The sequence below is a fragment of the Sphingomonas sp. genome (assembly GCF_036387595.1).
In the GTDB taxonomy this organism is placed as follows: Bacteria; Pseudomonadota; Alphaproteobacteria; order Sphingomonadales; family Sphingomonadaceae; genus Sphingomonas.
Genome location: NZ_DASVTL010000058.1, coordinates 1 through 55,753 on the forward strand (window position 1 = coordinate 1; position 55,753 = coordinate 55,753).

Annotated in this window: 57 protein-coding genes and 1 tRNA gene (1 of these 58 cut by a window edge); 24 read left to right on the forward strand and 34 right to left on the reverse strand. The window is 66.9% G+C overall.

What is annotated here, in order from left to right:
- Positions 1–151: 151 nt before the first annotated feature.
- Together mreC and VF643_RS04735 are read right to left on the reverse strand one after the other, a co-directional pair.
- Complete coding sequence (mreC, locus tag VF643_RS04730; protein WP_331042220.1) at positions 152–1,033, reverse strand: rod shape-determining protein MreC; 882 nt, start codon at positions 1,031–1,033, stop codon at positions 152–154.
- A 25-nt stretch (positions 1,034–1,058) separates the two neighbouring features.
- Positions 1,059–2,099, reverse strand: coding sequence for a rod shape-determining protein (locus VF643_RS04735; protein ID WP_331042221.1), 1,041 nt, complete (start codon positions 2,097–2,099; stop codon positions 1,059–1,061).
- 156 nt (positions 2,100–2,255) lie between these two features.
- Here VF643_RS04735 and mutL point away from each other — a divergent pair, with 156 nt between their 5' ends.
- Positions 2,256–3,986: a DNA mismatch repair endonuclease MutL gene (gene mutL, locus VF643_RS04740; protein WP_331042222.1), complete on the forward strand. Its 1,731-nt coding sequence runs from the start codon at positions 2,256–2,258 to the stop codon at positions 3,984–3,986.
- Between the two features lie 819 nt (positions 3,987–4,805).
- Here mutL and rplI read toward each other — a convergent pair.
- The 4 genes from rplI to VF643_RS04760 form a co-directional block, all read right to left on the reverse strand.
- Positions 4,806–5,396: a 50S ribosomal protein L9 gene (rplI, locus tag VF643_RS04745; protein ID WP_331042223.1), complete on the reverse strand. Its 591-nt coding sequence runs from the start codon at positions 5,394–5,396 to the stop codon at positions 4,806–4,808.
- A 12-nt stretch (positions 5,397–5,408) separates the two neighbouring features.
- Positions 5,409–5,633, reverse strand: coding sequence for a 30S ribosomal protein S18 (gene rpsR, locus VF643_RS04750; RefSeq protein ID WP_331042224.1), 225 nt, complete (start codon positions 5,631–5,633; stop codon positions 5,409–5,411).
- Positions 5,633–6,094, reverse strand: a complete 462-nt coding sequence (gene rpsF, locus VF643_RS04755; protein WP_331042225.1) for a 30S ribosomal protein S6 — start codon at positions 6,092–6,094, stop codon at positions 5,633–5,635. The genes rpsR and rpsF overlap by 1 nt, the downstream gene beginning before the upstream one ends.
- Positions 6,095–6,250: 156 nt before the next feature.
- Complete coding sequence (locus VF643_RS04760) at positions 6,251–6,619, reverse strand: RcnB family protein (protein WP_331042226.1); 369 nt, start codon at positions 6,617–6,619, stop codon at positions 6,251–6,253.
- A 201-nt stretch (positions 6,620–6,820) separates the two neighbouring features.
- Here VF643_RS04760 and fabD point away from each other — a divergent pair, with 201 nt between their 5' ends.
- The 6 genes from fabD (at position 6,821) to mltG (ending at position 11,719) form a co-directional block, all read left to right on the forward strand.
- On the forward strand, positions 6,821–7,780 hold the full coding sequence (gene fabD / locus VF643_RS04765; RefSeq protein ID WP_331042227.1) for an ACP S-malonyltransferase: 960 nt from the start codon (positions 6,821–6,823) through the stop codon (positions 7,778–7,780).
- 32 nt (positions 7,781–7,812) lie between these two features.
- The gene (locus tag VF643_RS04770) at positions 7,813–8,244 is read left to right on the forward strand and encodes a GxxExxY protein (RefSeq protein ID WP_331042228.1); all 432 of its coding nucleotides are present in this window, start codon (positions 7,813–7,815) and stop codon (positions 8,242–8,244) included.
- Positions 8,244–8,981 (forward strand): 3-oxoacyl-[acyl-carrier-protein] reductase, encoded by a 738-nt coding sequence (gene fabG / locus VF643_RS04775; RefSeq protein ID WP_331042229.1) that lies wholly within the window; start codon positions 8,244–8,246, stop codon positions 8,979–8,981. The genes VF643_RS04770 and fabG overlap by 1 nt, the downstream gene beginning before the upstream one ends.
- Before the next feature lie 90 nt (positions 8,982–9,071).
- On the forward strand, positions 9,072–9,308 hold the full coding sequence (locus VF643_RS04780) for an acyl carrier protein (RefSeq protein ID WP_331042230.1): 237 nt from the start codon (positions 9,072–9,074) through the stop codon (positions 9,306–9,308).
- A gap of 146 nt (positions 9,309–9,454) precedes the next feature.
- Complete coding sequence (fabF, locus tag VF643_RS04785) at positions 9,455–10,714, forward strand: beta-ketoacyl-ACP synthase II (RefSeq protein ID WP_331042231.1); 1,260 nt, start codon at positions 9,455–9,457, stop codon at positions 10,712–10,714.
- Between the two features lie 36 nt (positions 10,715–10,750).
- Complete coding sequence (gene mltG / locus VF643_RS04790) at positions 10,751–11,719, forward strand: endolytic transglycosylase MltG (RefSeq protein WP_331042232.1); 969 nt, start codon at positions 10,751–10,753, stop codon at positions 11,717–11,719.
- A gap of 180 nt (positions 11,720–11,899) precedes the next feature.
- Here mltG and eda read toward each other — a convergent pair whose 3' ends face one another.
- From eda to VF643_RS04830, 8 genes are all read right to left on the reverse strand, one after another.
- Positions 11,900–12,505 (reverse strand): bifunctional 4-hydroxy-2-oxoglutarate aldolase/2-dehydro-3-deoxy-phosphogluconate aldolase, encoded by a 606-nt coding sequence (gene eda / locus VF643_RS04795; protein ID WP_331042233.1) that lies wholly within the window; start codon positions 12,503–12,505, stop codon positions 11,900–11,902.
- Positions 12,502–13,482, reverse strand: coding sequence for a glucokinase (gene glk / locus VF643_RS04800; protein WP_331042290.1), 981 nt, complete (start codon positions 13,480–13,482; stop codon positions 12,502–12,504). Before glk ends, eda begins: the two co-directional genes overlap by 4 nt.
- Positions 13,483–13,499: 17 nt before the next feature.
- On the reverse strand, positions 13,500–15,311 hold the full coding sequence (edd, locus tag VF643_RS04805; RefSeq protein WP_331042234.1) for a phosphogluconate dehydratase: 1,812 nt from the start codon (positions 15,309–15,311) through the stop codon (positions 13,500–13,502).
- 117 nt (positions 15,312–15,428) lie between these two features.
- Positions 15,429–16,133, reverse strand: a complete 705-nt coding sequence (gene pgl, locus VF643_RS04810; protein WP_331042235.1) for a 6-phosphogluconolactonase — start codon at positions 16,131–16,133, stop codon at positions 15,429–15,431.
- 42 nt (positions 16,134–16,175) lie between these two features.
- Entirely contained in the window at positions 16,176–17,639 is a 1,464-nt protein-coding gene (zwf, locus tag VF643_RS04815) for a glucose-6-phosphate dehydrogenase (RefSeq protein WP_331042236.1), read from the reverse strand.
- A gap of 11 nt (positions 17,640–17,650) precedes the next feature.
- Positions 17,651–18,577, reverse strand: coding sequence for an N-acetyl-gamma-glutamyl-phosphate reductase (gene argC, locus VF643_RS04820; RefSeq protein ID WP_331042237.1), 927 nt, complete (start codon positions 18,575–18,577; stop codon positions 17,651–17,653).
- A complete protein-coding gene (locus VF643_RS04825) occupies positions 18,574–18,705 on the reverse strand; it encodes a hypothetical protein (protein WP_331042238.1) in 132 nt (43 codons plus the stop codon). Before VF643_RS04825 ends, argC begins: the two co-directional genes overlap by 4 nt.
- 175 nt (positions 18,706–18,880) lie before the next feature.
- Positions 18,881–19,213, reverse strand: a complete 333-nt coding sequence (locus VF643_RS04830; RefSeq protein WP_331042291.1) for a MarR family transcriptional regulator — start codon at positions 19,211–19,213, stop codon at positions 18,881–18,883.
- A 250-nt stretch (positions 19,214–19,463) separates the two neighbouring features.
- On the opposite strand from VF643_RS04830, the gene secG reads away from it, so the two are divergent.
- The 4 genes from secG to VF643_RS04850 all read left to right on the forward strand — a co-directional run bounded on the left by secG (position 19,464) and on the right by VF643_RS04850 (position 22,878).
- Entirely contained in the window at positions 19,464–19,823 is a 360-nt protein-coding gene (secG, locus tag VF643_RS04835) for a preprotein translocase subunit SecG (protein WP_331042292.1), read from the forward strand.
- 85 nt (positions 19,824–19,908) lie between these two features.
- Entirely contained in the window at positions 19,909–21,546 is a 1,638-nt protein-coding gene (locus VF643_RS04840; RefSeq protein ID WP_331042239.1) for a CTP synthase, read from the forward strand.
- Between the two features lie 92 nt (positions 21,547–21,638).
- A complete protein-coding gene (locus VF643_RS04845; RefSeq protein ID WP_331042240.1) occupies positions 21,639–21,884 on the forward strand; it encodes a hypothetical protein in 246 nt (81 codons plus the stop codon).
- Positions 21,877–22,878, forward strand: a complete 1,002-nt coding sequence (locus tag VF643_RS04850) for a sensor domain-containing diguanylate cyclase (RefSeq protein ID WP_331042241.1) — start codon at positions 21,877–21,879, stop codon at positions 22,876–22,878. The genes VF643_RS04845 and VF643_RS04850 overlap by 8 nt, the downstream gene beginning before the upstream one ends.
- Positions 22,879–23,005: 127 nt before the next feature.
- On the opposite strand, the gene VF643_RS04855 is transcribed toward VF643_RS04850, so the two are convergent.
- The 3 genes from VF643_RS04855 to VF643_RS04865 form a co-directional block, all read right to left on the reverse strand.
- Positions 23,006–23,479, reverse strand: a complete 474-nt coding sequence (locus tag VF643_RS04855; protein WP_331042242.1) for an Hsp20 family protein — start codon at positions 23,477–23,479, stop codon at positions 23,006–23,008.
- 137 nt (positions 23,480–23,616) lie between these two features.
- Positions 23,617–27,075, reverse strand: a complete 3,459-nt coding sequence (gene mfd / locus VF643_RS04860) for a transcription-repair coupling factor (RefSeq protein ID WP_331042243.1) — start codon at positions 27,073–27,075, stop codon at positions 23,617–23,619.
- A 114-nt stretch (positions 27,076–27,189) separates the two neighbouring features.
- On the reverse strand, positions 27,190–27,456 hold the full coding sequence (locus VF643_RS04865) for a succinate dehydrogenase assembly factor 2 (RefSeq protein ID WP_331042244.1): 267 nt from the start codon (positions 27,454–27,456) through the stop codon (positions 27,190–27,192).
- Positions 27,457–27,529: 73 nt separating this feature from the next.
- On the opposite strand from VF643_RS04865, the gene recG reads away from it, so the two are divergent.
- Positions 27,530–29,581, forward strand: a complete 2,052-nt coding sequence (gene recG / locus VF643_RS04870; RefSeq protein WP_331042245.1) for an ATP-dependent DNA helicase RecG — start codon at positions 27,530–27,532, stop codon at positions 29,579–29,581.
- A gap of 5 nt (positions 29,582–29,586) precedes the next feature.
- Here the strand turns inward: recG and VF643_RS04875 are convergent, their stop codons facing one another.
- The 5 genes from VF643_RS04875 to serS all read right to left on the reverse strand — a co-directional run bounded on the left by VF643_RS04875 (position 29,587) and on the right by serS (position 34,569).
- A complete protein-coding gene (locus VF643_RS04875) occupies positions 29,587–29,904 on the reverse strand; it encodes a PilZ domain-containing protein (protein WP_331042246.1) in 318 nt (105 codons plus the stop codon).
- An 80-nt stretch (positions 29,905–29,984) separates the two neighbouring features.
- Entirely contained in the window at positions 29,985–31,208 is a 1,224-nt protein-coding gene (tyrS, locus tag VF643_RS04880) for a tyrosine--tRNA ligase (RefSeq protein ID WP_331042247.1), read from the reverse strand.
- Positions 31,209–31,377: 169 nt separating this feature from the next.
- Entirely contained in the window at positions 31,378–32,526 is a 1,149-nt protein-coding gene (locus tag VF643_RS04885) for a M23 family metallopeptidase (RefSeq protein ID WP_331042248.1), read from the reverse strand.
- Position 32,527: 1 nt separating this feature from the next.
- Positions 32,528–33,289 (reverse strand): 5'/3'-nucleotidase SurE, encoded by a 762-nt coding sequence (surE, locus tag VF643_RS04890; protein ID WP_331042249.1) that lies wholly within the window; start codon positions 33,287–33,289, stop codon positions 32,528–32,530.
- Positions 33,289–34,569, reverse strand: a complete 1,281-nt coding sequence (serS, locus tag VF643_RS04895) for a serine--tRNA ligase (protein ID WP_331042250.1) — start codon at positions 34,567–34,569, stop codon at positions 33,289–33,291. Before serS ends, surE begins: the two co-directional genes overlap by 1 nt.
- A gap of 119 nt (positions 34,570–34,688) precedes the next feature.
- Between serS and VF643_RS04900 the strand changes: the two genes are divergently transcribed.
- The 5 genes from VF643_RS04900 to VF643_RS04920 all read left to right on the forward strand — a co-directional run bounded on the left by VF643_RS04900 (position 34,689) and on the right by VF643_RS04920 (position 37,589).
- Positions 34,689–35,198 carry a host attachment family protein gene (locus tag VF643_RS04900; protein ID WP_331042251.1) on the forward strand — a complete coding sequence of 170 codons (510 nt, stop codon included), beginning with the start codon at positions 34,689–34,691 and terminating at the stop codon, positions 35,196–35,198.
- Between the two features lie 19 nt (positions 35,199–35,217).
- Positions 35,218–35,595 (forward strand): hypothetical protein, encoded by a 378-nt coding sequence (locus tag VF643_RS04905; RefSeq protein ID WP_331042252.1) that lies wholly within the window; start codon positions 35,218–35,220, stop codon positions 35,593–35,595.
- 80 nt (positions 35,596–35,675) lie between these two features.
- A complete protein-coding gene (locus VF643_RS04910) occupies positions 35,676–36,317 on the forward strand; it encodes a hypothetical protein (RefSeq protein ID WP_331042253.1) in 642 nt (213 codons plus the stop codon).
- Between the two features lie 292 nt (positions 36,318–36,609).
- Positions 36,610–37,068, forward strand: a complete 459-nt coding sequence (dksA, locus tag VF643_RS04915) for an RNA polymerase-binding protein DksA (protein WP_331042254.1) — start codon at positions 36,610–36,612, stop codon at positions 37,066–37,068.
- 119 nt (positions 37,069–37,187) lie between these two features.
- Positions 37,188–37,589, forward strand: coding sequence for a PilZ domain-containing protein (locus VF643_RS04920; RefSeq protein WP_331042255.1), 402 nt, complete (start codon positions 37,188–37,190; stop codon positions 37,587–37,589).
- Between the two features lie 41 nt (positions 37,590–37,630).
- Here VF643_RS04920 and VF643_RS04925 read toward each other — a convergent pair whose 3' ends face one another.
- Positions 37,631–37,786: a DUF465 domain-containing protein gene (locus tag VF643_RS04925; protein WP_331042256.1), complete on the reverse strand. Its 156-nt coding sequence runs from the start codon at positions 37,784–37,786 to the stop codon at positions 37,631–37,633.
- Positions 37,787–38,004: 218 nt separating this feature from the next.
- Here VF643_RS04925 and VF643_RS04930 point away from each other — a divergent pair, with 218 nt between their 5' ends.
- Both VF643_RS04930 and VF643_RS04935 read left to right on the forward strand, forming a co-directional pair.
- On the forward strand, positions 38,005–38,187 hold the full coding sequence (locus VF643_RS04930) for a YdcH family protein (protein ID WP_331042293.1): 183 nt from the start codon (positions 38,005–38,007) through the stop codon (positions 38,185–38,187).
- A 70-nt stretch (positions 38,188–38,257) separates the two neighbouring features.
- The gene (locus tag VF643_RS04935; protein WP_331042257.1) at positions 38,258–38,722 is read left to right on the forward strand and encodes a DUF1465 family protein; all 465 of its coding nucleotides are present in this window, start codon (positions 38,258–38,260) and stop codon (positions 38,720–38,722) included.
- A 34-nt stretch (positions 38,723–38,756) separates the two neighbouring features.
- On the opposite strand, the gene VF643_RS04940 is transcribed toward VF643_RS04935, so the two are convergent.
- Genes VF643_RS04940 through VF643_RS04950 form a run of 3 tightly spaced genes read right to left on the reverse strand, consistent with a single transcriptional unit; the run spans position 38,757 to position 40,934 of the window.
- Positions 38,757–39,734 (reverse strand): nitronate monooxygenase family protein, encoded by a 978-nt coding sequence (locus tag VF643_RS04940; RefSeq protein WP_331042258.1) that lies wholly within the window; start codon positions 39,732–39,734, stop codon positions 38,757–38,759.
- A gap of 35 nt (positions 39,735–39,769) precedes the next feature.
- Positions 39,770–40,294, reverse strand: coding sequence for a gamma carbonic anhydrase family protein (locus VF643_RS04945; RefSeq protein ID WP_331042259.1), 525 nt, complete (start codon positions 40,292–40,294; stop codon positions 39,770–39,772).
- A 10-nt stretch (positions 40,295–40,304) separates the two neighbouring features.
- Entirely contained in the window at positions 40,305–40,934 is a 630-nt protein-coding gene (locus VF643_RS04950) for a TetR/AcrR family transcriptional regulator (RefSeq protein WP_331042260.1), read from the reverse strand.
- 115 nt (positions 40,935–41,049) lie between these two features.
- Between VF643_RS04950 and VF643_RS04955 the strand changes: the two genes are divergently transcribed.
- The 5 genes from VF643_RS04955 to VF643_RS04975 all read left to right on the forward strand — a co-directional run bounded on the left by VF643_RS04955 (position 41,050) and on the right by VF643_RS04975 (position 47,268).
- Positions 41,050–42,213, forward strand: coding sequence for an efflux RND transporter periplasmic adaptor subunit (locus tag VF643_RS04955; protein WP_414713800.1), 1,164 nt, complete (start codon positions 41,050–41,052; stop codon positions 42,211–42,213).
- Positions 42,214–42,216: 3 nt separating this feature from the next.
- Positions 42,217–45,390, forward strand: a complete 3,174-nt coding sequence (locus VF643_RS04960) for an efflux RND transporter permease subunit (RefSeq protein ID WP_331042262.1) — start codon at positions 42,217–42,219, stop codon at positions 45,388–45,390.
- A 3-nt stretch (positions 45,391–45,393) separates the two neighbouring features.
- Positions 45,394–46,809 (forward strand): efflux transporter outer membrane subunit, encoded by a 1,416-nt coding sequence (locus VF643_RS04965; RefSeq protein WP_331042263.1) that lies wholly within the window; start codon positions 45,394–45,396, stop codon positions 46,807–46,809.
- Positions 46,810–46,872: 63 nt separating this feature from the next.
- Positions 46,873–47,133, forward strand: a complete 261-nt coding sequence (locus VF643_RS04970; protein ID WP_331042264.1) for a hypothetical protein — start codon at positions 46,873–46,875, stop codon at positions 47,131–47,133.
- 60 nt (positions 47,134–47,193) lie between these two features.
- Positions 47,194–47,268: transfer RNA gene (locus tag VF643_RS04975), tRNA-Glu, on the forward strand.
- 41 nt (positions 47,269–47,309) lie between these two features.
- On the opposite strand, the gene recJ is transcribed toward VF643_RS04975, so the two are convergent.
- The 8 genes from recJ to VF643_RS05015 form a co-directional block, all read right to left on the reverse strand.
- Complete coding sequence (gene recJ / locus VF643_RS04980; protein WP_331042265.1) at positions 47,310–49,076, reverse strand: single-stranded-DNA-specific exonuclease RecJ; 1,767 nt, start codon at positions 49,074–49,076, stop codon at positions 47,310–47,312.
- 147 nt (positions 49,077–49,223) lie between these two features.
- The gene (locus VF643_RS04985; protein WP_331042266.1) at positions 49,224–49,928 is read right to left on the reverse strand and encodes a 2OG-Fe(II) oxygenase; all 705 of its coding nucleotides are present in this window, start codon (positions 49,926–49,928) and stop codon (positions 49,224–49,226) included.
- Between the two features lie 73 nt (positions 49,929–50,001).
- The gene (locus tag VF643_RS04990; protein ID WP_331042267.1) at positions 50,002–50,952 is read right to left on the reverse strand and encodes an RcnB family protein; all 951 of its coding nucleotides are present in this window, start codon (positions 50,950–50,952) and stop codon (positions 50,002–50,004) included.
- A gap of 121 nt (positions 50,953–51,073) precedes the next feature.
- A complete protein-coding gene (locus VF643_RS04995) occupies positions 51,074–51,616 on the reverse strand; it encodes a (2Fe-2S)-binding protein (protein WP_331042294.1) in 543 nt (180 codons plus the stop codon).
- Positions 51,617–51,791: 175 nt separating this feature from the next.
- Positions 51,792–52,550 carry a class II aldolase/adducin family protein gene (locus VF643_RS05000; protein ID WP_331042268.1) on the reverse strand — a complete coding sequence of 253 codons (759 nt, stop codon included), beginning with the start codon at positions 52,548–52,550 and terminating at the stop codon, positions 51,792–51,794.
- A gap of 62 nt (positions 52,551–52,612) precedes the next feature.
- Positions 52,613–53,797, reverse strand: a complete 1,185-nt coding sequence (locus VF643_RS05005; RefSeq protein WP_331042269.1) for an acyl-CoA dehydrogenase — start codon at positions 53,795–53,797, stop codon at positions 52,613–52,615.
- A 102-nt stretch (positions 53,798–53,899) separates the two neighbouring features.
- Positions 53,900–54,427 carry a molybdenum cofactor biosynthesis protein B gene (gene moaB, locus VF643_RS05010; protein WP_331042270.1) on the reverse strand — a complete coding sequence of 176 codons (528 nt, stop codon included), beginning with the start codon at positions 54,425–54,427 and terminating at the stop codon, positions 53,900–53,902.
- On the reverse strand, positions 54,417–55,753 hold the 3' portion of the coding sequence (locus VF643_RS05015) for a lytic transglycosylase domain-containing protein (protein ID WP_331042271.1). 466 nt of this gene lie beyond the right edge of the window; only the last 1,337 of its 1,803 coding nucleotides appear in the window; its start codon lies off the right edge, out of view; the stop codon is at positions 54,417–54,419. Before VF643_RS05015 ends, moaB begins: the two co-directional genes overlap by 11 nt.

The window sequence follows — 55,753 nt, forward strand, 5'->3', positions numbered from 1 at the left end:
AGCATCAGCAGGCCCATCGGCGGCAGCAGCGGCAGGCTGGCGACGACGGGCATGATCGTCACCAGCGAGCCGCCCATCACGCTCAGCCACGGGATCGCACGCGCGCGCCCCTCGGGCAGCGGCTGCGCGAACGGATCATAGTCGGCGGTGCTCATCGCGGCGCGGGCACCGGCGTGGCGGCGCTCGTCGGGATCGGCATGAACGGCCGCACGACGAGCGCGAAATCGAGTGAATCGGGCGAGGCGAACGGGATCGCTCGCACCGTATCCATGCCGCGGGCGGCGACCTGCGCGACCGGCACGCCCGGCGCATAGAGGCCGCCGGTGCCCGATGTGACGAACGTATCGCCGCGCGCGAAGCGGACGTTGGTGGTGTTGACCGACCGGATGTCGACCGTCCCGTCGCCGCGACCCGCCGCGATCGCGGGGATGCCGTCGCGGACCCGACGCACCGGCACCAGGCTTTCCGGATCGGTGACCAGCAACACCCGCGCGGCGAGCGGGCCGGTCTCGACGATCCGGCCGATCAGTCCATCCGGGCCGCGCACCGCCATGCCGCCGCGGACGCCCTGAAAGCGCCCCGCGTCGAGCAGCGCGAAGCGCCGGCCGCTCGATGCGGTGGAACTCACCAGCCGCGCGGCGACGACCACCGCTGCTTCGCGGTCGCGCAACGTCAGCAGGCGCCGCAGTCGGCGATTGTCATAGGCGACGATCCTCGCACGCGTGATCAATGCTGCCGAGCGCTTGGCCTCGGCACGCAGGCGCGCATTCTCGTCATGGACGCGGAAATAGGTGCCGATCGTCTCCGGCACCGCGGCGACGCCGCGCACCGCGCCGTCGAGCAGGCCCGATACGGGCGCGGTGACGCTGGCGACGGTCATCCGCAGCGCCGCGAACGCTGGCGGATCGAAGGTCGAGACGACGAGCAACACCGCGCCGACCACTGCGCCGGCCACCGCAAGCACATAGCCGAGAAAGACCGAATATTGCCGCCGCCGCGAAAACCCGGTGCGGCGGTCGCGGGCAGGCGCCATGCGCCGGTCCCCCCGTCAGTGAAAGTTAGCCGTTCTGGAGAACGCCGCGGTACATCGGATCTTCGAGCGCGCGGCCGGTGCCGAGCGCGACGCAGGTCAGCGGGTCCTCCGCGACCGTCACCGGCAGCCCGGTTTCGTCGCGCAGCACCTCGTCCAACCCTTCCAGCAGCGCGCCGCCGCCGGTCAGCACGATGCCCTGATCGACAATGTCGGCCGCGAGTTCGGGCGCAGTGTTCTCCAGCGCGACGCGCACGCCTTCGACGATCGTCGCGACCGGCTCGCTCAGCGCCTCGGCGATCTGGCCCTGGTTGATCTGGATTTCCTTGGGCACGCCGTTCACCAGGTCGCGGCCCTTGATCTGGATAATCATGCCGATGCCGTCGGCCGGCGGCTTGGCGATGCCGACTTCCTTCTTGATCCGTTCCGCGGTGGCTTCGCCGATCAGCAGATTGTGGTTGCGGCGGACATAGCTGACGATCGCCTCGTCCATCTTGTCGCCGCCGACGCGCACCGACGTGGTATAGGCCAGCCCGCGCAGGGAGAGCACCGCGACTTCGGTGGTGCCGCCGCCGATATCGACGACCATCGACCCGATCGGCTCGGTCACCGGCATGTCGGCGCCGATCGCGGCGGCCATCGGCTCCTCGATCAGCCACACCGTGCTGGCGCCCGCGTTGGAGGCGGCGTCGCGGATCGCACGGCGTTCGACCTTGGTCGATCCCGACGGCACGCAGATCACGATCTCGGGCCAGCGCGCGAAGCGGCGCGGGCCGTGCACCTTCTGGATGAAATATTTAATCATCTGCTCGGCGACGTCGATGTCAGCGATCACGCCATCGCGCAGCGGCCGGATCGCCTCGATATTGCCGGGGGTCTTGCCCATCATCATCTTGGCGTCGTCGCCGACCGCCTTGACGCGCTTGACGCCGTTGATCGTCTCGACCGCGACGACCGACGGCTCGTTCAGCACAATGCCGCGACCGCGCACATAGACCACGGTGTTCGCGGTGCCGAGGTCGATCGCCATGTCGTGCGACATGAATTTCAGGAAACGGGGCAGCTTCATCGGTGATCGGTTCCGTAGGGCCTTGAGCCACCGGAGCGAGGAACCGGGGCTGGTTCGCACAACGCCTCGCGCGAAGGGATCGCCATGCCTCAGGCGGCACGGCTCCTTCACGTTTGCGCCTCGCGGGAGCGGCCCGCTTGGGCTAGAGACCCACCCGTGTCAATACGCCGACTCCCCCCACATCTCGTCAACCGCATCGCCGCGGGTGAAGTGGTGGAAAGGCCCGCCAGCGCGTTGAAGGAGCTGGTCGAGAACGCCATCGACGCGGGCGCGGCGCGGATCGCAGTGGTGTTGTGCGCGGGCGGGACGGCGCGGGTCGAGGTGGCAGATGATGGCTGCGGCATGAGCGCAAGCGATATCGCGCTGGCGCTGGAACGCCATGCTACCTCGAAGCTGCCCGACGAGCATATCGAGGCGGTCTTGACGCTGGGCTTTCGCGGCGAGGCGCTGCCCTCGATCGCCAGCGTCGCGCGGCTGACGATCGAGAGCCGCACGGCGGATGGCGACGGGTGGCTGCGGACGGTCGATAACGGCGACGTGGTGCGCGAAGGCCCTGCGGCGCTGCCACCGGGAACGCGTGTGGTGGTCGAGGATCTGTTCGCGCGGGTGCCGGCGCGGCGCAAGTTCCTGCGCAGCCCGCGGGCCGAATATGCCGCCTGCCTCGATATCGTCCGCCGCCTGGCGATGGCGCGGCCCGATATCGCCTTTTCGGTCGAGCATGACGGCCGCCGGGTGCTGGCCGCGATGAACCCCGAGGACCGGCCGGCACGGGTGGCGGCGCTGACCGACCGTGCGCTCGCCGGCAATGCGGTGACGGTCGATCTGGAGCGCGACGGCATCGTGCTGGGCGGGGTCGCCGGGCTGCCGACGTACAACCGCGGCGTCGCCGATCACCAATATCTCTTCGTCAACGGCCGCCCGGTGAAGGACCGGCTGCTGATGGGCGCGATCCGTGGCGCCTATGCCGAGATGCTGCCGCGCGACCGCCATGCGGTGGTGGCGCTGTTCCTCGACGTGCCGCCGGGCGAAGTCGACGTCAACGTCCACCCCGCCAAGACCGAGGTCCGCTTCCGCGATCCGGCGCTGATCCGCGGGATGATCGTCACCGGCCTGCGCCGTGCGCTCGACGCCAACGGGTTGCGCAGCGTACAGCGGCCGCCCGAGTCCTCGCTGGCGATGTGGCAGGCCGAGGATACGCTGGTGCTAGATCGTCTGCCTGCGGTGTTCGAGCGGCGCCAGACTTTTTTCGCTCCGCCGCCACAGGCTCGTGCCGAGCCAGCCGCCGAGCCGGTCCCCGAAACGATCCGATTCCCCCTCGGTGTCGCGCGCGGGCAGGTGGCGCGAACCTATATCGTGGCCGAGGCCGAGGACGGACTGGTGCTCGTCGATCAGCATGCCGCCCACGAGCGCCTGGTGCTGGAACGCATGCGTGCGGCGCTGAGCGGGGGCAGGGTTGCGGCGCAGGCGCTACTCCTTCCCGAGGTAGTTGAGCTGGACGAACCGGCGTGCGACCGGCTGGAGGCGCGTGCAGCCGAACTGTCCGACTTCGGGCTGGATCTCGAACGCTTTGGTCCCCGCGCGATGCTCGTCCGGGCGACGCCGGCGATGCTGGGCAGCGGCGATGTCACCGGGCTGGTCACCGATCTAGCCGACGAACTCGCCGCGCACGACGAGGCCTTGTCACTGCGCGAGCGGCTCGACGCGGTGGCGGGGACGATGGCGTGCCACGGATCGGTACGCGCCGGGCGGGTGCTGTCGGTCGCGGAAATGAACGCGTTGTTGCGTGAGATGGAGGTCACGCCCCATTCGGGCCAGTGCAATCACGGGCGGCCGACCTGGGTGAAGCTGGGACATGGCGATCTGGAGAAGCTGTTCGGGCGGCGTTGAAGCCGGTGGAGGCGGGATCAGCGCGCGAAAGGTCACTGGAAAGTCACATCCTACAGGCTATCCGTCCGTTCAAAGGTAATGAAGGTAACGTGTATTCCCGGCGGGAGTGCGGGGGGGCGTGGGCAAGGCCGGTCGACAGCGACTCCAGAGGCGCGGGATCGTCGGGTGCGGCGATGAGAAAGAGCAAGCGCCGGTCTGCACCGGATCGAAGCCACGATGGCACGGCCGGCACGTTGTAGGACAGCGGCATATTCATCGGGGGGCGGCCGAGTGCGGGGGTTCGTCATCGCTCACCCTCGCTCCGGTGCCGGGTCGGAGCGTCGCTTCTTGCTGAGCGACGCAGTCATACCGAATGGAAAGCTCTTGCCCGTCCGGGGTACGGGTTTGATCTAGGGCGGATCGACATTCAGCCGTTGGAGTGGCTCATCGGTTCGATCTTTCCTGTTCTCCTGCGAAAGCAGGAGTCCAGGGTGGCAGGGCACATTGCCCGTGGCTCTGGGCTCCTGCTTTCGCAGGAGAACAGATGCCGCAGGGCGAGACTCGGATGAATGTCGATCCGTCCTAGAGGAGATGCTTGAAACTGATCCGTTCGTCCTGAGGAGCCGCTGAGCGAAGTCGAAGCGGCGTCTCGAAGGGCAGGTGAGACCCACTGTCCTTCGAGACGGGCCTTCGCCTGCGCTCAGTCCCTCCTCAGGACGAACGGAAGTAAGCCAATCCAACGTCATTATGCTCTGGCCCCCAGCGCGATTGGCGGACGCATGAAAAGGGCCGCCCGGACATTGCCGGGCGGCCCTTTCCTATTCAGCAGTCAGCCAAGACTCAGGCCTGTGCAGGCTCGTCGTTCGCGACTTCGGCCGTCGCACCGGGTTCGGCGTTGGGATCGTAATCCTCGACGAAGCCGGCCTCGTCGCGCTCGAACATCGACGCCATGACGTCGACGCCCGACGCCTGCATCTCGGCTTCTTCGGGCGAGCGGGCGACGTTGACCTTGACGATCACCGACACCTCGGGGTGAAGCGCGATCTTCACCTGCGACACGCCGATCGCCTTGATCGGCTTGTCGAGCACGACCTGCGACTTGGTCACTTTGTGGCCGTCGGCGACCAGTGCATCGACCAGGTCGCGCGCTGCGACCGAGCCGTACAGCTGGCCGGTGTTCGACGCCTGACGGATCAGCGTGACCGTTGCATCGTTGAAGGTCTTGGCTTCCTTCTCGGCATCGCCGCGACGGGTCGCATTGTCCGATTCGATCCGCGCGCGGTTCGATTCGAAGACCTTGCGATTGGCTTCGTTGGAGCGAAGCGCCTTCTTGTTCGGCAGCAGGAAGTTGCGGGCGTAGCCGTCCTTGACCTTCACCACGTCGCCGATGGCGCCGAGCTTCTCGACGCGTTCCAGCAGAATGACGTCCATTATCCGGACTCCTTACTTAACGACGTAGGGCAGCAGGCCCAGGTGACGCGAACGCTTGATCGCCTGGGCGAGTTCGCGCTGCTTCTTGCCGCTCACGCTGGTGATGCGCGAGGGGACGATCTTGCCGCGCTCGGAGACGAAACCCTGGAGCAACCGGACGTCCTTATAGTCGATCCGGGGGGCATCCTTGGCCGAAAACGGGCAGCTCTTGCGGCGGCGGAAAAACGGACGGGCCATTATTCGGCTCCCTCTTCACGGTCACGACGGGGTCCACGATCCGGGCGGTCGCCACGATCCGGGCGATCACCGCGCGGGCCGCCGTCACGGCCACCCTCACGCCCGCCTTCACGGTCGCCACGACGCTCGCGGTCGCGCTCCTGCTTGCGCATCATCACGCTGGGGCCAGCTTCCAGCTCATCGACCTTGACGGTCATGTAGCGGATGATGTCCTCGTTGATCTGGGTCTGACGCTCCAGCTCGGCGACCACGCCTGCGGGCGCGTCGATCTCGAGCATGACGTAATGCGCCTTGCGGTTCTTGGCGATGCGGTACGCAAGACTGCGAAGGCCCCACGACTCGGTCTTGACGACCTTGCCCTGGTTATCCTCGACGATCTTGGTCGCGGCTTCCGCCAGCGCGTCCACTTGCGCCTGTGCCAGATCCTGGCGCGCAAGGAACACGTGCTCGTATAGAGCCATGCTTCTTCCTTATCATTGGCCGATCGCTGACGTGCGCCCCATGCGTCACGCCCCTCCGGCTGTCGTCTTCGAAACAGCACGAAGGCGGGAAGCTCGCGCTCCCCGCCTTGTGGCTGGCCGGTCCCTTACGCTTTTCGTAACGAAACGCAAGGTGGCTTAACGGATCACGCCTGCGATGACCGACGCGATCACGCCGCTGGCGATGCCGACCAGCAGGGCGTCGTTGCCCGACTGGACGTAGCGATAGCCGCGCGGCGGCGGGCGCAGGCCACGATACTGGCGATAGTCGATCTGGCGATAGTTGCGCGCCTGACGCTGGTCGAAGCGGTCACCCCTGCGCCAGTTGGTGCGATATTGCGGCTGGCGAACGACGGTGCGCTGCTTCACGACGACGCGGCCGTTCGGCTTCTGGCGCACGACGGTGGTCTGGCGTTCGCCGCGCTGCGGCGCGGCTTCGGCGGCGGAGGCGGCGAGGGGACCGGCGACCAGCGTGGCGGCGATCGCGGCGAGGATGAACGTCTTCATGATCTTGCTCCAAAATCCGGCGCCCTTGCTCGGCGTCGGGATCATATCTGGGACCGGCCTGTCGCTGCGCGGTGCCGTCCAGGCACGTAATTGGTCGCCGTTTGTCGCAAACCGTGCGGCGTCGTTCAGGTTGCATCGGCCGCCGGGCGTGCCTAGTCGGCGCGGTTCTTCAAGGAAGCCGGGATCAAGGGAGCCGAGATCATGCGCGCATTCATATTTCCGGGGCAGGGCAGCCAGGCGGTCGGCATGGGGCAGGCGCTGAGCGACGCCAGTCCGGTCGCCCGCGCGGTGTTCGGCGAGGTCGACGAGGCGCTGGGCCAGCATCTGTTCCGCACGATGACCGAAGGGCCGGCGGAGGATCTGCTGCTGACCGAGAATGCGCAGCCCGCGATCATGGCCAATGCCATCGCGACGCTGCGCGTGCTGGAGCAGGAGGGGGGTATCCGGCTGGCCGACAAGGCGGACGCGGTCGCGGGACATTCGCTGGGCGAATATACTGCCCTTTGTGCAGCGGATGCGCTGGATCTGGCGACCACCGCACGGCTGCTGAAGTTGCGCGGGCGTGCGATGCAGGCGGCGGTGCCGGTCGGCGAGGGGGCGATGGCGGCGTTGCTCGGCGTCGATCTGGAGCGGGCGCGAACGATCGCGGGCGCCGCCGTCGACGCGATTCTGGCGGAGGGCGGCCCGGAATTGGTCTGCACCGTCGCCAACGACAACGATCCATCGCAAGTGGTCATCTCCGGCCACCGCATCGCGATCGAGCGTGCGGTCGCGCTGGCCAAGGAGTTGGGCGCCAAGCGTGCGCTTCTGCTGCCGGTGTCGGCGCCGTTCCATTGTCCGCTGATGCAGCCCGCCGCCGATGCGATGGATGCGGCGCTGGCGCAGGCGGACCTGCGCGCGCCGCTGGTGCCGCTTTACTGCAACGTCGATGCGGTCGCGGTCGCCGATCCGGGCGCGATCCGCGCGCTGCTGGTGGCGCAGGTCACGGGCATGGTGCGCTGGCGCGAGTCGGTGCTGGCGATGGTGGATGCGGGCGTGAGCGAGTTCGTGGAATTCGGCGGCAAGGTGCTGGCCCCGATGGTCAAGCGCATCGCGCCGGATGTGACGGCGACGAGCGTGGTGACGATGGATGATGTCGAGGAATTGCTGAAGAGGCTTTGATTCACGCGGAGACGCGGAGACGCGGAGAAGAAGTGAGAGATATAGATCAGATCAGCGGTGACGTGCTCGACTTGGCGGTGAGAGTGCACCGCGATTTGCGGCCGGGCCTCCTCGAGAGCGTTTATGAAACGGTGCTTGCCGGTAAGCTGGGCGCGATGGGCTATGATGTCGCGCGCCAGCGTTCGATCGGCATAGATTTTGAAGGCATGAGATTTGAAGCCGCGTTCCGTATTGATCTTCTTGTAGACGAGCGATTGCTCGTCGAGATCAAGTCGGTCGAACGGCTCACCGTGATCCACGCCAAGCAGTTGCTGACCTATTTACGCCTCACCAAGCAGCCCGTCGGGCTGCTTCTCAACTTCGGTGGCGCGACGCTCAAGGAAGGGGTGCGGCGGATCGTTAACGGCCACCATTCCTCCGCGTCTCCGCGCCTCCGCGTGAATCAAAAACAAGGGAAAGACTGATGTTCGACCTCACAGGCATGACCGCGCTCGTTACCGGCGCATCGGGCGGGATCGGTTCGGCGATCGCGCAGGCGCTGGCGGCGCGGGGGGCGCGGCTGGCGGTCTCGGGATCGAATGCGGCGAAGCTGGACGCGTTCCGCGGCGAACTGGGCGGTGAGCATGTCGCGCTGCCGTGCGATCTGTCGGATGGCGCCGCCGTCGATGCGCTGGTCCCGCAGGCGGTGGCGGCGCTCGGCCGGCTCGATATCCTCGTCAACAACGCCGGCGTCACGCGCGACAATCTGGCGATGCGGATGAAGGACGAGGAATGGTCCGACGTCATCCGCGTCAATCTGGAGGCGGCGTTCCGGCTCTGTCGTGCCGCGGCCAGACCGATGATGAAGGCGCGCTTCGGGCGGATCGTGTCGATCACGTCGGTGGTCGGCGCGACCGGCAATCCGGGCCAGGCGAATTACGCGGCGTCCAAGGCCGGGCTGGTCGGCATGTCGAAGGCACTGGCGCAGGAACTCGCGAGCCGCGGGATCACGGTCAATTGCATCGCGCCGGGCTTCATCCGCTCCGCGATGACCGACGGCCTGCCCGAGGCGCAGAAGGCCGCGCTGACGCAGCGCATACCCGCCGGTGATCTGGGAACCGGTGCCGACATCGGCGCGGCGGTCGTCTATCTGGCAAGCCGGGAGGCCGGCTATGTCACCGGTCAGACGATCCACGTGAACGGCGGAATGGCGATGATCTAGAGGGACGCTGCAGGCTTGCCACGGCACCACCTGCGTTCTAGGTGCGTTCAGGAATACCTAAACCCTGCCAAGCACGAAGAGGGACTGTTTATGAGCGAGACCGCCGACCGCGTGAAGAAGATCGTCGTCGAGCATCTCGGCGTCGAGGCCGACAAGGTCACCGAGGAAGCCAGCTTCATCGACGATCTGGGTGCCGACAGCCTCGACATCGTCGAGCTGGTGATGGCGTTCGAGGAAGAATTCGGCGTCGAAATTCCAGACGATGCCGCCGAGAAGATCACGACCGTCAAGGACGCGATCACCTATATCGACGAGCATAAGGCGTAAGATCGAGGGCGGCGCGAGATCGGCGGGCACCAGGCCCGGCGTCGGCGCCCGCACGGGTCGATTTGAAACGGCTCCCCGTCCCCGCTGAGAGGGCGGGGGGCCGTTTCGCTGTATAAGCCTTGGTCAGAGGCAATATGGAGAAGAGCATGCGGCGTGTCGTCGTAACCGGATTGGGGATGGTCACGCCGCTGGGAGCGGATGTCGAGACCGTGTGGGCCAACATCCTGGCATCGAAATCGGGCGCCGGGCCGATCACCCGCTTCGATCCCACGGGCTATAAGTGCCGGATCGCCTGCGAGGTGAAGCCGGCGGATCACGCTTATGGTTTCGATGCCAACAAGCGCGTCGACCACAAGGTCCAGCGACAGGTCGATCCCTTCATCGTCTTCGGCATAGATGCCGCGGCGCAGGCGCTGGAAGACGCCGGGCTGACCGACATGAGCGAGGCCGAGCGTTTCCGCGCGGGCTGTTCGATCGGCTCAGGCATCGGCGGGCTGCCGGGGATCGAAAGCGAGTCGCTGGTATGCCGCGACAAGGGGCCGTCGCGGGTCAGCCCGCATTTCGTCCACGGGCGTCTCATCAATCTGATCTCGGGCCAGGTTTCGATCAAATACGGGCTGATGGGACCGAACCATGCGGTCGTCACCGCCTGTTCGACCGGCGCGCATTCGATCGGCGACGCCGCGCGGATGATCGCGATGGACGATGCCGACGTGATGCTCGCGGGCGGCGCCGAGGGGGCGATCTGCCCGCTCGGCATTGCCGGCTTCGCGCAGGCGCGGGCGTTGTCGACGGGTTATAACGACACGCCCGAAAAGGCGAGCCGCCCCTATGACATCGGCCGCGACGGCTTCGTCATGGGCGAGGGCGCGGGCGTGGTGTGCCTGGAGGAATATGAGCATGCCAAAGCGCGCGGCGCGAAAATCTATGCCGAAGTCATCGGCTATGGCCTGTCGGGCGACGCCTATCACGTCACCGCGCCGCATCCCGAGGGATCGGGCGCGTTCCGCTCGATGGAGATGGCGATGCGCAAGTCGGGCCTGGCGCTCGACGATATCGACTATATCAACGCGCACGGCACCTCGACCCCGCTCGGCGACGAACTGGAGCTGGGCGCTGTGCGGCGGCTGTTCGGTGGTGCGCTCGGCGATGTTTCCATGTCGTCGACCAAGTCGGCGATCGGCCATCTGCTCGGCGGCGCGGGCGCGGTCGAGAGCATCTTCTGCATGCTGGCGATGCGCGATGGCATCGTCCCGCCAACCCTCAATCTCGACAACCCTAGCGAGAATTGCGTCGGGGTCGATCTGGTGCCGCATGTCGCGAAGAAGCGGAAGGTGCGCGCGGTGCTCAACAACAGCTTCGGTTTCGGCGGCACCAATGCGTCGCTGGTGATGCGCAGTGTGTGACGCAGGTTCCTCCACTCAGCACGAAGCGATGTAGCGGTGCGCAAGCTGGGATGCCTGGCGCTGATTGCGTGCGTCGCCGCGGTGGTTGCGCTGTTCCTGGTGGTGCAGGGCTGGGGCGGCGCGGGACCGGCGAGCCGCACGCTGACGATCGTGGTCCCACAAGGGGCGAGCCTGACGTCCGCCGCGACCGCGCTGGAGCGCGAGGGCGCGATCCGCTCGGCATCACGCTTCCGGCTGCTGGCGCGGGTGTTCGGATCGGGCGAGCCGATCAAGGCGGGCGAGTACCGCGTGCCGCCGCACACCAGCGCTTCCGACATCCTGAAGCTGCTGCAGGGTGGCAAGACGCTCCAGCGGCTGGTGGTGGTGCCGGAGGGGTATCCGTCGGTACTGGTCCACGACGCGCTGGCCAAGGCCGACGGGCTGACCGGAACGGTGCCGGTGCCCGCGGAGGGATCGGTGCTGCCCGACAGCTACGCCTTCCAGCGCGGCGACACGCGGGTGCAGACCGTCGCGCGGATGCAGCGGGCGATGCGCGATTATCTCGCGGCTGCCTGGGCGAGGCGTAAGCCGGGCATTGCGGTGACGACGCCCGAACAGGCGATCACGCTGGCGTCGATCGTCGAGAAGGAGACCGGCAAGCCCTCAGAACGGCGTATGGTCGCCGCGGTCTACGGCAACCGGCTGCGCGTCGGCATGCCGCTCCAGGCCGACCCCACCGTGATCTATCCGCTGACCAAGGGCCGCCCGTTGGGGCGCCGCATATTGCGGTCTGAATTGCAGGCGAAGAACGGCTACAACACCTATGCCGAACGCGGGCTGCCGCGCGGTCCCATTGCCAATCCGGGGCGTGCGAGCATCGACGCGGTGCTCGATCCGGCGCAGTCGAGCGCGCTGTACTTCGTGGCGGATGGGACGGGGGGGCATGTTTTCGCGAATACGTTGGCCGAGCACAACGCCAATGTACGGAAATGGTATGCGATCAGGCGCGCCCGCGGCGAGATGTAGTTCAAGTCGCGACGGGTAGATCAACCTTCACTGCATGTGTCTGTACCGGCAAAAAAAGGATGAGCGCAGCGCAGCCGAATCCGATTGCCGCCCAGACATACCGTTTTTGCCGGACATCCTCCACGGCGCGGGTCAGGCAATAGATCGCGACGATCAACCCGATCGCTGTCCACCACCACATCACCGCCTCATCCCAGCCGCAACTCTCGCCCTAGCTTCGACGTCGGCCATCGTGCCGCCGGTAATCCAGCTGCCGCCGACACAAAGCACCGGCTTGAATGCCAGCCACTCGGGTGCGCTCGCCTCGGTGATGCCGCCGGTCGGGCAGAAGCGGCATTGGTAGAAGGGTGCCGCCAAAGCCTTCAGCGCCTTCAATCCGCCGCTCGTCTCGGCGGGGAAGAACTTGAAGTGGGTCAGCCCCAGGTCGAGGCCGCGCATGATGTCGCCCGCGGTCGCCACGCCGGGCAGATAGGGGACGCCCGACCTGACGATCGCCTCGCCCAGCCGCTGCGACAGGCCGGGGGAGACGATGAATTCGGCATCGGCCTTCATCACCTGCTCGAACTGTTCGGTATCGACGACGGTGCCCGCGCCGACGATCGCGCTGGGCACGCGCTTCATCTCGGCGATGGCTTCGAGGGCGGCGGGGGTGCGCAGCGTCACCTCCAGCACGCGCAGGCCGCCGGCGACCAGCGCCTCGGCCAGCGGCCTTGCGGTGGCGGCGTCCTCTATCACCAGCACCGGGATGACGGCGCTCGTCTGCATGATGGTCGCGATGTCGGTCATATATGCTGGGTTCCGGTATGTTCTTGGGCGAAGGCGGCCGCGGCGCCGAACAGGCCGGGCTGGGGATGGGTGATGAGCTTGACCGGGATCGCCGCCATCAGCGACTGGAACCGTCCCTTGGCCACGAAGCGATGGTCGAAGCCGGAACGCAGCAGCTTGTCCTTGATCCGCAGGCCCAGACCGCCGGCGATCACCACGCCCTTGGCCCCGTGTGCCAGCGCCAGGTCGCCGGCCACTGCCCCGAGCGCCAGGCAGAATCGGTCCAGCGCTGCCAAGGCGATCGAATCGGTTCCTTCCAATGCTTCGGTCCAGATCGCCCGGTCGTCCCGGCTGGGCACCGCGCGGCCCTCCAGCTCGGCGAGCGTTTCGTAGATCGCGACGATCGCGGGCCCTGCGCATACCCGCTCGGTCGACACGCGCGTGAAGCTCTTGCGAAGCCGCTTGACGATCGCGTCCTCGATCCCGTCAAGCGGGGCGTAATCGACGTGTCCGCCCTCGGTGGAGAGGACGTGGTAGCGATCGGCGGTCTTGAAGACCTGGGCGACGCCGAGACCCGTGCCAGGACCGCAGACGGTGGTGACGCCGAGCGCGGGCAAAGGCTCGTCGGGGCCGCACAGGTGATCGAAATCCTCTTGCGGCAATTGCGCGACGGCATGGCCGACCGCGCCGAAATCATTGATGATCGTGTGAACGTTGGCGCCCAGCCGCGCCGCGATCAAAGAAGGCCGGATCACCCAGGGGTTGTTGGTCAGCCGGATGACGTCCCCGGTGATCGGCGAGGCGACCGAGATCGCGACCGCGGGGGGCAGCGGCTTGCCATGAGCCGCGCCGAACGCTTCCCACGCGGTCTGGAGGGACGCATGTTCGGCGGTCTTCTGCGTCATCGGCTCGCCGAGCGCGACGACGCGGCCACCCTCCACCTGCGCGAGGGCGAAGCGGGCGTGGGTGCCACCGATATCGACTGCGACGACGTCCATCATCTCTCCCCCGGACCCTAAAGCATCGCCGCGGCGAGCACCGCGGACGCGCCCTTTTCGGCTTCGTCGGCCAGGCCGCGGAACATCGCGAACAGTTCGCGGCCCATGCCCACCGCAGGCGGCGGTGCCGCGGCGATCGGGCGGGCGGCCCATTCGTCCGCGTCCACCAGCGCCTCCAGCGTGCCCGCGGCGGCGTTGACGCGGATCAGGTCGCCGTCGCGGATCTTGCCGATCGCGCCGTCGAGCAGGGCTTCGGGCGAGCAATGGATCGCGCACGGCACCTTGCCGCTGGCGCCCGACATGCGGCCGTCGGTGACCAGCGCGACCTTGAACCCGCGGTTCTGGAGGACGCCGAGCGGCGGGGTCAGCTTGTGCAATTCGGGCATGCCGTTGGCGCGCGGCCCCTGAAAGCGGACTACGACGACGACATCGCGTTCCAGTTCGCCCGCCTTGAAGGCTTCGAGCACGTCGAGCTGGTCGGTGAAGACGCGCGCTGGTGCCTCGATCGTCCAGCGTTCGCGCTCCACCGCGGATACCTTGATGCAGGCGCGGCCGATGTTGCCGGCCAGGATGCGCATGCCGCCGTCGTGCGAGAAGGGAGCGGAGGGGGGGCGCAGGATGGTGTCGTCGCCGGTCTCCCCTGCCTCGGCCCAGCTGAGCGTGTCGCCCTGCAGCGAGGGTGCGTAGCCATAAGCCGATAGATCGCCGCCCGCGACGGTGGGAATGTCGGCGTGGAGATGGCCGCTGCCGATCAACTCGCGTATGACATAGGGCATGCCGCCCGCCGCCTCGAACGCGTTCACGTCCGCCGATCCGTTGGGATAGACCCGCGCGATCAGCGGCACGGCGCGGCTCAAGTGATCGAAATCGTCCCAGTCGATCACGATCCCCGCCGCGCGCGCGATCGCGGGCACGTGGAGCAGATGGTTGGTCGATCCGCCGGTGGCAAGCAGCCCCACCGCGGCGTTGACGATCGCTTTTTCATCGACGCAGTGGCCTAGCGGCCGGTAATCGTCGCCGCGCGCGCCGATCCTGGCCAGCGTATGGACCGCGGCGCGGGTCAGTTGCTGGCGCAGCTTCGTGCCTGGATTGACGAAGGCGGCGCCGGGCATGTGCAGGCCCATCACCTCCATCATCATCTGGTTGGTGTTGGCGGTGCCGTAGAAGGTGCAGGTGCCCTTGGTATGATAGGCCGCGATCTCGGCGTCGAGCAGTTCCTCGCGCTCGGCGAGACCCTCGGCATAGCGTTCGCGCACCGCCGCCTTGGCCTTGTTGGGCAGGCCGGTCGGCATCGGCCCGCCGGGGATCAGGATCATCGGCAGATGGCCGAAGCGCAGCGCCCCCATCAGCAGGCCCGGCACGATCTTGTCGCAGATGCCGAGCAGGGCTGCGCCCTCGAACGTGCCGTGGCTCAGCGCGATCGCGGTCGACAGCGCGATCGTATCGCGGCTGAACAGCGACAGCTCCATGCCGGGATAGCCCTGCGTCACCCCATCGCACATGGCGGGAACGCCGCCCGCGACCTGGGCCGTCGCGCCCACCTCGCGCGCCCACAGCTTCATGAGTTCGGGGTAGCGGTAATAGACGGCGTGCGCCGAGAGCATGTCGTTATAGGCGGTGACGATGCCGATGTTCATGCCGCCGTCGGCCTTCATCGCGTCGCGGTCCTCGTCGGTGCCGGCATAGGCATGGGCGAGGTTGGCGCAGCCCAGATTGGGGCGGCGTATGGCGGTCGCCGCCTCGCGTTCGATCAGCGCCAGGTAAGCCCCACGCGACGGGCGCGATCGTTCGATCACGCGGTCGGTCACGGCAGAAACGATGGGGTTCATGTCCCTCTTCCCGTTCGTGCTGAGCGAAGTCGAAGCACTTCGCCGACGTTCATCCATGCCCTTCGACTTCGCTCAGGGCGAACGGAGGCTGGGAGGAGGCCGGTGCACCTCATCGCATCAAGCCGCCCAATGGATGTCGATCGGCAGCTCGACGTCGGCCAGCACGCGGCCGATGGGGTAGGCCGACAGCGGACCCTGCGCGATGGCCTTTTCGATCACGTCGCGCTTGTCCTGACCGGTGACCGCGATCATCAGCGCGCGCGCGGTGACGATACCCTGGCGGCTGAGCGAAACCCGCGGCACCGGCGCATCCTTGGGCAGCGGATCGGGCATGACGCCAAGTGCGCGGCGCTCCTTTGGGCCGTCGAGCGCCTCGTCGAAGTCCGGACCGGGAAAGATCGACGCGGTATGCCCGTCCACGCCGACGCCGAGCAGGCACAGATCCAGCGGCCAGTGAAGATCCTGCATCAGCGCATCCGCGGAGCGGCCGGCGGCCTTGTAATCGTCGGTAGCCTTGGGAACGATCGGCATCACGCGGGCGCCCTTCGGCAGGAAGATCCTGGCGAGCGCGGTGACGTTGGACAGCGCATCGCCGAGCGGCACGATGCGTTCGTCGGTCGGAATGATCGTCACCTTCTTCCAGTCGAGCTTGGCTTTCGCCAACTTCTCATAGGCGGGCAGGGGCGTCTTGCCGCCCGCCAGCGCGATCACCGCGGAGCCGCGCGCGTCGATCGCGCTTTCGATGACGAACTGAACGTCACCTGCGACGGCTGCTGCCAGTTCGGTGGCGTCGTCGTAATCCCACCATTCGATCTCGGTCATGTGATACTCTATCTCAAGGATTTAAAAAACAGCGGCCGTGGGTCAGTCGTCCTGCCACGTCACCCCGTCGCGCTCGGTGAGCGCGATTGCCGCGGACGGACCCCAGGTGCCCGAAGCATAGGGTTTGGGTCTGGCGCCGTTGGTGGCCCAGCCGGCGCGGATGGCATCGGTCCAGGTCCATTGCGCCTCTACCTCGTCGCGCCGGACGAACAACGTCTGATCGCCTTCGATAAGGTCGAGCAGCAGCCGCTCATAGGCGATGCGGCGGCGCGATCCGGCAAATTCGGCATCCATGCTCAGGTTGAGCGGCACTTCGCGCAACCGGATCCCGTCGCGATCGAGTCCCGGCTCCTTGGCCATCACCAGCATCTGGACATATTCCTCCGGCTGGAGGCGGATGACGAGTACGTTGGGCTGAAGCCTGCCGCCCCGCCCGGTAAACATCGAATGGGGTACGGGCTTGAACTGGATCGCGATCTCGGACCGGCGAGAGGCCATCCGCTTGCCGGTGCGCATATAGAAGGGCACCCCCTGCCAGCGCCAATTGTCGACATGCGCCTTGACCGCGACGAAGGTTTCGACGTCCGAATCCTTGCCGAGTTCGTCGTCATAGCCCTTGACGATCTCCCCCTTTACCGCGCCCGCCACGTATTGCCCGATCACCGTGTGGCTGGCCACGTCGTCCGGCGTGATCTCACGGAGCGCCCGGAAGACTTTCGCCTTTTCGTCGCGGATCGCGGTTTTGTCGTAGCGCGACGGCGGTTCCATCGCGATGAGGGCGAGCAATTGCAGCATGTGGTTCGTCACCATGTCGCGCAACGCGCCCGCGCCTTCGTAATAGCCGGCGCGATCTTCCAGCCCGACGGTTTCCGAAATGGTGATCTGGACGTTATCGATCCCGCGCGCGTTCCAGACGGGTTCGAAGAAGGAATTGCCGAAGCGCAGGGCCAGGATGTTCTGGACCGTCTCCTTGCCGAGATAATGATCGATCCGGAAGATGCGGTCCTCGGAGAACGCCGATGCCACGGTGTCGTTGATCTCCCGGCTGGAGGCGAGATCGTAGCCCAACGGCTTTTCCAGCCCGATGCGCACCGTCTCGCCCGCCAGCCCAACGGCACGAAGTCCTTTGACCGCGGGTTCGAACAGCGACGGCGCCGTCGAAAGGAAGATCGCCAGCCCGCCGGCGACGTCGCCTACCTTCTGGGCGAGAGGCGCGAAGGTACTTTCGTCGGAGAGGTCGGCCGCCTGATAGCTGAGCCGTTGAAGGAAGGTGACGACCGCGTCTTCATTCTTGCGGTCGTCGGGCAGAAACTCGTCCAACGCGCCCTTGGCGAAATCGCGGAAGCTGGCGTCGTCATTCTCAGACCGGGCGGAGGCGACGATCGCCAATCCCTCGGGCAACAATCCATCCGCGTGGAGGCCATAAAGCGAAGGCAGCAGCATCCGCTGCGCCAAGTCGCCCGTGGCGCCGAAAAGGAGGAGCTTGCCAACCGGTGTTCGTGCCATGACTTGTCCGATCAGAAGATGAGGCCGGCGGTGGCATCGAGCCGAGCCATGATGTTGAGATTCTGGACCGCTGCGCCGCCTGCGCCCTTGCCGAGATTGTCCAGGGTGGCGACAAGCCTGACCTGCCCGCTGGCCGGATCGCCGAATGCGCGAAGGGTCATGCGGTCGCTGCCGGCATTTTCCTCGATCGCGACGGTGGCGCCGTCACTCTGCGCGATCGTCACCAAAGGTTGCCCGGCATAAGCGTTGTGCAACACCGTTTCGATATCGCCGCACGACGGGCTGGCGGGGAGTGCGCGCAGATGCAGCGGCACTTCGACGATCATTCCGCGATAGGTGTTCGCCACTGCGGGTGCGAACACCGGCGCGTGCGTCAATCCGGCCAACCGCTGCATCTCTGGCAGATGCTTGTGACCGCCGCCATAGGCATAGCCGCGAAAGGCAGGCGCTCCGGGCTGGCCGAACTCCGCGACCATTGCCTTGCCCCCCCCCGAATAGCCGGAGACGGCGTTGACGCTGAGTGGCCAATCGGCCGGGATCAGCCCGGCACGGACCAGCGGGCGGACGAGCGCGAGGAAGCCTGTGGGATAGCAGCCGGGATTGGCGACGAAGCGCGCGGCCGCGATCCGCGCGGCCTGATCGGCCTCGAGTTCGGCGAAGCCGTAGGTCCAACTCTCAGCCACCCGGTGCGCGCTCGAAGCGTCGATCACGCGGGTGCGCGTATTGTCGATCAGGGCCACCGCCTCGCGCGCGGCATCGTCGGGCAGACAGAGAATGACGAAATCGGCATCGTTCAGCGCTTCGCGCCGTGCGTCCGCATCCTTGCGCCGGGCGTCGTCAAGCGTAATCACAATAATGTCGCTGCGCCCGGCCAGCCGCTCGCGGATTTCGAGGCCCGTGGTTCCGGCCGCGCCGTCGATGAAGACCGTGGCGCTCATGAGGGGGCCAAAGCCGCAGCGGGAAGATAGCCGACCAACTCGGCACCTGGCGCGATGCCCCAGGCGAGCGCTCCGGCAAATTCGAGCACCTCGAACAGGTCACCCGTAGCCAGTAAAGCGACTGCCACGGACGACGGGTCGCGCGCGGCGCGCAACGTTTCGGGACGAGCAAGCGTGCGTGGGATCGGCGCAGCATAATGCGGTGCGAATACGTATGCAGCCAAGCGCACGTCGGCCAGATCAGGCCGCACGGCGTTGGTTCGCGGGTCGAGAACGATCGACGGTCCGCTCAGCGCGAATCCTTCACGCGGCGGCGAGGGGGGCCGGAACGCGGGCGGCTGGGGCGTCGCGGTCGCCGATAAACTGCCCGAACTCTTCAAGAAAGTCTGCCCCTTCGGTCGTCTTGGCAACGAAGATGTTGCGTTTGTCGCTGTCGTCGCGCTGGCGGCGCAGATAGCCGAGCGCGCCCAATCTGTTCAAGGCGCGCGTCACGACCGGTTTAGACACATTCAACGCCCGCGCCAGCCCGCGAACGGTATGCGGCCCCGGCCGCAGGTACACCACTAACAGCAGCGCCATCTGGCGGTTGGTCAGATCGGGTTCCCCCGAGCGGACGTAATCGACCAGAGCGGTCATCCACACGGATAGAGTCTGGGCGTCGGCTGCTGCCACGAATAGCGATCCATCGTTCAGCCCGTACCGATTGACGTCGGTGGATCGGGCGTCGTTTCGCAGTCATAACGCTGCGGCAACCCACGGGTTTCGCGCGTGCAAACACTTTCGTTAACGAATGGCTGGAAACCCCGCCGGGGTGGCGCGGTTGATCGCGACGGACGCGTGGCCTATGTGCAGCGCCTTCAAGCATCATCCGGATACCCCTGGCTTCATGTTCGCCTTCCTGCTCGTCGTCCACGCCATCATCGCCGCGACCCTGGTCACGGTGATACTCATGCAGAAGTCGGAGGGCGGCGGTCTGGGCATGGGGGGAAGTCCCTCCGGACTGATGTCGGCGCGCGGCGCGGCGGATTTCCTGACGCGCGCCACCGCGGTGCTGGCGACGGTGTTCGTGCTGTTCTCCATCGTGCTGGCCTTCTACGCCGCATCGCGCAGCGGCCCCGCACCGCTCGACCCGTCGCTGGTCCGCCAGCCCGCGCCCACGACCCAGACGGCGCCGATCCAGACGGCACCCAGGACGGCACCGGTGCCCGCGACTTCGGACGACGGCAGCGTACCTCTCGCTCGCTGAAGCAGGCCGCTTCGTCGCATCGCGGCGTCCGCGGACCTGCGGACGCTTGTCGTTCGCCCCCATTAGACGCTAGGCGATTGATCCCATGGCGCGGTACATCTTCATCACCGGCGGCGTGGTCTCGTCGCTGGGCAAGGGGCTCATGGCAGCCTCGCTCGCAGCTCTCCTCCAGGCGCGCGGCTATTCCGTGCGCATCAGGAAGTTCGATCCCTATCTGAACGTCGATCCGGGAACGATGAGTCCCTATCAGCACGGCGAGGTGTACGTCACCGACGATGGGGCCGAAACCGATCTCGATCTCGGCCATTACGAGCGCTTTACCGGCGTCGCCGCGCACCAGTCCGACAATGTGACCTCGGGCCGCATCTATCAGCAGATCATCCAGCGCGAGCGCCGCGGCGATTATCTGGGCGCGACCGTGCAGGTGATTCCGCACGTGACCGACGCGATCAAGGCGTTCGCGCGCGCCGACACCGACGGCCTCGACTTCGTGCTGTGCGAGATCGGCGGGACCGTCGGTGACATCGAATCGCTGCCCTTCATCGAGGCGATCCGCCAGTTGAAGAACGAGGTCGGCCGCGGCCAGGCGGTCAGCATCCACGTTACCCTGGTGCCCTATATCGCCGCGGCGGGCGAGCTGAAGACCAAGCCGACCCAGCATTCGGTGCGCGAACTCGCCGCTTTGGGGGTGGCGCCCGACGTGCTCGTCTGCCGCTGCGAACATCCGCTGCCGCCGTCGGACCGTGCGAAGATCGCGCTGTTCTGCAACGTGCCCGCCGCCGCGGTCATCCCGGCGCTGGATGCCAAAAGCATCTACGCGGTGCCGCTGCAATATCACGCCGAGGGACTCGATTCGGAAGTGTTGCGCGCGTTCGGGATCGAGGTCGGCGAAGCGCCCGACCTCTCGCGCTGGAGCCGCATCGTCGATCGCCTGACCAATCCCGAGGGGGAGGTGACGATCGGCGTCGTCGGCAAGTACGTAGGGCTGCAGGACGCGTACAAATCGCTCAACGAAGCGCTGGTCCACGGCGGCATCGCCAACAAGGTGCGGGTGAACATCCGCTGGATCGACGCCGAATTGTTTGAAGGCGACGATCAGGCCGAGATTGCGGCCCACCTCGAACCGCTCCACGCCATCCTCGTGCCCGGCGCGTTCGGCGAGCGCGGGGCGGAGGGGAAGATCGCCAGCGTCCGTTTCGCACGCGAGCGACGGGTGCCGTATTTCGGCATCTGCTTCGGCATGCAGATGGCGTGTATCGAGGGTGCGCGCGACCTAGCCGGTATCGCCGGTGCGTCCTCGACCGAGTTCGGCGCGACCGACGAGCCGGTCGTCGGGCTCATCACCGAATGGATGGGCAAGGCCGGGCTGGAGAAGCGCGAGGCGGAAGGCGATATGGGCGGTACGATGCGGCTCGGCGCGTATGATGCCAAGCTCGGTGCGAACAGCGTCGTCGCGTCGATCTATGGCGGCACCGAGATCTCCGAACGCCATCGTCACCGTTACGAGGTGAACACCGGGTATCGCGAGGCGCTGGAGAAGGGGGGCCTGGTGTTCAGCGGCATGTCGCCCGACGGGATGCTGCCCGAGATCGTGGAACGCCCCGATCATCCCTGGTTCGTCGGCGTGCAATTCCACCCCGAACTCAAGAGCAAACCCTTCGACCCGCACCCTCTGTTCGCCAGCTTCGTGGAGGCGGCAGTCAAGCAGAGTCGCCTCGTCTGATCTCCGGGGATCCGCAATTGGATAATGATCCAGGTTACGTTTTATAAACTTGGACCTGCCAGACGCTGTGTTCGCGGAACGAGGGCGTCGGTATGATCGAGTTGCTGGATGCGCTGGCCGCATCGCCGATGTTGCCGGTGGGCGCGACGATCCCCGCGGAGCTTCTGCCCACCATCGCGCGCCACAGGGCCAACCTGTCCGGCCTGGTCCGCAACCTGCGCCTTGCCGGTATGGACGATGTGATGATCGAGAGCAGCGTCCGCCAGCTGCTCGACTCCTACCGCGACGAACTTCTCCGCGCTGTCCGAACTCTGATCGAGGACCGAACCGATGGATGATTCCCTGCTGTCCGACGAACCCGGCCGGCTCGCCGCCCTTCGCCGTTATGCGGTGCTCGACACCGCACCCGAGGCCCAGTTCGACAAGATCGTCACGCTCGTGCGCACTGTGTTCAAGGTGCCGATGGCGACGGTGACCCTGGTCGACAAGGACCGGCAATGGTTCAAGGCCAAGCTGGGGCTGGCGGTGCCCGGCACGCCGCGCGACGTATCGTTCTGCACCCACACGATTCGTCAGCGCAAGCCGCTGGTCGTGGCCGATACGTACGCCGATCCACGATTCGCGAACAACCCGCTGGTGACCGGCGAACCCTATCTGCGCAGCTATGCAGGCGTGCCGCTGTGCTCGCCCGACGGCTATAACGTCGGAACGCTTTGCGCGATGGACGTGGTGCCGCGCGAATTCTCCGTCACCGATGTCGCCATCCTCGAGAACCTCGCCAGCCTGGTCATCGACGAACTCGAACTGCGCCAGATCGCGCAACGCGACCAGCTGACCGGCGCGCTGACGCGGCGCGGCTTCGTCGAGCTTGCCGAAAAGGACATCGCCCGTCGCGACCGATACGCAAGGCCGAGTTCGCTGCTGATGTTCGACGTCGACCGGTTCAAGTCGATCAACGATGGCTATGGCCATCCCGCCGGCGACCGCGTGCTGCAGACCCTGGCCGACGTCTGCGCGGAGGCGATGCGCCCGAGCGACGCGCTGGGCCGCATCGGCGGCGAGGAGTTCGCGCTGCTGCTGCCTGAGACCGACCATGACGAGGCGATGGCCGCGGCCGAGCGGTTTCGCGCGTTGATCGAGCGCCATGTGTTCACGCTCGCCGACGGCACCATCCTGCCGGTCACCGCCAGTTTCGGCGTTGCGACCCTGGATGGTTCGATCAGCGATGCCGCAGCGTGGATCGCCGCCGCCGATGCGCCGCTCTATTCCGCCAAACGCGAGGGACGGAACCGGTGCTGCAGCGCGGAACGCCGGGGCGCGCTGGCTGCCTGAGCAGCATTCCACCCATATCCGTCGCGCGAACCCCTGTGCGCTTTCCCATAAAGCAAAAGCGCCCGGAACTTTCGATCCGGGCGCTCTCAAGCACCTTTCGGGGAGTCGGCGAAAGGCGCCGAGCTGGTTACGCGGCCTGCTGCTCTTCGCTGCCGGCCTTGCTCTCGACCGCGGCAAGCGGTGCGCCCGTCCGGATCGCGATCGTCTTGGGCTTCATCGCCTCGGGCACCTCGCGGACCAGGTCGATCACCAGCAGCCCGTCGTTCAGCCGCGCATCCTCGACGAACACGAAATCGGCGAGTTCGAAGCGGCGCTCGAAACTGCGGTTGGCGATGCCCAGATGCAGGAAGTTCGGGTTGGCGCCGTTTTCTTCCTTGCGCCCGGTGACGAGCAGCAGGTTCTGCTGTGCGGTGATGTCGATCTCGTCACGACCGAAACCGGCCACCGCCAGGGTGATGCGATAGCGGTCGTCGGCGACGCGTTCGAGATTGAAGGGGGGATAATTTTCGGCCGCCGCGCCACGTGCGTTGGTCTCCAGCATGTCGAACAGCCGGTCGAAGCCGATGGTGGAACGGCGATAGGGGGTAAGGTCGAGTCGCATGGATCAAATCCTCTGTCGAGCGATGTGAACATGTCGGCCGCCGCCTTGGCCGGCGGGGCCGCCGCGGCCCCTGAAGGCACCGCGTGGCCGATAGATGGGCAGCCATACCCGGTCTTCAATACCCGCATGACATTTTTTCACGCAGCGGCCTTGGCAAGTCCCTTCGACAGCTGGAGCGCGCCGTTCAGACGCGCCTTGGCGTCGCCCCAGGCGCGGGTGACGACCAGCTTGCCGTCGGGGCGCAGCTTGGCGATGTCCTTCAGCCGGTCGACATAGGCGAGCAGGCCGTCGATATTGGGCGGGCGATTGTCGTGGAAGGCGACGAGCACGCCCTTCTGTCCGACGTCGATCTTGCTGACGCAGGCCTTGCGCGCGTTCAGCTTGATCTCGATGACCCGGATCAGATTGTCGGTGGCGTCGGGCAGCGGGCCGAAACGGTCGATCATCTCGGCGGCGAACGCCTCGATATCGCGGCTCTCCTCCAGTTCGTTGAGGCGGCGGTAGAGGCCCATGCGCAGGTCGAGATCGGGGACGTACTCCTCGGGGATCAGGATCGGCGCGTCGACGGTAATCTGTGGGCTGAAATCCTCTCGGCGTTTGGCCGCGAGCCCGCCGGCCTTGGCATCGAGGATCGCCTCCTCCAGCATCGACTGATAGAGTTCGAAGCCGACCTCCTTGATATGTCCCGATTGCTCGTCGCCGAGCAGATTGCCCGCGCCGCGGATATCGAGATCGTGGCTGGCGAGTTGAAACCCGGCACCCAGCGAATCGAGATCGGAGAGCACCTTCAGCCGCTTGGTCGCGGCTTCAGTCATCTGCCGTTCGGGGGGTGTCACCATATAGCTGTAGGCGCGCGTCTTCGATCGCCCGACACGGCCGCGCAGCTGATAGAGCTGGGCGAGGCCGAAGCGGTCGGCGCGGTTGACGATCATGGTGTTGGCCGAGGCGATGTCGATGCCGCTCTCGATGATCGTGGTCGATACCAGCACCTCGAACTTGCGGTCGTAGAAGGCGCTCATCCGTTCCTCGACCTCGGTCGGCGCCATCTGCCCGTGCGCGACGACGTAGCGGATCTCGGGCACCTCGCGGGTCAGGAATTCCTCGACGTCGGGCAGATCGGCGACGCGCGGCGTGACGAAGAAGCTCTGGCCGCCGCGATAATGTTCGCGCAGCAAAGCCTCGCGCAGCACCACCGGATCCCAGGGCATGACATAGGTGCGTACCGCGAGGCGATCGATCGGCGGGGTCTGGATCACCGACAGTTCGCGGATGCCGCTCATCGCCATCTGCAGCGTGCGCGGGATCGGCGTGGCGGTGAGCGTCAGAACGTGGACGTCGGCGCGCAGCGATTTCAATCGTTCCTTGTGGGTGACGCCGAAGCGCTGCTCCTCGTCGACGATCACCAGGCCCAGCCGCTTGAAATCGACCGATTTGGCGAGCAGCGCATGGGTGCCGATCACCACGTCGATCGTGCCCGCCGCCAGGCCCTCCTTGGTCGCCTTGGCTTCCGCTGCGCTGACCAGGCGCGACAGCCGCCCCATCTGCATCGGAAAGCCTTCGAAACGCGCGGTGAAATTGTTGTAATGCTGGCGCGCGAGCAACGTCGTCGGGCAGACGATCGCGACCTGCTTGCCCGCCATCGCCGCGACGAAGGCGGCGCGGAGTGCGACCTCGGTCTTGCCGAAGCCGACATCGCCGACGATCAGCCGGTCCATCGGCTTGCCCGCGCCCAGATCGCCGAGCACGTCGTTGATCGCGCGATCCTGGTCATCGGTTTCCTCGTAGGGAAAGCGATCGACGAAGCTGGGATAGCCGCTGGCGTCCGGCTCCATGACGTCGCCGGCGTGGAGCGCGCGCTCGGCCGCGGTGGCGATCAGGTCGCCCGCGATCTCGCGGATACGCTCCTTCATCTTCGACTTGCGCCGCTGCCACGCCTCGCCGCCGAGCCGGTCGAGCGCCGCGCCTTCCTCGCCCGATCCATAGCGCGAGAGGACGTCGATATTCTCGACCGGCACGTACAATTTGTCGCCACCGGCATAGCTGAGCGCGACGCAATCGTGCGGACTCTTGCCGACGGGGATCGAGGTCAGCCCCTCGTAGCGGCCGATGCCGTGGTCCGAATGGACGACCAGATCGCCGGGCGAGAGCGTCGCGAGTTCGGCCAGGAAGGCGTCGGCGGATTTCTTGCGCTTGTTGCGGCGGACCAGCCGGTCGCCGAGCATGTCCTGCTCGCTCAGCACCGCGACGCCGGGCGCGGTGAAGCCGTGGTCGAGCGGCAGCACGACCAGCGACACGCCTGATGCAGCGCCGCCGAGCGCCTCCTGCCAGGTCTCGGCGGTGCGCGCGCCCGTCAGTCCGTGATCCTTGAGCAACCCGCCGAGCCGCTCGCGCGCGCCGATCGAATAGCTGGCGAGCACGGGCTTGCGGCCCTGTTTGCGCAGGGTGGCGATGTGATCGACCACCGCCTCATAGACGTTGGCGCCGCCCGAGCGCTCCGGCCCGAAATCGCGCGGGCCGTCCACGCCGAAGTCGAGCACGGTCGCGCTTTCGGGCTCGTGGAAGGCGGTGGTGACATGGGCGCCCGCGACCGCGCTCTCCCATTCCTTCGCGTCCAGATACAGCGCCCTGGCGGGGAGCGGGCGGTAGCTGCCGGGCTGCGCGGCCTCGGCGCGCTTGCGGTTCTCGTAATAATCGGCGATCGCCTCGAACCGGCCCTCCGCCCCCGCCGCGACGCCGGCGTCGCGGACGATCACGGTCCCATCCTTCTCGGCACCCAGATGGTCGAACAGCGTGGCGAGCTTGTCCTCGAACAGCGGCAGCCAATGTTCCATGCCCGCCTGGCGCCGGCCTTCCGACACCGCCTGATAGAGCGGGTCGCCAGTCGCGGTCGCGCCGAATGCCTCGCGGTAGCGGCTGCGGAAGCGCTTGATCGATTCGGCGTCGAGCAAGGCCTCCGACGCGGGCAGCAGGACGAAGCCGTCGAGCCGTCCGGTGGTGCGCTGGTCGGCGGGGTCGAAGGTGCGGACGCTTTCCACCTCGTCGCCGAAGAAATCGAGCCGCAACGCCTGTTCCTCGCCGCTCGGGAACAGATCGACCAGCCCGCCGCGCACCGCATATTCGCCCTGATCGTGGACGGTATCGGTGCGCACATAGCCGTTCGCCTGGAGCAACTGCGCCAGGCTGTCGCGGTCGATCCGCTCGCCGGGCGCCAGATGCGCGACGAGCTGGCGGATACGGAACGGCGTCAGCACCCGCTGCGTCGCGGCATTGGCGGTGGCGAGGACGAGCTGCGGCTTCGTGCGCCTGGCCTGCAAGCGATAGAGCGCGGCCACCCGCTCGGCCATGACGCGCAGGGTCGGCGAGGCGCGATCATAGGGCAGGCAGTCCCAGGCGGGGAATTGCACCACCTCGACGTCGGGCGCGAAGAACGCGACCGTCGATGCGATCGCGCGCATCTGCGCCTCGTCCGGCGCCAGGAACACCGCGCGCCCCGCCGCGCGCGTCAGATCGCCGAGCAGCGACGGCTGGAACCCGGTCGGCACGCCGGCCAGCGTCAGCGCGCGCTTGGCGCTCAGGATCGTCTTAAGGTCGGGCATAAAATCCTGAACTACGTCGCCCCGGCGAAGGCCGGGGTCCATCGTCGTACATTCCAAGCGGCCGCTATGTGCAGACAGCAATAGACCCCGGCCTTCGCCGGGGCGACGATGGGGCTACCGAGAAACCGGCACGAAATCCAGCTTGCGCATGGCGTGCATCATCGCGCCGTCCCATTCGGGCGGGCAGGGCTGCGCGCCGATCGCCCAGGCCATGATGTCGACGTCCTGTTCCTCCAGCAGCGCCTCGAACCACGCGATCTGCGCCTGATCCCACGATTCGCAATGCGTGTCGCAGAAGCCGCCGATCATCAGGTCGGCCTCTCGCGTGCCGCGGTGCGAGGCGCGGAAGCGCAGGCGTTTGAGGCGCGTGTCGTGATCCATGCCGAACTCCATGACGAAAGCCCGGCGGGCGCTGGCAGCGCGCGCCGGGTACGGTATAGCGCCACAGATAGCCATGCGCCCCGATATCCTCAATCCGCTGTTCGCCGACGTCACCGCCCTGAAGGGCATTGGCGCCGCGCTCGCCAAGCCGCTGGAGCGACTCGGGCTTCGCCGCGTCGTCGATGTGGCATTCCATCTGCCGACCGGGTGGATCGACCGGGTGCCGCGCGACGAACTGATGGCCAGCGATGCGGGCCGGGTGATCGCGATCACGCTGACCCCGCGCGAATATCGTACGAGCAGCGGGCGCGGACCGACGCGGGTGCAGGCCACCGATGCCGAGGGCAATTACGTCAGCCTGGTCTATTTCGGCGGCAATTCGGGCTGGGCGAAGAAGCTCCTCCCCATCGGCGAGCCGCGGCGCGTGTCTGGACGGCTCGATACCTATGGCCAGGAATTGCAGATCGTCCACCCCGATCTCGGCGAGCCGGAGGAGGAGTTCCGCGAGCGCGAGGCGATCTATGCGCTGTCCGAGGGGCTTACCTCGCGCCGGATGGGTGCGCTCGCCGCACAGGCGATCGAGCGTGCGCCAGTGTTGCCCGAGTGGATCGATTCGGGGCTGAAGGCGACGCGCGGCTGGCCGGACTGGCGCGAGGCGCTGGCGCGGGTCCATGCCGATCCGGCCGACACGGTCGCGCGCGCGCGATTGGGCTATGACGAGGTCTTCGCCAACCAGCTCGCGATGACCCTGGTCCGCCAGTCGACGCGGGCACGCCGGACGCGCGCGCTGGCCGGCGACGGCCGGCTGCGCGATGCGCTGAAGCTGCCCTATGCGCTCACCGGCGCGCAGGCGCGGACGGTGCGCGAGATCGAGGGCGACCTGGCGCAATCGGCGCCGATGCTGCGGCTGCTCCAGGGCGATGTGGGTTCGGGCAAGACGCTCGTCGCGGCGATGGCGCTGCTGATCGCGGTCGAGGCGGGCGGGCAGGGGGCGATGCTGGCGCCGACCGAGATCCTGGCGCGGCAGCATTATGACACACTGCGCAAACTGTTGAGCGGACTGCCGGTTGAGGTTGCCGTACTCACCGGGCGCGACAAGGGACGCGTGCGCGAATCGACGCTGATGGCGCTGGCCGCCGGGGAGATCGACATTCTGGTCGGCACGCATGCGGTGTTCCAGGAGGCGGTGACCTATCGCGACCTAGCGCTGGTGGTGGTGGACGAACAGCACCGGTTCGGCGTCGCCGAGCGGATGATGCTCCAGGCCAAGGGGGTCCGCCCGCCGCACCTGCTGGCGATGACGGCAACGCCCATCCCGCGCACGCTGACGCTGGCGCAATATGGCGAGATGGACGTCAGCCGCCTCGACGAAATGCCCCCCGGTCGCGAGCCGATCGAGACGCTGGTGATGGCCGAGGACAAGCTCGACGCAGTCGTGGATGCGCTGGGGCGGCATATCTCCGATGGCGGGCAGGCGTATTGGGTGTGTCCGCTGGTCGAGGAGAGCGAGAAATCCGATCTCGCCGCCGCGGAAATGCGCGCCGAGACGCTGCGGCGCCGCTTCGGTGAGCGCGTCGGCCTGGTCCATGGGCGGATGAAGCCGGCGGAGAAGGACGCGGTGATGGCGGACTTTTCGGCGAACCGGGTCGCGATCCTCGTCGCGACGACGGTGATCGAGGTCGGGGTGGACGTGCCCAATGCGACGCTGATCGTGATCGAACATGCCGACCGCTTCGGGCTGGCGCAGCTTCACCAGTTGCGCGGGCGGGTGGGACGGGGCGGCGGCAAGTCGCGGTGCCTGCTGCTGCGCGGCGCCGCACTCAGCGAGACGTCGCGGGCGCGGCTGGCGCTGATGCGCGAGAGCAACGACGGCTTCCACATCGCCGAGGAGGATCTGCGGCTGCGCGGCGGCGGCGAGATGCTGGGGACGCGGCAATCGGGAGAGGCGGCGTTCCGGCTGGTGCCGCCCGATCAACTCGCCGACCTGCTGCAATGTGCGCAGGACGACGCGCGGCTGCTCGTGGATCGCGACGGCGGGCTGGAAGGACCGCGGGGGCAGGCGGCACGAACCGCCCTCTATCTTTTCGATCGCGATGCCGGGGTGCAGTTGCTGCGTTCCGGCTGATCGGGTCAGCCCGGGGGCATCACCTGCAGCAGCGCGTGATAGTCGGACAAGCCGATCGGCTGGTGCAATCGGCACCCGATCCGGCCGCCGAGCGACCAGCGTACCTCGGCCGCGATCCGGCCCAGCCGCGGCAGTACGATCACGATGATATCACCGATCGCATGCTCCTCCTCGCAACGTGCCATGAAGCCGCCGGGGGAGAAATCCACCAGCATGGCCGGGCGTTCGACCCCGTCGGACCCGATGAGCCGCATGCGATAGAGAACGGGAACGCGCGGTTCGCTACGCGCTTCGATTGCAACGTGTCGGCCAGCGATCGTCATGTCGCGTTGTTCCCCCGGACGGTGGCGGCACCGTCCGCCACCAGCCATAGGAAATCACGCGTGCACAAGGCGTTAACGCGTCAGCCGGCGATCACCAGTCCGTGCAGCTTCTTGCCCGCCGACACCCGCATGTCGCCCTGTACGGCGATCGAATAGCCCTCGTCGGAAATCTTTTCGCCGTTCACCCGCGCGCCGCCGCCTGCGATCAATCGCCTCGCCTCGCCCTTCGATTTGGCGAATCCCAGGCCGATCAGCGCATCGACGATGCCGATCGTCGGACCGCTGACCGCGAACGTGGGAAGCGCATCGCCCGATCCACCCTCCTCGAAGGTTCGGCGTGCGGTTTCTGCCGCCTGTTCGGCAGCGGCCATACCCCGGCACATCGCCGTCGCCTCGTTGGCCAGCACGATCTTGGCGGCGTTGATCTCGGCACCCTGCAAAGCCTCCAGCCGGGCGATCTCGTCCACCGTCACATCGGTGAACAGCCGCAGGAAGCGCCCGACGTCGCGGTCGTCGGTGTTGCGCCAGAATTGCCAATAGTCGAAGTGCGGCAGCTGATCCTCGTGCAGCCACACCGCGCCCGCCATCGTCTTGCCCATCTTGGTGCCATCGGCGGTGGTAATGAGCGGGGTGGTGACGCCGAACACCTCGGTGCCGTCCATCCGTCGTGCCAGTTCGATGCCGTTGACTATGTTGCCCCACTGATCCGAACCGCCCATCTGGAGCCGGCACCCGGCGCGGCGCGACAGTTCGAGGAAGTCGTAGGCCTGGAGGATCATGTAATTGAATTCGAGGAAGCTGAGCGATTGTTCGCGATCGAGCCTGAGCTTGACCGAATCGAAGCCCAGCATGCGATTGACCGAAAAGTGCTGGCCGACATCGCGCAGGAACGGGATATATTCGAGCGCGTCCAGCCACTCTGCATTGTCGAGCATCACCGCGTCGGCAGGGCCGTCGCCGAAGGTCAGGAAGCGTTCGAAGATGCGCTTGATCGAGGCGACGTTTGCCTGGATGCCATCCTCGGCCAACAGCTTGCGGGCTTCATCCTTGAAGCTGGGATCGCCGATCTTGCCGGTGCCGCCGCCCATCAGCACGATCGGCTTGTGCCCAGTCTGCTGGAGCCGCCGGAGCAGCATGATCTGAACCAGGCTGCCAACATGTAGCGATGGCGCGGTGGGATCGAAGCCGATATATCCGGGCACGACCTGACGCGCGGCGAGGGCGTCGAGCGCCGCCGCGTCGGTCATCTGATGGATGTACCCGCGCCCGGCGAGGACGCGAAGGAGGTCGGACTGGTGGGTCATGGGCGGCGGTTAGCAAGTGGAGGGGCGGGCGTCACCATGCACGAGGCTTTTCCACCCCGGCGCAGGCCGGGGCCAAGTTGCGACACATGAGGTGGCGGGCGCGGCACCTCGTCACATCAGCCTTTCCGACTGCGCCCCGGCCTGCGCCGGGGCGGTTGGTAGATTTGGTCTAGCTACTGGGCAATCGGTCGAGCGGGTCGACGGGAGTCCTCCCCCTGCGCAATTCGAAATGCAGCTGTGGCCGCTCGACCGCTCCGGTGTGGCCCGACAGGGCGATCGTCTGTCCGCGCCGCACGCTTTGTCCGCGCCGCACGAGAAGGCGGGCAGCATGGCCATAGACGCTGCTCCAGCCGTCGCCGTGCTTCACGATGACGAGCCCACCCAGCGCCGGGACACCTTCGCCGACATAGGCGACGACACCGTCCGCAGCGGCCCTGATCGGAGTTTTCAGCGGCACCGCTATGTTGATGCCGTCGCTGCGCTCGCCCCTGGCGTCAGCCGCGAAGCGCTTCACGACGCGGCCCTCTACCGGCCAGAGGAACCCACCCGAAAGCCGCTTCGGGGTAACGATCGGCGCGTTTGCCACGATCGCTCGGCCGGCAGTTCGCGCAGGCGGCTTCGGCGCTGAACGGGCGACCTGCGCGGGTTGTGCGCCGGTGACCAGATCTTCGACGTCCAGGGTGAAGGCGGCGGCGCGCTCGGCGGCGCGGCTCTTGCCGGTCGCAGCACCGGGGATCGCCAGCCGCTGACCGACTCTTAGCACATAGGGTTCGCTGAAGGCATTGGCGGCGACGATCCGCGACCATTCGATGCCATACGCACGCGCAATCGCGATGCCCGTCTGCCCGGCGCGGACGAAATGATAGCGGCCGCCGGGGATTTTCAGGCGCTGGCCGATCCGTACCGCATAGGACGGAGGCAGCGCATTGGCGCGCGCGATCGCCTCCGCTGACGCGCCGGTGCGGTCGGCGATGCGGTTCAGCGTGTCGCCGGGCGCGACGACATAGCGGCCTTCCGCGACGGTACGCGCATCGGGCGGGACCGGCCGCGCTTCCCAGGAGGGCGGTGGGGAGGATAACGCAACGACAGGCGCGCGCGGTGCCGCGCGATCCGCGCGTTTCTCCGTCGCGGTCGAAGGTCGATCGGCCGCGACATCGGAATGGTCGCGCGATGTCTTGGTGACTGTGCCCGAAGCTGCATCTCGCCCGCGTTGCTGCGGCTGTGCGAGAGGCGGGGCCGCCGCCACGACGGTCGGGATCCATGCGAAGAGCGCGGGCACCGCCAGCATTGCGCCGCTCCACGGGCCGGTTCCGCGCATCTCAGGCCTCTCCGCTGAACGCCTGCGTGAGCATCGCCATCGAGGCGTCGTGGGTCAGGTCGAGATGAAGCGGGGTGATCGCGATATGATCGTCCGCCGCGGCGTGCAGATCGGTGCCCGCGACGGGCACATGATCTATGCTTCCCATCGCCAGCCAGTAATAGGCATTGCCGCGCGGATCGTCCCGCCGATCCATCCGTACCCGCCCGTAATCGCGCAGGCCCTGACGGACGATCCGAACCCCGGACACGTCGCGCGGGGGAAAGTTGACGTTCACCAGCGTGCGTGGTGCCAAGGGCGCGTCGATCAGCGGGCGCAGGATGCGTTCGCCCCATGTTTCGGCGACATCGAAGGTCATCGCCGCGCCTTCGCCTGCCGCGTAGCGCTGGCTGAGCGCGATCGCACGGATGCCGGCGAGCGCGCCCTCCGCCGCCGCCGAGACGGTGCCCGAATACAGCACGTCCTCGGCCAGGTTCGCGCCGCGATTGACGCCCGAAAGGATGAGGTCGGGCTTGTGATCGACCATCAACTCACCCAGCGCCATCATCACCGCGTCGGTCGGCGTACCCGTGACGGCAAAGCGCCGATCGCCATGACGGCGGACGCGCAGCGGGCGGGTGAGCGTCAACGACCGCCCGGTGCCCGACTGATCTTCGGCAGGCGCCACTATCCAGACGTCGTCGGAGAAGCGCGCGGCGAGGCGTTCAAGCACCTGAAGCCCGCGCGCGTGATAGCCGTCGTCGTTGGTCAGCAGGATACGCATCAGCGCGGCTCCAGCCGTTCCTGGCCGCCGAGATACGGCCGCAGCACGTCCGGCACGGCGACGGAGCCGTCCGCCTGCTGATAATTCTCGACCACCGCCACCAACGTCCGCCCGACCGCCAGGCCGGAACCGTTGAGCGTGTGCACGAAGCGGGTCGTCTTCTCGCCTGCGGGGCGATAGCGGGCGTTCATCCGCCGTGCCTGAAAATCGCCGCAGGTCGAGCAGCTTGAGATTTCGCGATATTGGGCCTGGCCGGGCAGCCATACCTCCAGGTCGAAAGTGCGCCGCGCGGTGAAGCCCATGTCGCCCGTGCACAGCAGCATGCGTCGATAGGGAAGGCCGAGTGCTTCGAGCATGCTCTCGGCCTGAAGCGTCATCCGCTCGTGCTCGGCGTCGGACGCCTCGGGTGGGACGATCGACACCATCTCGACCTTGTCGAACTGGTGCTGGCGGATGAAGCCGCGCGTGTCGCGCCCCGCCGCACCTGCTTCGGAGCGGAAGCAGGGCGTCAGCGCGGCGAAGCGCAGCGGCAATTCGTCCTCCCCCAGGATGGATTCACGCACGATGTTGGTCAGCGAGACTTCGGCGGTGGGGATCAGCCAGCGTCCGTCGGTGGTGCGGAACAGGTCTTCGGCGAATTTCGGCAATTGGCCGGTGCCGAACACCGCCTCGTCGCGCACCAGCAGCGGCGGCTGGACCAGTTCGTACCCTCCCGCTTCGCTGGTCAGGCGATCGAGCATGAACTGGCCGAGCGCGCGCGCCAGCCGCGCCATCGACCCGCGCAGGAGCGTGAAGCGCGCGCCCGCCATCGCCACGCCGGTCTCGAAATCCAGGCCAAGTGGCGGGCCGATCACATCATGATCGCGCGCGGTGAAGGCGAAGGCGGGCAGGTCGCCGCGCGTATGGACGATCGCATTGCCGCTTTCGTCACTACCCTCCGGCACATCGGCCGCCGGCAGATTGGGCAGTGCCGCCAGCAGGGCATCGAGGTCGGCGGTCAGCCGGGCTTCCTCGGCTTCGAGGGCGGGCAGGATCGTCTTGAGCGCGGCGACTTCGCTCATCAAGGCCTGCGCCCGCGCCTCGTCCCTGGCGGCCTTGGCTTGGCCGATCTCCTTGGACAAAGCGTTGCGGCGGGTCTGCGCCTCCTGCGCACGCGCGATCGTGGTACGGCGCGTCTCGTCGAGCGCCACCAGCGATGCGGCCGAAGGCGCCGCCCCACGGCGTGCGAGCGCTATGTCGAAGGCGGCAGGATCGTCGCGGATCGGGCGGATGTCGTGCATCGCCGGGCTATGGCGGCGGCGTTGGGCCTGCGCAACCCTGCCGCCCCGGCTTCATCAGGCAACCCTATCCGCCGATGCGGCGTTCAGGCCCGGACAGGATTTCCATGAGGAGAGTGACCATGCAGGTTCCCCATAACACCTATGTACTGGTAGCCGATGGCCGCAAGATGCTGTTCCTGCGCAACGAGGGCGACGCCGTGGCACTCGATCTGAAGGTTGAGGAAGCGCAGGAGCATCCGAACCCGCGGGACATCGACCAGAAGACCGATCAGGCCGGCCGCGCGTCATCGACCCGCAGTGGCGCGGGTGCGCCCGCGGTGGCGCAAAACGGGTCGAACCACGCGCGGGGCGGTGGTGCGCAGTTCGCGCCAGCTGGCGGCACGATGGGCGAGGCGGACTATCACCAGCTGGAGGAGGATCGCTTCGCGGGCGAGGTCGCCGATCTGCTCAAGCGCCGGGCGCTGGCCAACGAATTCGAATCGCTCATCATCATCGCGCCGCCGCGGACCCTCGGCGAGCTGCGTAAACATTATCACAAGGAAGTGTCGGATCGCTTGAAGGGCGAGATCGGCAAGGATCTCACCGGTCACCCGATCCCCGACATTGAAGCCGCCCTGCTCAAGGCCTGATACGAAAGCGGGCTCGCGCGTGATCGCGCGAGCCCGCGTCAGGCCGCCTGGTCTTGGGAATCAGGCGGCGGACATCGTGAAGCGGCGGCGCGCGAAGAGCGCGGCGGCGGCGGCGCCAAACAGCAGCATCATGGGTGGTGCAGGCACCGGGGCTGGCGGGCCACCGCTGGAGCCGGTGCTGCCGCTCGACGAACCCGAAGACGATCCGCTGCTGGAGGACGAAGACGAGGTTGAGGACGAACTGCTGGTGCTGCCCGAGGACGATCCTCCCGTGCTGGAGGATGTGGCGCCCGATGAACCGTTCGAACCCGAACTGCTGCTCGATCCGTTCGACGACCAGCCGCCCGACGAGCCCCAGCCACCGCTCGACGACCAACCCTGGCTGCTCGATCCGTAGCTGCTGGAGCCCGATGAGCCGGTCGAGGTGGAATAGCCGCCCGTGCTGCCGGGGTTCTTGCCGCCTCCGCCGCCGCCGTTTTGATTCTGGTTCTGATTGCCGTTTTGATTCTGATTTTGATTTTGATTCTGGTTTTGATTCTGGTTCTGGTTCTGGTTTTGAGAGTTGGAATTGGTGTTGGTGTTGGTGTTGGTGTTGCGGTTGTCGATGCTGACGACGCTGCCGCCCCCGCCACCGCCGACGCCGCCGCCGAGACCGCCACCAAAGCCGAACCCGCCGCCTCCGAACCCACCGGTGCCGCCGATCACCACGGGCAGGCCACCACCGCCGCCACTGACGAAGCCTTCGCCGCGCGGCATGGGGACGGGCACCGCCTGGCTCGCAACCGTCACCACCGAGGGCGCGCATTTGGTCGTCGTGGTCGTCACGACCCGGCGAACGAGCCGGGTCGTGCCGGTCTGCGCAACCTGTCTGCGGACGACGCGCTTGAAGAGCGTGCGCTGGGCGACCTGCTTGCTGTAGCCGACGCGCTTGGGGCTTTCGGCGACGTGGACCGCGCCTCCGCCGATCACCGCACCGCCGCACGCACATGCGCACAATTTCGCCAAGGCCATCCGCACCGACATCGCGTCACTTTCTCTCCGCTGCCGCATGTCGCGACAGATCCGGGTCCAAGCCACCCGAAGGCCGCTAAGCGATCAAAGTGCCCAACAAAGGCTTAAGTGCAACCGCGTTAACCACGATACTCAGGCGTCCACGCGCCGTTTATCGCAGGGGCATCTGCCCGACGCGCTTAACGTGTCGTTCTGGCACAGGAATCCGCGACCCCCCGGCATTTCCGACGGCCGTCCCTTGATCCCGATTGCTGCGCCGCACTGCAACAATCATGCGCGAGGAAAGAATAATCATTCTTTCGCGGTCGCTTGTGGAGGGCAGCGCGCACGACTATAGGCGCGGTCATCATCGGGGGTGAGGCCGGCGATGCAGGGCGGCGCCGGTCGAGGGGAGAGTGGCATGGCGACCGTGTTCAATCGCGTAGACGACAGGTTCAATCAGCAGGCTGCGAACGACGCCGATGGGTACCGACCGTCTGCGGACGAGCCGTTCATGAGCCTCAGGCAGCAGGCGTATTTCCGATCCAAGCTGATCCAGTGGAAGGACACCATCCTTCGCGAGGCGCTGGGTACCTTGTCGCAGCTCCAGGTGGAATCGCTGCGCGAGGCGGACCTTACCGATCGCGCGTCCAGCGAGACGGACTGGTCCATCGAACTGCGCACCCGTGACCGCCAGCGCAAGCTGGTCGCCAAGATCGATGCCGCCCTGCGCCGCATCGACGAAGGCGAATATGGCTATTGCGACGTGACCGGGGAACCGATCAGCCTGGCCCGGCTGGAGGCGCGACCGATCGCGACGATGACAATCGAGGCGCAGGAGCGCCACGAGCGCAACGAGCGGGTTTCGCGCGACGATTGACCCGTGCCTTGGCGCCGCACGGCGCGTACGGGTTAACACTTTGGCGAGCCTTTGTGCCTAGAATATCTGCTCCAAGGAGCGCGCGGCGGGCGTGCGCTCCGGGCGCACAGGGTCGATCAATGGACAGGATCAATCGCGATCGACCGGCGTCGGACGTGGGAGTCGGTCCGACCGGGGACGGCGCCGTCGGTGCCCAGCCGCGCAAGCGCGACAGCCTGTTCCTGCTCGCGCAGATCCGTATAGACGATTCAGACCGCTGGGCCGATGTGCGGGTACGCAATCTGTCCCCGGGGGGACTCATGGCCGAACTCGAAAAGCCGTTGGCGGTCGGAACGGTCGTGGAACTCGAATTGCGCGGGATCGGCGCGGTGACCGGCCGGATAGCGTGGCACACGGAGGGACGCGCCGGCATCGCGTTCGAAGATGCGATCGACCCCCTCAAAGCGCGCAAGCCGGTGGGCACGGGCAAAGGTGATCCGCCTTATGCCAAGGCATTTAGCCCAGGACGCCCACGCCTATAGCCGGCCGTCCGCTGCCTCCGGCAGACAGACGGCCTGCCCGATCAGCCGCCTGCGAGTTCCTCCTTCAACTTCAACTTCTGCTTCTTGAGCGTGGCGATCAGCTGCGCATTTGGCATCGGACGATGCGTTTCTTCGGCGATTCGCTGGTCGAGACCGGCGTGCTTGGTTTCCAGGGCTGCGTGGTGGGACGTCTGCATAGCGTGATCGGCTCCTGCATTCGGTTTGAGGTGCGCGATTGAACCACCAGACGGGTCAAAAGTCTCTCTCCAAATTGCATCATGCGACGATCGGCGCTCTGGCGGCGACGGTCCGGTTCTCTCTTCGGTTTTCCCCTCGTTCTGACGCCCGAATTTGCTAAGGGGTTTGCTGGGCAGTCGGGGAGACGCAGGTGGACGGATCGGGCGATACGGCGGCGATGGCGCTGCGGCTCGACATCCTGCGCACCGAACACCGCGATCTGGACGTCGCCATCGGCGCCTTGGCGGAAGGCCCGGTGACGGACCAGCTGCAATTCGCCCGGCTCAAGAAGCGCAAGCTCCGGCTGCGCGACGAGATCGCGATGCTGGAGGACCAATTGATCCCGGATATCATCGCCTGATGCCGATTGCGGGACAATTGTCTCCGCATGGATGCTGGCGAGCGACGCGGGGATGTGTCAGCACGACGTCATGGGTGGGCACGAACACGAATCGCGGATGCAGCGGCGGCTGATCGACTCGCTCTATGTCGAGGCGATGCTGCTCGCCGACGAAGCCAGGGCCTATTTCGACGAAGCCGGTCGCGCCGAGCGCGAGGCCCTCGATCCATTCGTCCGCGTCACCTATTCGTGCGAATCGCTCAAGGTCACGACGCGGCTGATGCATATCATCGCCTGGCTTCTAACCCAGCGCGCGGTGTTGGCCGGAGAATTGCGCGCTCGCGATGCGCTCGATCCATCGCGTCGGCTTGGCGCCGCGCCGGTAACCGATGTACCGGTCCTGGCGACATTGCCGGATCGCGCGCAGGCGCTGATTGCCGCGAGTACCGATCTCCACCGTCGTATCGAACGTATGGATGTCGCACAGGAGCAGCCGGCCGATACCGTGTTGAGTCCGGCACGCTCAATCCAACAGCGGCTTGCCCTGGCATTTTAGCAAACCGGCGCAAGCCTCGCGCGGTGATGTGGTCTCAGTTCCCCAGCAACCGCGCGCGTGCCCGCGCATATTCGCCTTCCATGCGCTCGACCCGGGCCGCGACGGATTCCACCGCGACTACTGCACCGATGCCCTGTCCCGAACCCCAGATATCCTTCCACGCCTTCGGCTTGCTGCTGCCGGCTTCGCCGTTGGCGCCGCCGCCGAAGTTCATCGTCTTCAGGTCGCCTTCGGGCAGGTTATCGGGGTCCATGCCGGCGCGCTCGATCGAGGCGCGCAGGTAATTGCCGTGCACCCCGGTGAACAGGTTCGAATAGACGATGTCGGCCGCTTTGCCGTCGACGATGCCCTTCTTGTAGGCGGCGTCGGCATTGGCTTCCTCTGTGGCGATGAAGGGGGAGCCGATGTAAGCGAAATCCGCGCCCATCGCCTGTGCCGCCAGAACCGCGTCGCCGGTCGCGATCGAACCCGACAGGGCCAGCGGTCCTTCGAACCACTGGCGGATTTCCTGGATCAGCGCAAAGGGTGACAGCCGCCCCGCATGCCCGCCGGCCCCCGCCGCCACCGCGATCAGACCGTCGGCGCCCTTTTCCACCGCCTTGCGCGCAAAGCGATCGTCGATGACGTCGTGAAGGGTGATTCCACCCCAGCCGTGCACCGCAGTGTTCAAATCCTCACGCGCGCCGAGCGAGGTGATGACGATCGGCACCTGCCACTTGGCACACACGCCCATATCGTGTTCCAGGCGGTCGTTCGATTTGTGGACGATCTGATTGACCGCGAAAGGCGCCGCCGGCCGATCCGGATGCGCGCGATTGTGCGAGGCCAGTTCCTCGGTGATGCGGTGGAGCCATTCATCCAGCAGCGCTGCCGGGCGGGCGTTGAGCGCCGGAAACGACCCGACGATGCCCGCCTTGCATTGCGCAATCACCAATTCGGGACCGGAAATGATGAAAAGCGGCGACCCGATTACAGGAAGCCGCAAGGACGAGAGGATGGCGGGTACGGTCATCTGCGTTTCATAGCGCAACCCAAGAGCCTGTCCAGCTAGTCGATCCGCCGCAGCCCGGCCGCGCACGCGCGTGCCTTGACGACGTAATGCGCCGCCGATGCCTTGAGCATCGCGAGCGCGTGTGCGTCGAGCTGGCGGACGGCGCGCGCCGGGCTGCCGACGATCAGGCTGCCGGCGGGGAAGGTCTTGCCCTCGGTCACCAGCGCGCCTGCGCCGACGATGCAATCCTCCGCGATGACCGCGCGGTTCAGGATCACCGCGCCCATGCCGATCAGCGCGCGATCGCCGATCGTACAACCGTGGAGGATGGCGTGGTGTCCGATCGTAACGTCCTCGCCCACGCTCAATGGTGCGCCCGGATCGGAATGGAGCATGGCGCCTTCCTGCACGTTGGTGCGCGCGCCGATCGTGATCGCGGTGTTGTCGGCGCGGATCACCGCGCCGAACCAGATATTGGCGTCCTCCCCCAGGATGACGTCGGCGATCACGTCGGCGCTGGGGGCGATCCAGACGCCGGGGTGGAGGGTCGGGCGTTGCCCGGCGAGTTCGTACATTGGCATGGGTGACGGTCTATCCCGCGCCCTGCGCCGCCGCCAGCGCCTCGATCTCGCGCGCCGCGATCAGGCGCAGCGGCGCGGCGTGGCCGCGCTGGCCGGGATCGGAGGCGGCGCGGTGGCACAGACCGACGACCAGGATCATGATGACCTCCGCCACTTCGCGGCGGCGCGCGTGCGTCGCCTCGCCCGGCGCGAACACCGCGAGCGCCGCTGTCAGCGTCGCCAGGAAGCGTTCGTCGAGCGCGCCGACGATCTCGGCGATGCGCGGGTTGCGCGCCGCCTCCGCCATGATCTCGGGCATCAGTTTCTCGCACGGGCAGGGCGCGAAAAGACCCTCGATCGCGGCCATGACGGTGGCCCGGTCACCCTCCTCGATTGCGATCCGCAGCGAATCGTCGTCGATGAAGGTCGCGAAATCGGCCTCGACGATCGCCGCGACGATCGATTCCTTGGACGGAAAATCGCGGTAGATCTGGCCGACCTTCACCGCGGACGCCGCCGCGATTTCCGCCATGCCGGTGTTGTGGAAGCCCTTGCACGCGAACAGCTTTCGCGCCGCATCGGTCACCTTCAGGCGGCGCACCTCGGCGCGCTCGGGCAGGAGCGGGGGGGCGCAAGGCGCGATCTGGGCGGGGGCATGCATAGCTATTCTCTCTCCCGGGCCGGTTGACGCCTTCGCATCACCGGGCCTAAGGGCGCAATATGTGAATGACCACTCACATCAAAGAACAAACGACATGATCGGGATCGACGCGGCGATGAGAAGCAGCAATCTGGGCCTGGCCGCCGCACTTCTGGCGGCATCGTCGCTCGCCGCCTGCGGCAAGCCCGCGCAGCCGGCGCCGCCGCCGACGCCGCGGGTCGGCTATGTGACGGTGGCCGAAAAGGCCGTGACGCTGACCAGCGAATTGCCGGGCCGCACCGCTGCGTACGAGACCTCCGAGGTGCGTCCGCAGGTCAATGGGCTGATCCTCTCGCGCCTGTTCGAGGAGGGCAATCAGGTCCGCGCCGGCCAGCCGCTGTATCGGATCGATCCGCAACCGTATCAGGCCCAGGTGGCGAGCGCGCGGGCGGCACTGATCCGCGCGCAATCGTCGATCGCCTCGTCGCAGGCGCTGGCGCGCCGCTATGGCGAACTGGTCAGGATCAACGCCATCGCGCGGCAGGATTTCGAGAATGCACAGACCGCCGCGGCGCAGGCGCAGGCCGATGTGACCGCCCAGCGCGCGGCGCTCCGGACCGCGCAGATCGACCTGGCGCGCACCACGGTGAGCGCACCCATATCGGGCCGCATCGGCACATCGGTCTATACCACCGGCGCGCTCGTCACCGCGGCGCAGGCCAATCCGCTTACCACCATTCAGCGGCTGGACCCGATCTTCGTCGATCTCACTCAGTCCAGCGCCGATCTGTTGCGGCTTCGTCAGCAGATGCTGGCCGGCGACGTATCGCGCAGCGGTGGCGACGCGCGGGTGCGGCTGAAACTGGAGGATGGCTCGACCTATCCGATCGAGGGTAAGTTGAAGTTCGCCGCGGTCACCGTGGATGCGACCACGGGCACCCAGACGATCCGCGCGGTCTTCGCCAATCCGCAAGGCCTGCTGCTGCCCGGCATGTTCGTGCGCGCCGAGCTGGTCGAGGGCACGCAGCGTTCGGCCATCGCGGTTCCCCAGCGCGCCGTCAGCCGCGACGAGCGTGGCCGCGCCACGGTGCTGGTCATCGGCAAGGATTCGAAGGCCGAGCCGCGCGTCCTCACCACATCTCGAACCGCCGGCGCGGATTGGCTCGTGACGGCGGGGTTGAGGCCCGGCGACAGGGTGATCGTCGCGGGTGCGCAGATGCTGCGTCCGGGCACCGTCGTCGCAGGGTATCCGTGGTCGGAGAACGCACGTCCCGCCGCCGCCCCGGCGCAGGGCCGGTAAGTCATGGCCCGTTATTTCATCGACCGCCCGATCTTTGCCTATGTCCTTGCCATCATGGCGATGCTGGCCGGGATGATCGCCATCCAGTCGCTGCCGATCGCCCAGTTTCCTGCCATCGCGCCGCCCGCGGTCGCGATCACCGCCACCTATCCCGGCGCCGACGCGGCGACGCTGGAGAACACGACGACCCAGATCATCGAACAGCAGATGAAGGGGATCGACCGCCTCCGCTATTTCTCCAGTTCGTCCAGTTCGGCCGGTCAGGTCACGATCACGCTGACCTTCGAACAGGGCACCGATCCCGACATCGCGCAGGTCCAGGTCCAGAACAAGCTCCAGGCCGCGACCCCGTTGTTGCCGCAGGAGGTCCAGCAACAGGGTATCCAGGTCGCCAAGGCGTCCGCCAACTTCCTGCTGATCGTCGGCCTGTATTCCGAAGACGGTTCGCACGACGGCGCCGATCTATCGGACTACATCGTCTCGAAAATTCAGGATCCGCTGAGCCGCGTGCCCGGCGTCGGCAATATCCAGTTGTTCGGCGCGTCCTATGCCATGCGCATCTGGCTCGATCCGGTGAAGCTGAACGCCTTTCAGCTGACCGTCGACGACGTCACCGCCGCGGTGCGCGCGCAGAACGCGCAGGTATCGGCGGGGCAGATCGGTGCGCAGCCCTCCCCCGATACACAGATGCTCAACGCAACGGTGTCGGTCCAGTCGCGGCTCCAGACCGCCGAGCAATTCGCCGCGATTCGGCTGAAGGGTGGAACGAGCGGCGCAGTCGTTCGGCTTGGCGATGTGGCACGGGTGGCGATCGGGGCGGAGACTTACGGCTTCGAATCGAAATACAACGGCCATCCCGCCAGCGGCCTGGCCTTGTACCTGGCGCCGGGAGAGAACGCGCTGACCACGGTCACCGCGGCCAAGGCGCGCGTCGAGCAGATCGCCAAGCAGCTGCCCGCCGACGTGAAGGTCGTCTATCCCTATGACACCAGCCCGTTCGTGCGGCTGTCCGTCAAGCAGGTCATCGAGACGCTTATCGAAGCGGTGGTGCTCGTCTTCCTCGTGATGTTCCTCTTCCTCCAGAACTGGCGCGCCACGCTGATCCCGACAATCGCGGTGCCGGTGGTGCTCCTCGGCACGTTCGCGGTGCTCGCGGTCGCGGGCTATTCGATCAACACGCTGACGCTATTCGGGCTGGTGCTGGCCATCGGCCTGCTGGTCGATGACGCCATCGTCGTGGTCGAGAACGTCGAGCGGCTGATCGCCGAAGAAGGGCTGTCACCCAAGGAGGCCGCCAGGCGATCCATGGACGAGATCACCGGCGCCCTTGTCGGCATCGCGGCGGTGCTGTCGGCGGTGTTCGTGCCGATGGCGTTTTTCGGCGGATCGACTGGCGTCATCTATCGCCAGTTCTCGATCACGATCGTGTCCGCGATGATCCTGTCCGTCGCAGTCGCGGTGGTGCTGACGCCTGCCTTGTGCGCGACGATCCTGAAGCCCCACGACGCGCAGAAGCCGGAAGGGAGGGGGCCGCTCGCGCGGTTCTTCCGCTGGTTCAACGATCGTTTCGATCGTGGGCGGGTGAAGTATGAACGCGGGGTGCGCAGCACCGCGCGCCACTGGAAGCGATCCGGCATCATCTATCTGCTGATCGTAGTCGGGATGACCGTCATGTTCTGGCGGTTGCCGTCGGGGTTCCTCCCCGACGAGGATCAGGGCTATCTGGTCACGTTGGTCCAGGGTCCGGCCGGATCGACCAGCGCGCGCACCGAAAAGGGGCTGGAGGTCGTCCGCCAGCACTTCCTGAAGGATGAAAAGGCCAACGTCCGCGGCGTGTTCACCGTCAACGGCTTCAGCTTCGCAGGCCAGGGACAGAATAGCGGCCTGGCCTTCGTCCTCCTGAACGATTGGGAAAAGCGTTCGGGCGGCGCCAACACCGCGCAGGCGATCGCGGGCCGTGCGATGGGCGCCTTCTCGCGCTTCGGCGATGCGCTGATCTTTGCGGTCGTGCCGCCGGCGGTTTCCGAACTGGGCAATGCCACGGGCTTCGATCTGCAGCTGGTCGATGAAGGCGGCATCGGCCATGCCGCGCTGCTCGCCGCACGCAATCAGATGCTGGGCATGGCCGCGGCCGACAAACGCGTGGCGCAAGTCAGGCCCAACGTGCTGGAGGATGCGCCCCAGCTGAATGTCCACGTCGATCAGGACAAGGCGCGCGCGCTGGGCCTGGACCTGGCGCAGATCAACAGCACGGTCGCGACCGCGTGGGGCGGAGGCTATGTCAACGACTTCGTCGATCGCGGGCGGGTCAAGCGGGTGTACGTCCAGCTGGATGCACCGTTCCGCTCCAAGCCCGAGGATTTCGGCAAGCTGTTCGTGCGCGGCCAGAGCGGCACGATGGCGCCCTTCACGGCTTTTTCCACGCTCGATTGGTCCAACGCCCCCGTGCAGCTGACCCGCTTCAACGGCCAGCCGGCGATGCAGCTGCTCGGCGTCCCCGGACCCGGCTATTCCTCGGGCGATGCACTGAATGCGATGCAGGAGATGCAGGCCAAGCTGCCGCCGGGCACCGCGCTGGAATGGACTGGCTTGTCCTTTGAGGAGAAGCTGTCGGGCGGTCAGGCGCCGGTGCTCTATGGGCTTGCCCTGCTGATGGTGTTCCTGTGCCTGGCCGCGCTGTATGAAAGCTGGTCCGTGCCGGTGTCGGTGCTGCTGGTGGTGCCGCTGGGCATCTTCGGTGCGCTGCTGGCCGCGGCGATCACCGGGCTGAACAACGACATCTACCTCCAGGTGGGGCTCATCACGACGATTGGCGTGTCCGCCAAGAACGCGATCCTGATCGTGGAATTCGCCGAGGAACGGATGCGCGAGGGGATGAATGCGTTCGACGCGGTGGTCGAGGCGGCCAAGCTGCGGCTGCGGCCGATCCTGATGACCAGCCTGGCGTTCATCTTCGGCGTGTTGCCGCTTGCGCTGTCGAGCGGGGCGGGTGCGGGCGGGCAGAATGCGATCGGCCGCGCGGTAGTCGGGGGCATGTTGTCGGCGACGGTGCTGGCGATCTTCTTCGTGCCGATGTTCTTCGTGGTCGTGCTGCGGCTGTTCGGTCAGGATTCGGGCAGGATCGCAGATGACGGCGACACCGCAACGAAGCCCGGCCCAGCGCCGCAGGAAGCATAGATCATGGCTCGTCGATCCCTCCTCCTCCTGCTCGGTGCCAGCGCCGCGCTTGCCGGTTGCAACCTCGCGCCCAAGTACGTGCGTCCCGTCGGCGCGATCCCGGCGATCCTGCCGCAGGGCGGCGCCTATCCCCCGGCGGCGACCGACGCGGCGGACGTGACCGCGATCGGCTGGCGCGACTTCTTCACCGATGATCGGCTGCGTCAGGTCATTGCGCTGGGGCTTGAGAACAACCGCGATCTGCGGCTGGCATCGGCCAACGTGCTCCAGGCGCGGGCGCAATATCGCGTCCAGCGCGCCGATCTGGTCCCCGGCACCAATGCGTCTGTCGCCGGAACCCGGACCAACAATACCGCAGGGTTCGGCGGCGGCGCCGGCGCGAGCACGACGATCGAATTCTATACCGCCAGCGTCGGCTTCTCGGCGTTCGAACTCGACCTGTTCGGGCGGACGCGCAACCTGTCCCGGGCGGCGCTGGAGCAATATTTCGCGACCGAGGAGGCGGGCCGATCCACGCGGATCAGCCTGATCGCGGAGATCGCGACCGCCTGGCTGACGATGGCGTCCGACCAGGACCAGCTGCGGCTGTCGCAGCAGACGCTGAAGGCATTCGAGGAGACGCTGCGGCTGACGCGCGAACAGTTTCGCGTGGGCGTCGCTTCCGAGCTGGAGGCGCGTCAGGCGGAGACCAATTATCAGGCTGCACGCAACGACATCGCGGTGGCGCGGACCCGCATCGCGCAGGACCAGAATGCGCTCAACCTGCTGGTCGGCACCACCGTCGCGGCCGAGCAATTGCCCGAAGGCCTGGGGAACGGCAGCGGCTTCCTGATCCCGTCGCTTCCGGCAAACCTGTCTTCCGAAATCCTGCTGCGCCGACCAGACGTGCTGGAGGCCGAGCATCGGCTTATCGCGCAGAACGCCAATATAGGCGCGGCGCGTGCGGCGTTCTTCCCGACGATCTCGCTCACGGCCACGCTGGGCACCCTCAGCGGCGCGCTTGGAGGATTGTTCGGCAGCGGAAGCGCGACCTACAATGCTTCGCCGTCCATATCGCTGCCGCTGTTCGACGGCGGCCGCAATCGCGGCAATCTCGAATCCGCCCGAGCGGCGCAACAGGGCGCGGTCGCCACCTATGAACGGACGATCCAGGTCGCGTTCCGCGAGGTCGCCGATGCACTGGCACAGAGGGGCACGATCGGCGAGCAGGTCGCCGCGCAGGCCGCGCGCGCCGAGGCCGCGACGGTTGCGGCGCGGCTGGCCGACGCCCGGTATCGCGCGGGCGTCGATTCGTTCCTGACGGCGCTCGATTCTCAGCGCACGGCGTATAGCGTGCAGCAGCAGCTCGTGACGGCGCGGCTGAACGAAGGCAGCAACCTGATCGAGGTGTATCGGACGTTGGGCGGCGGTCTGCGCTGAAAATGACCGCTTGCAAACGCCTTGGAGCGGCATAGTCTCGGCTCCTACCATAGGAGAGCTACGATGGACCTGGTAAAAGCCGAGGCAGTCGACAGCAACGACAAGAGCCTTGTGATCCTGCAGAGCCTGATCTGCCTGCTGCGCGAGAAGAATATCCTCACCCGCGCCGACATCGAGGAGCTGAAGGAGAAGGTGGCGGACCGCGCCGCGCATGATCCCTTTGCCTGCCGATCGGACGGGGTCGCGGCGGCGGTGTGCGAGATGCAGGGTCTCGGCGACTATCTCGGGCGGCGGTATGGCGGACGGCATCGCCGGGTGAGTTGATGCGGCGACCGCTTGACCGCGACGCCGCTTCGCCTTAGTCGCCAACCCGCCGGCCAAGCTGGCCCCTTCGTCTAGTGGTTAGGACGCGGCCCTTTCACGGCTGAAACACGGGTTCGAGCCCCGTAGGGGTCACCATCCTCGTCCAGGCGACGGAGAGGGCGGAAATTCATACAAGCCTAAGGGCGATCGGCCCAGGCGGCATCCTCCACGTGCAGTTCGGCGCTCGTCCGGCCGTTCCAGTCGTCGACCTTCGCTCGCCCCGCCAGCCACAGCCTTCGATCCGGTCCGGCACCGAGCAGCGCCCGTCCGAGCGGCGTCTCCGCATGCCGGAACGCCATCGCCTTCAGGCTGCGACCGTCGTCGCCGGCGACAACCGTGCGGACATGGCCGTTGCCGACCACATCGGCGCGGATGACGCGTACCGGCCCGGTGGCGATGCGCGGTGCGGGCCATCCCATGCCGTAAGGACCGCCGACGTCGAATGCCTCGACCAGCGCGGGGTTGACGCCGCCGGGTGCGATCACCGCATCGAGCAGCAACGCGCGGTTCGCCGACGCCCGGTCGACCGTGTCCGCCAGCCGCAGTTCAAGGAAATCGGCGAATGCGGCGATCCCGTCGGCCGCGATCGTCAGCCCTGCGGCCATCGCATGCCCGCCGCCGGCGACCAGCAGCCCATGTTCCCGGGCCGCCATCACCGCCGCACCCAGATCGACCCCCGCGATCGAACGCCCCGATCCCTTGCCGATTCCCTGATCGTCGATCGCGATGACGATCGCCGGCCGGCCGAGCCGCTCCTTCAGCCGTCCGGCGACGATGCCGATCACGCCGGCGTGCCAGCCAATGCCGGAAACGACCGCAACCCGACGATCGCTGCCCGTCATCGCGTCGGCGGCTTCCTGCACGACCGCTTCGATGCCGCGGCGTTCCTCGTTCAGGCGGTCCAGTTCGGCGGCGATCGCGCGGGCTTCCTCGGGATCGCGGGTGGTGAGCAGCCGCACGCCCAGATCGGCGCGGCCGACGCGGCCACCGGCGTTGATCCGCGGACCTAGCGCGAAGCCGAGATCGGTGCACGTCGGCGCGCGGGTAAGGCGTGACGCCTCGACCAGCGCAGCGACGCCAGGGTTGCCGCCGCGTGCCATGACCTTTAGCCCCTGCGCGACGAATGCGCGGTTCAGCCCGCGCAACTGTGCGACGTCGGCGACCGTGCCGAGCGCGACGATGTCGAGCAGATCGAGCAGGCGTGGTTCGGCGCGTGCGGCAAAGAAGCCGCGTCCGCGCAACGTCCGCACCAATGCTGCGGCGAGCAGGAAGGCCATGCCCACGGCGGCGAGATGGCCGTGGCTCGCGCCCTCCGCGCCTTCGTCCAGGCGATTTGGGTTCACGATGGCGTGCGCATGGGGCAGGGCGCTGACGCATTTGTGGTGATCGACGACGATCACGTCGACGCCCTCGTCTCGGGCCGCCGCCAGCGCGTCGAACGCCTGTGCGCCGCAATCGACGGTGACGATCAGCGTCGCACCCTCGCGCGCCAGCCGCACCAGCGCGTCGCCCGACGGGCCATAGCCCTCCAGCAGCCGATCGGGAATATAGGGCCGCGCCTCGATCCCGAGATCGCGCAATATCAGGACCATGAGGGCCGCCGAGGTCGCGCCATCGACGTCATAGTCGCCGAAGATCGCGATGCCTTCGCCCGCCTGAACCGCATCGGCCAGGCGTTCGGCGGCGCGGTCCATGTCGCGGAAGCATGACGGATCTGGCATGAAGGAGCGGATCGACGGCAGGCGGTGCGCCTCCAACGCGTCGGGCGGGCACCCGCGCGCGAGCAGCAACTGGGTGACGAGATCGCCGCCGTCCATCGCAGCGTCCCGCGCATCCGCCGCGCGCGCGCGCCACTGCCACGGCTGGCCGAGGAGGGAGGTGGCGATGCCGAGGACGGGGTTCAAACGCGAAAGGTCACTGAAAAGTCACATCCTACAGGGGTGTACGCAATCGTCCGGACAGGCCTTGCAGGCTTCGTCGGTTCGGCCCGGTAGAGGGGGCGCGCTTGGCCTACAGCCAAAGCCGGCTTGTAGGAAAGCGGCGTGTCGGCCTCAGTTCACCCATGCGCCTTCGCGGAACCATTTCGTGACGATATATTTCACACCTTCGACCACCGGCATGCCTTCGTGCAACGTGCGCTCGTTCGGGCTGCCGTCGAGCTTCATGTTGTTCCACGCCAACAGCAGTCCGCGCTTAGGCGACACGCGAATGCCCGCCTGCGGGAACCAGGTCGATCCGCCTTCCTCCACGTCGTTGAGGTAGATCATCGCGGTCCACGTCCGCTGCCCGCCGCAACGCTCCATGTCGGCCCAATATTTCTCGGCTTCGTGGAAATAATCGTGGTGGGCGCGGAATTGCTGGCCGATGTCGTAGCGCTGGCCCTGCATCGTCTCGCCATTCCGGGGATCGACGCCGAGCAGGTGCGCGATCGATTCGTCGATCGGGCGAACCTCCGGCGACCAGCGATCCATGTCGCAGCTGTCGCTGGTGCGGAACCCCACGCCGGCGCGATCGGAGAGCAGGGTCGAGGGGCGTCGGCCGATGTCGATCAGCGCGATCAGCCGCGCGCATTGTTCGGGCGAGAGGAAGTCTTCGTGATGATAGAATTGCACGCCCGCGATCGGCACATTGGTGACCGCCGGATTCGCATCGAGCCGGGCCGAGACCGCGCGGCCAACCTCGCCGCGTGCTGGCGAAGGCATGCCGCCCGAGGCGGTGATACGCGGCGTCGCCGATGATTTGCCGAACAACTTCATGGCCGCTGAAATCGCGCGGCGAGCGGCGAAAGGCAAGGGGGGCCGGCAGCATGCGCCACCGGCCCGATATGGCCTACCAGAAGATGCCGTACACCACGTCGACCACGCGCCCGTAGCGGACGTCGACCAGCAGCGCGTCGTTGTAATAACGCACCCAGCGATATGGGCCGTAAGCGGCGGGCAGCCGGTAGTCGTAGGGATCGTCGATCCAGTAATTCTGCCCGAACAGGATCGAATTGAGCGTGATCCCGACCGAGAAACGACGATAGCCGTTGCCCCACCCGTTGGGCGCATAATAGCGCGGCAGGCGGTATGCACGGCGATTGGCATTGCGATAACCACCGTAATCGTAGCGCTGCTCGGTTCGCCAGCCACGGTTCCAGGCCCCACGATCGTTGCGATTGCCGTCGCGGTAGCGGTCGTTGCCGCGGTTCCAGTCGTTGCCGCGGTTCCAGTCGCTCCCGCGTGCACCTTGACCGCCGTTGATGCGGCGGTCGTTGCGCTCATTTTGCTGACGATCGCGCGGACCGAAGGTGGCGGTGGCACGGCGATCATCGCGGCGCACGGATCGGTCGCGCTCGCCATCGATCCGGCGTGCGGCGCGTGGATCACCGGTGATGGTGTCCGATCCACGCTGGAACGTATCACGCTGGAAGGTGCCACGCTCTCCACGTGAGCCGGAATCGCGGTTGATATTCCGATCCTGACGGTTGGCGGGTCGGTCGCGGCGGACGGATACGTCCGCGCCTGCCGCTATTTCGCTGGTCGCCCGCCGATCGCGCCACCCGGGGTTCGCTGCGGCGCGCGCCTGGCGATCGGCGCCGCCGTCGCGCGTCATGTCGCGGTCGATCGCCACGCGCTCGGGCCGGTCCCGCTGCTGCCGCTCCGCCCCCCGGTCGCCTCCCCGCCGCTCGCCGCCCCATTGCCGGCCCTCGCGGCCGGGACGTGCCTCCTGCGCGGTGGCCGCGGTAGCGATCGGCACCAGCGCGGTCGCCGCCAGCAACGCCTTGATGAGGAACCTCATGGTCTTCGTCCTTGCATGCCGGCGCACGAGCCGGCCCCGATGATGAGGACGCAAATGCCTGGCCTGCACGGAACCGCGGCTGAATTGGATCGTCAGCGTTTCGAAAGCATTGCCGCACAGGTCAGTCGCGTGGCGGCACCAGAGCGGGGACCGAGCGCGCGGAATCCGCAGGGTCGATGCCGGGACGCGCACCCGCGGGGATCGTCTCCTCGCCGCGCAGGGCGCGTGCGGCGCGCTGGACCGCCTCGATCAGCCGCGGGTAGATGCCGCAGCGGCACAGGTTGGTCATCGTCGCGCGGATCGTCGCGTCGCTGGGGTTCTGGTCGCGTTTGAGCAGCACAGCGGCAGCCATCACCATGCCGGGAATGCAGAAGCCGCACTGTACGACGTTTTCGGCCAGGAAGGCGAGTTGCACCGGATGGTTGCGCTCCCGCGACAGCCCCTCGATCGTGGTGACGTAGCTCCCCTCGATCGCGCCGATCGTCACCTGGCAGCTGCGCACGGCGCGCCCGTCGAGATCGACGGTACACGCGCCACAATGGCCGGTGCCGCAGCCGTATTTGGTCCCCGTCAGATTGGACGCGTCCCGCAGCGCCCACAGCAGCGGGGTCTCGGGGTCGAGCCGGTAGCGAACGGGTTGGTTGTTGACGGTGAAGCTGGTCATCGCGGCGTCGGCGCCGGCCACAGAGTCCGTTTAAAAACTCGCGGTAGAGCGAGTTTTGCAGGCGGCACCGGCCCGCTCCCCCACCCGGCCACCCACAATGTACTCTGCTGGGCGGCCGGGTGGGGGAGCGAGCCGGTGCCGCGAAACGTGCTTCGGCGCGTTTCCAAACAGACTCTCAGTCGCGCCAGCTGGGATCGATGCGGTCGACCTTGCGCACCATCGCCGCGAAATCCGCCGCACCGGGGCCGCCGGGCACCTGCACCATGTGCAGATCGCGCTGGTGAACCGCGACCACATCCGGAGAGACTTCCAGCGGATTGCCCATCGACAGCGTCGCCAGCTGGATTTCACACGCCCGCTGGAGCGACCAGTGCTTGATGAACGCCTCGGGCAGGGTACGGCCCATCACCAATATGCCGTGGTTCTTGAGCAGCATCACGCGCTTGTTGCCGAGGTGCGCGAGCAGACGCTCGCCTTCCTCGTCGCGGACGGTGACGCCCTCGAAATCATGGTATGCGATCTGCCCGGCGAAGTTGCAGGCGTAGAAATTGATCGGCCTGAGGCCGCCCTCGACCGAACTCACCGCCATGCCCGCGGTCGTGTGCGTGTGCATGATGCAATGCGCGTCGGGCAGATGGCGGTGGAACAGCGCGTGCTGAACGAAACCCGCACGATTGACCGGATAGGGGCTGTCGTCCAACTTGTTGCCGTCGATGTCGATCTTGACCAGGCTGGATGCGGTCACTTCGGAAAAGTGCAGCCCGAACGGGTTGATGAGGAACGCGCCTTCCTCACCCGGAATCTTCAGCGTGATGTGGTTGTAGATCATCTCCGACCAGCCGAGCATGTCGAACACGCGGTAGCAGGCCGCAAGCTGTTGACGCGCTTCCCATTCGGCTGCCGCCATCTGCGGTTTGGCCAGTGCGGTCGCCATCGCATCACTCCACATCGTTTAGAAGACCAGGTATCGCACGCCGCCGCGACGCTCGCAACCGCTCAGAAGGCGGCGATGCCGGTGATCGCTCGGCCGAGGATCAGCGCATGGACGTCATGCGCGCCTTCATAGGTGTTGACCGTCTCCAGGTTCATCAGGTGGCGCATCACGTGATATTCGCCCGAGATACCGTTGCCGCCGTGCATGTCGCGCGCGTCGCGGGCGATGGCCAGCGCCTTGCCGACGTTGTTGCGTTTGATGAGGCTGACCATCTCCGGCGCGAATCGGCCTTCGTCCATCAGCCGGCCGACGCGAAGGGCCGCTTGCAGGCCGAGCGCGATTTCGGTTTCCATGTCGGCCAGCTTCTTCTGATAGAGCTGCCGGCCGGCCAGCGGCGTACCGAACTGCTTGCGGTCCAGCCCATATTGCCGCGCCGCGTGCAGGCAGAATTCCGCCGCGCCCATCGCGCCCCAGGCGATGCCGTAACGCGCACGGTTGAGGCAGCCGAACGGCCCCTTCAGTCCCTGCACGTCGGGCAGCAAAGCGTCCTCGCCGACCTCGACGTCGTCCATCATCACCATGCCGGTGATCGACGCGCGCAGCGACAATTTGCCCTCGATCTTGGGGGTTTCCAGCCCTTTCATCCCGCGCTCCAGCAGGAAGCCGCGAATGCCGCCCTCATGCGCATCGGACTTCGCCCAGATCACGAAGACATCGGCGATCGGCGAATTGCTGATCCAGGTCTTGGTCCCCGAGAGGACATAGCCGCCGTCGACCTTGCGCGCCCGCGTCGTCATGCCACCGGGATCGGACCCGGCGTCGGGTTCGGTCAGCCCGAAGCAGCCGATATATTCGCCGGTTGCCAATTTGGGCAGGTATTTGCGCTTCTGTTCTTCCGATCCGAAGGCGTTGATCGGGTACATGACCAGGCTGGACTGGACGCTCATCATCGAGCGATAGCCCGAGTCGATCGCCTCGACCTCGCGCGCGACAAGGCCATAAGCGACATAGCTCGCGCCGACCCCGCCATATTCCTCCGGGATCGTCGGGCCGAGCAGCCCGAGTTCGCCCATCTCGCGGAATATCGAAGGATCGGTATGTTCGTGCTGAAAGGCATCGACGATCCGCGGCAGCAGTTTCTCGCGGGCGTAGCCGCGCGCGGTATCGCGCACCATCCGCTCGTCTTCGGTCAATTGATCGTCGAGGAGGAAGGGGTCTTCCCAGTCGAACCTGCCCATACCCGCCATCACGCTCTCCTTCGTTGCGCGACGCGCTAGCGCAGGTGCGGAGATTCGCCAAATTGTTGAAGCGGTACGGCAAGTTCCTCCCCGTGAACGGGGAGGAATGTCCTACCGTTCGGTCAGCCGCGGCATAAGTTCGACGAAGTTGCAGGGGCGGTGGCGGCTGTCGAGTTGGGTGGCAAGGATTCCGTCCCACCCGTCCTTCACCGCGCCCGTCGATCCGGGAAGCGCGAAGATATAGGTGCCCCTCGCCACACAGGCGCAGGCGCGCGATTGCACCGTCGAGGTGCCGATCTTGGCGAAGCTGAGCCAGCGGAAGAGTTCGCCGAAGCCGGGGATCATCTTGTCGGCGACGCGCTCCACCGCCTCGGGCGTGACGTCGCGGCCGGTGACGCCGGTGCCCCCGGTGGTGACGATACAGTCGATATCGGGATCGTCGATCCACGCATGCAGCCGCGCGACGATGCCGTCGCTGTCGTCACGGATGATCGCGCGTTCCGCCAGGATGTGCCCCGCCGCCGCGATCCGCGCCACCAGCGTGTCGCCCGACCGATCCTCGGCCAAGTTGCGCGTGTCGGACACCGTCAGTACCGCGATCCGCACCGCCAGGAACGCCGCGGCCTCGTCAATCGGCACGCGTCACCGTTGCTGCCGGGCGAGCGGACGTGCCGAGCGCCGCGGTGGCGCGTGCCGACGGGGCGGCATTCATGCGCACCGCGGCGGCGCCCGGCAAACCGGGAAAGCGCGGCCACATGCCCTGCGCCAGTGCCGAACGGCTGGCGGATTTCGGCTTGCCGCCTTGGCCCTCATACATCCAGTAATTGCGCAGCACGGTGGTGACGTAGCCGCGAGTCTCCCAATAGGGGATGCTCTCGATGTACAGCAGCGGATCGCCGCCATCGCGGATGATCGCATTCCATTCGCCGACCGGCTTCGGGCCGGCGTTATAGGCCGCGATGACCTTGGGCAGCAGCCCGCCGGTGACGCCGTTGTCGCGCAGCCGTTCCAGATGGCGCTGACCGATGTCCATGTTGACGGCAGGCTTGGTCAACGCGTCCTTCTCCAGCGTCGTGCCGCGTTCGCGCGCGAAATCGGTCGCGGCGGCTGGCATGATCTGCATAAGGCCATAGGCTCCCGCCGGGCTGACGGCCTTGTTGCGGAACCCCGATTCCTCCAGCGTATGCGCATAGACCAGCGCCTTTTCGACCCGCCAGCCACTCGCCGGCGCCCAGTTCGGCGCGGGATAGCGTGCCTCGACGGTGGCGGTGACGCCGGCAGGGCAATTGTGCGCGAGCCAAACGGTCGTCGCGGGAAGATCGAGCGATTCGGCGAGGCGCACCAGGCTGCCGAATTCGGCCGGCGCGCCGATCCGGGCCTGCTGACGCACCACGCTGTCGGCCATCGCGGTCTCGCCGACCTCGACGAGGGCGGCGGCGACGCGGACGTTGGGACGCCGATCGAGCGCTGCCCAGTCGCTGGCGACCAGCTGGTTCTTTGGCGCAGCCTTCTGCCGCATGCCCAACGCCTGACGGGCAAGCTGGCCGTAGAAGCTCTCGCCGAACTGCGCGGCGGATTTCAGCCGCGCCTCGATCTTCTGCGGGCTTGCGCACATCATGTCGGCACGCGCCGCCCAATAGAGCGCAGCGGCGCGCAGATCGACGTCGGTCGCGCGCGCGGCGACGCCTTCGAACCCCGCGCTCGCGCTCGCGCAGTCGCGCTGGCGCCACGCGGCGAGCGCGTCGGTCCAGCGCGCCTGAATCGCCCAGTCGCCGGCGCCGTTGGCGGCCTTACCGGCCATGTCGCGTGCGCGGGCGTCGTCGCCCTGCAGGAAGTACATCCAAGCGACCTTCTGCTGCCATTCGGTCAGTGCCTCGGGCGTCAGTCCTTCGGTCTCCTCCAGCATCGCCTGCGCGCCCGCGCCGTCGTCGATCTTGACCAGCGGCTGCATCCGGATCGCGAGAT

Bases quoted from the DNA above. Each gene is read 5' to 3' on its own strand.
- mreC (WP_331042220.1), bottom strand. From the start codon at position 1,033: ATGGCGCCTGCCCGCGACCGCCGCACCGGGTTTTCGCGGCGGCGGCAA.
- VF643_RS04735 (WP_331042221.1), bottom strand. From the start codon at position 2,099: ATGAAGCTGCCCCGTTTCCTGAAATTCATGTCGCACGACATGGCGATC.
- rplI (WP_331042223.1), bottom strand. From the start codon at position 5,396: ATGGACGTCATTCTGCTGGAACGCGTCGAGAAGCTCGGCGCCATCGGC.
- rpsR (WP_331042224.1), bottom strand. From the start codon at position 5,633: ATGGCCCGTCCGTTTTTCCGCCGCCGCAAGAGCTGCCCGTTTTCGGCC.
- rpsF (WP_331042225.1), bottom strand. From the start codon at position 6,094: ATGGCTCTATACGAGCACGTGTTCCTTGCGCGCCAGGATCTGGCACAG.
- VF643_RS04760 (WP_331042226.1), bottom strand. From the start codon at position 6,619: ATGAAGACGTTCATCCTCGCCGCGATCGCCGCCACGCTGGTCGCCGGT.
- fabD (WP_331042227.1), top strand. From the start codon at position 6,821: ATGCGCGCATTCATATTTCCGGGGCAGGGCAGCCAGGCGGTCGGCATG.
- fabG (WP_331042229.1), top strand. From the start codon at position 8,244: ATGTTCGACCTCACAGGCATGACCGCGCTCGTTACCGGCGCATCGGGC.
- VF643_RS04780 (WP_331042230.1), top strand. From the start codon at position 9,072: ATGAGCGAGACCGCCGACCGCGTGAAGAAGATCGTCGTCGAGCATCTC.
- fabF (WP_331042231.1), top strand. From the start codon at position 9,455: ATGCGGCGTGTCGTCGTAACCGGATTGGGGATGGTCACGCCGCTGGGA.
- eda (WP_331042233.1), bottom strand. From the start codon at position 12,505: ATGACCGACATCGCGACCATCATGCAGACGAGCGCCGTCATCCCGGTG.
- glk (WP_331042290.1), bottom strand. From the start codon at position 13,482: ATGGACGTCGTCGCAGTCGATATCGGTGGCACCCACGCCCGCTTCGCC.
- edd (WP_331042234.1), bottom strand. From the start codon at position 15,311: ATGAACCCCATCGTTTCTGCCGTGACCGACCGCGTGATCGAACGATCG.
- pgl (WP_331042235.1), bottom strand. From the start codon at position 16,133: ATGACCGAGATCGAATGGTGGGATTACGACGACGCCACCGAACTGGCA.
- zwf (WP_331042236.1), bottom strand. From the start codon at position 17,639: ATGGCACGAACACCGGTTGGCAAGCTCCTCCTTTTCGGCGCCACGGGC.
- argC (WP_331042237.1), bottom strand. From the start codon at position 18,577: ATGAGCGCCACGGTCTTCATCGACGGCGCGGCCGGAACCACGGGCCTC.
- VF643_RS04830 (WP_331042291.1), bottom strand. From the start codon at position 19,213: ATGACCGCTCTGGTCGATTACGTCCGCTCGGGGGAACCCGATCTGACC.
- secG (WP_331042292.1), top strand. From the start codon at position 19,464: ATGTTCGCCTTCCTGCTCGTCGTCCACGCCATCATCGCCGCGACCCTG.
- VF643_RS04840 (WP_331042239.1), top strand. From the start codon at position 19,909: ATGGCGCGGTACATCTTCATCACCGGCGGCGTGGTCTCGTCGCTGGGC.
- VF643_RS04845 (WP_331042240.1), top strand. From the start codon at position 21,639: ATGATCGAGTTGCTGGATGCGCTGGCCGCATCGCCGATGTTGCCGGTG.
- VF643_RS04850 (WP_331042241.1), top strand. From the start codon at position 21,877: ATGGATGATTCCCTGCTGTCCGACGAACCCGGCCGGCTCGCCGCCCTT.
- VF643_RS04855 (WP_331042242.1), bottom strand. From the start codon at position 23,479: ATGCGACTCGACCTTACCCCCTATCGCCGTTCCACCATCGGCTTCGAC.
- mfd (WP_331042243.1), bottom strand. From the start codon at position 27,075: ATGCCCGACCTTAAGACGATCCTGAGCGCCAAGCGCGCGCTGACGCTG.
- VF643_RS04865 (WP_331042244.1), bottom strand. From the start codon at position 27,456: ATGGATCACGACACGCGCCTCAAACGCCTGCGCTTCCGCGCCTCGCAC.
- recG (WP_331042245.1), top strand. From the start codon at position 27,530: ATGCGCCCCGATATCCTCAATCCGCTGTTCGCCGACGTCACCGCCCTG.
- VF643_RS04875 (WP_331042246.1), bottom strand. From the start codon at position 29,904: ATGACGATCGCTGGCCGACACGTTGCAATCGAAGCGCGTAGCGAACCG.
- tyrS (WP_331042247.1), bottom strand. From the start codon at position 31,208: ATGACCCACCAGTCCGACCTCCTTCGCGTCCTCGCCGGGCGCGGGTAC.
- VF643_RS04885 (WP_331042248.1), bottom strand. From the start codon at position 32,526: ATGCGCGGAACCGGCCCGTGGAGCGGCGCAATGCTGGCGGTGCCCGCG.
- surE (WP_331042249.1), bottom strand. From the start codon at position 33,289: ATGCGTATCCTGCTGACCAACGACGACGGCTATCACGCGCGCGGGCTT.
- serS (WP_331042250.1), bottom strand. From the start codon at position 34,569: ATGCACGACATCCGCCCGATCCGCGACGATCCTGCCGCCTTCGACATA.
- VF643_RS04900 (WP_331042251.1), top strand. From the start codon at position 34,689: ATGCAGGTTCCCCATAACACCTATGTACTGGTAGCCGATGGCCGCAAG.
- dksA (WP_331042254.1), top strand. From the start codon at position 36,610: ATGGCGACCGTGTTCAATCGCGTAGACGACAGGTTCAATCAGCAGGCT.
- VF643_RS04920 (WP_331042255.1), top strand. From the start codon at position 37,188: ATGGACAGGATCAATCGCGATCGACCGGCGTCGGACGTGGGAGTCGGT.
- VF643_RS04925 (WP_331042256.1), bottom strand. From the start codon at position 37,786: ATGCAGACGTCCCACCACGCAGCCCTGGAAACCAAGCACGCCGGTCTC.
- VF643_RS04930 (WP_331042293.1), top strand. From the start codon at position 38,005: ATGGCGCTGCGGCTCGACATCCTGCGCACCGAACACCGCGATCTGGAC.
- VF643_RS04935 (WP_331042257.1), top strand. From the start codon at position 38,258: ATGGGTGGGCACGAACACGAATCGCGGATGCAGCGGCGGCTGATCGAC.
- VF643_RS04940 (WP_331042258.1), bottom strand. From the start codon at position 39,734: ATGACCGTACCCGCCATCCTCTCGTCCTTGCGGCTTCCTGTAATCGGG.
- VF643_RS04945 (WP_331042259.1), bottom strand. From the start codon at position 40,294: ATGCCAATGTACGAACTCGCCGGGCAACGCCCGACCCTCCACCCCGGC.
- VF643_RS04950 (WP_331042260.1), bottom strand. From the start codon at position 40,934: ATGCATGCCCCCGCCCAGATCGCGCCTTGCGCCCCCCCGCTCCTGCCC.
- VF643_RS04955 (WP_414713800.1), top strand. From the start codon at position 41,050: ATGAGAAGCAGCAATCTGGGCCTGGCCGCCGCACTTCTGGCGGCATCG.
- VF643_RS04960 (WP_331042262.1), top strand. From the start codon at position 42,217: ATGGCCCGTTATTTCATCGACCGCCCGATCTTTGCCTATGTCCTTGCC.
- VF643_RS04965 (WP_331042263.1), top strand. From the start codon at position 45,394: ATGGCTCGTCGATCCCTCCTCCTCCTGCTCGGTGCCAGCGCCGCGCTT.
- VF643_RS04970 (WP_331042264.1), top strand. From the start codon at position 46,873: ATGGACCTGGTAAAAGCCGAGGCAGTCGACAGCAACGACAAGAGCCTT.
- VF643_RS04985 (WP_331042266.1), bottom strand. From the start codon at position 49,928: ATGAAGTTGTTCGGCAAATCATCGGCGACGCCGCGTATCACCGCCTCG.
- VF643_RS04990 (WP_331042267.1), bottom strand. From the start codon at position 50,952: ATGAGGTTCCTCATCAAGGCGTTGCTGGCGGCGACCGCGCTGGTGCCG.
- VF643_RS04995 (WP_331042294.1), bottom strand. From the start codon at position 51,616: ATGACCAGCTTCACCGTCAACAACCAACCCGTTCGCTACCGGCTCGAC.
- VF643_RS05000 (WP_331042268.1), bottom strand. From the start codon at position 52,550: ATGGCGACCGCACTGGCCAAACCGCAGATGGCGGCAGCCGAATGGGAA.
- VF643_RS05005 (WP_331042269.1), bottom strand. From the start codon at position 53,797: ATGGCGGGTATGGGCAGGTTCGACTGGGAAGACCCCTTCCTCCTCGAC.